Origin of the sequence: Desulforadius tongensis (assembly GCF_016907915.1) — a bacterium.
Taxonomy (GTDB): Bacteria; Bacillota; Desulfotomaculia; order Desulfotomaculales; family Desulfohalotomaculaceae; genus Desulforadius; species Desulforadius tongensis.
In genome coordinates this window covers 1-57,193 of the sequence record NZ_JAFBCW010000005.1, presented here as the reverse complement: position 1 = coordinate 57,193, position 57,193 = coordinate 1, and the positions used below count along the sequence as shown (strand labels likewise).

Annotated in this window: 66 protein-coding genes, 2 pseudogenes and 1 riboswitch (1 of these 69 cut by a window edge); of the genes and pseudogenes, 8 read left to right on the top strand and 60 right to left on the bottom strand. The window is 46.8% G+C overall.

Going from position 1 to position 57,193, the window contains the following annotated elements; all coding sequences use genetic code 11:
* From purF to JOC37_RS03030, 10 genes are all read right to left on the bottom strand, one after another.
* Positions 1-585, bottom strand: the 5' end (the start) of a protein-coding gene (gene purF / locus JOC37_RS03075; RefSeq protein WP_204615946.1) for an amidophosphoribosyltransferase. It extends 843 nt beyond the left edge of the window; 585 of the gene's 1,428 nt are visible here — the first part of the coding sequence; it begins with the start codon at positions 583-585; the stop codon falls past the left edge of the window.
* Entirely contained in the window at positions 570-2,819 is a 2,250-nt protein-coding gene (purL, locus tag JOC37_RS03070) for a phosphoribosylformylglycinamidine synthase subunit PurL (RefSeq protein ID WP_204615944.1), read from the bottom strand. The genes purF and purL overlap by 16 nt, the downstream gene beginning before the upstream one ends.
* A complete protein-coding gene (gene purQ / locus JOC37_RS03065; RefSeq protein WP_204615942.1) occupies positions 2,820-3,521 on the bottom strand; it encodes a phosphoribosylformylglycinamidine synthase subunit PurQ in 702 nt (233 codons plus the stop codon).
* 3 nt (positions 3,522-3,524) lie between these two features.
* A complete protein-coding gene (gene purS / locus JOC37_RS03060; RefSeq protein WP_204615940.1) occupies positions 3,525-3,773 on the bottom strand; it encodes a phosphoribosylformylglycinamidine synthase subunit PurS in 249 nt (82 codons plus the stop codon).
* 34 nt (positions 3,774-3,807) lie between these two features.
* Positions 3,808-4,527 carry a phosphoribosylaminoimidazolesuccinocarboxamide synthase gene (gene purC / locus JOC37_RS03055; protein ID WP_204615933.1) on the bottom strand — a complete coding sequence of 240 codons (720 nt, stop codon included), beginning with the start codon at positions 4,525-4,527 and terminating at the stop codon, positions 3,808-3,810.
* Between the two features lie 104 nt (positions 4,528-4,631).
* A complete protein-coding gene (gene purB, locus JOC37_RS03050; protein ID WP_204615931.1) occupies positions 4,632-5,924 on the bottom strand; it encodes an adenylosuccinate lyase in 1,293 nt (430 codons plus the stop codon).
* An 83-nt stretch (positions 5,925-6,007) separates the two neighbouring features.
* On the bottom strand, positions 6,008-6,529 hold the full coding sequence (gene purE, locus JOC37_RS03045; protein WP_204615929.1) for a 5-(carboxyamino)imidazole ribonucleotide mutase: 522 nt from the start codon (positions 6,527-6,529) through the stop codon (positions 6,008-6,010).
* 119 nt (positions 6,530-6,648) lie between these two features.
* Positions 6,649-8,016 (bottom strand): NCS2 family permease, encoded by a 1,368-nt coding sequence (locus JOC37_RS03040; protein ID WP_204615927.1) that lies wholly within the window; start codon positions 8,014-8,016, stop codon positions 6,649-6,651.
* Positions 8,017-8,251: 235 nt separating this feature from the next.
* Positions 8,252-8,353, bottom strand: a riboswitch (purine riboswitch).
* 166 nt (positions 8,354-8,519) lie between these two features.
* Positions 8,520-8,732: a hypothetical protein gene (locus JOC37_RS03035; protein ID WP_238480718.1), complete on the bottom strand. Its 213-nt coding sequence runs from the start codon at positions 8,730-8,732 to the stop codon at positions 8,520-8,522.
* Positions 8,722-9,009: a type II toxin-antitoxin system Phd/YefM family antitoxin gene (locus JOC37_RS03030; protein ID WP_204615925.1), complete on the bottom strand. Its 288-nt coding sequence runs from the start codon at positions 9,007-9,009 to the stop codon at positions 8,722-8,724. The genes JOC37_RS03035 and JOC37_RS03030 overlap by 11 nt, the downstream gene beginning before the upstream one ends.
* Before the next feature lie 108 nt (positions 9,010-9,117).
* Here JOC37_RS03030 and JOC37_RS03025 point away from each other — a divergent pair.
* Positions 9,118-9,276, top strand: a pseudogene (locus JOC37_RS03025) (integrase core domain-containing protein); the annotation flags it as partial.
* Between the two features lie 178 nt (positions 9,277-9,454).
* Here the strand turns inward: JOC37_RS03025 and guaA are convergent.
* The 6 genes and pseudogenes from guaA to JOC37_RS02995 all read right to left on the bottom strand — a co-directional run bounded on the left by guaA (position 9,455) and on the right by JOC37_RS02995 (position 14,404).
* Positions 9,455-10,993, bottom strand: a complete 1,539-nt coding sequence (gene guaA / locus JOC37_RS03020) for a glutamine-hydrolyzing GMP synthase (RefSeq protein WP_204615923.1) — start codon at positions 10,991-10,993, stop codon at positions 9,455-9,457.
* Positions 10,994-11,025: 32 nt separating this feature from the next.
* Complete coding sequence (gene hpt / locus JOC37_RS03015) at positions 11,026-11,565, bottom strand: hypoxanthine phosphoribosyltransferase (RefSeq protein ID WP_204615915.1); 540 nt, start codon at positions 11,563-11,565, stop codon at positions 11,026-11,028.
* Between the two features lie 105 nt (positions 11,566-11,670).
* Positions 11,671-11,815 (bottom strand): annotated as a pseudogene (locus tag JOC37_RS03010) (transposase); the annotation flags it as partial.
* A gap of 146 nt (positions 11,816-11,961) precedes the next feature.
* Positions 11,962-12,810, bottom strand: coding sequence for a hypothetical protein (locus JOC37_RS03005; RefSeq protein WP_204615913.1), 849 nt, complete (start codon positions 12,808-12,810; stop codon positions 11,962-11,964).
* Positions 12,788-13,393 (bottom strand): RNA polymerase sigma factor, encoded by a 606-nt coding sequence (locus JOC37_RS03000; RefSeq protein ID WP_204615911.1) that lies wholly within the window; start codon positions 13,391-13,393, stop codon positions 12,788-12,790. The genes JOC37_RS03005 and JOC37_RS03000 overlap by 23 nt, the downstream gene beginning before the upstream one ends.
* A 303-nt stretch (positions 13,394-13,696) precedes the next feature.
* Positions 13,697-14,404: an LppX_LprAFG lipoprotein gene (locus JOC37_RS02995; protein ID WP_204615909.1), complete on the bottom strand. Its 708-nt coding sequence runs from the start codon at positions 14,402-14,404 to the stop codon at positions 13,697-13,699.
* Between the two features lie 186 nt (positions 14,405-14,590).
* On the opposite strand from JOC37_RS02995, the gene JOC37_RS02990 reads away from it, so the two are divergent.
* Together JOC37_RS02990 and JOC37_RS02985 are read left to right on the top strand one after the other, a co-directional pair.
* Complete coding sequence (locus JOC37_RS02990) at positions 14,591-14,944, top strand: nucleotide pyrophosphohydrolase (RefSeq protein ID WP_204615902.1); 354 nt, start codon at positions 14,591-14,593, stop codon at positions 14,942-14,944.
* A gap of 66 nt (positions 14,945-15,010) precedes the next feature.
* Entirely contained in the window at positions 15,011-16,360 is a 1,350-nt protein-coding gene (locus tag JOC37_RS02985) for a DUF1015 family protein (RefSeq protein WP_204615900.1), read from the top strand.
* 85 nt (positions 16,361-16,445) lie between these two features.
* Here JOC37_RS02985 and fliY read toward each other — a convergent pair whose 3' ends face one another.
* The 33 genes from fliY to JOC37_RS02820 form a co-directional block, all read right to left on the bottom strand.
* Entirely contained in the window at positions 16,446-17,633 is a 1,188-nt protein-coding gene (gene fliY / locus JOC37_RS02980) for a flagellar motor switch phosphatase FliY (protein WP_204615898.1), read from the bottom strand.
* Entirely contained in the window at positions 17,623-18,618 is a 996-nt protein-coding gene (gene fliM / locus JOC37_RS02975; RefSeq protein ID WP_204615891.1) for a flagellar motor switch protein FliM, read from the bottom strand. The genes fliY and fliM overlap by 11 nt, the downstream gene beginning before the upstream one ends.
* Before the next feature lie 27 nt (positions 18,619-18,645).
* Positions 18,646-19,011 carry a response regulator gene (locus tag JOC37_RS02970; RefSeq protein WP_204615889.1) on the bottom strand — a complete coding sequence of 122 codons (366 nt, stop codon included), beginning with the start codon at positions 19,009-19,011 and terminating at the stop codon, positions 18,646-18,648.
* 14 nt (positions 19,012-19,025) lie between these two features.
* Complete coding sequence (locus JOC37_RS02965) at positions 19,026-19,649, bottom strand: chemotaxis protein CheC (protein ID WP_204615887.1); 624 nt, start codon at positions 19,647-19,649, stop codon at positions 19,026-19,028.
* A 21-nt stretch (positions 19,650-19,670) separates the two neighbouring features.
* The gene (locus JOC37_RS02960) at positions 19,671-20,447 is read right to left on the bottom strand and encodes a CheR family methyltransferase (protein ID WP_204615885.1); all 777 of its coding nucleotides are present in this window, start codon (positions 20,445-20,447) and stop codon (positions 19,671-19,673) included.
* Between the two features lie 20 nt (positions 20,448-20,467).
* Positions 20,468-20,968: a chemotaxis protein CheD gene (locus tag JOC37_RS02955; protein WP_204615883.1), complete on the bottom strand. Its 501-nt coding sequence runs from the start codon at positions 20,966-20,968 to the stop codon at positions 20,468-20,470.
* A 27-nt stretch (positions 20,969-20,995) separates the two neighbouring features.
* Entirely contained in the window at positions 20,996-21,787 is a 792-nt protein-coding gene (locus JOC37_RS02950; RefSeq protein WP_204615881.1) for a flagellar hook-basal body complex protein, read from the bottom strand.
* A 38-nt stretch (positions 21,788-21,825) separates the two neighbouring features.
* Positions 21,826-22,602, bottom strand: a complete 777-nt coding sequence (locus JOC37_RS02945; RefSeq protein WP_204615879.1) for a flagellar hook-basal body protein — start codon at positions 22,600-22,602, stop codon at positions 21,826-21,828.
* Between the two features lie 24 nt (positions 22,603-22,626).
* On the bottom strand, positions 22,627-23,376 hold the full coding sequence (locus JOC37_RS02940; RefSeq protein ID WP_204615877.1) for a sigma-70 family RNA polymerase sigma factor: 750 nt from the start codon (positions 23,374-23,376) through the stop codon (positions 22,627-22,629).
* Between the two features lie 15 nt (positions 23,377-23,391).
* A complete protein-coding gene (locus tag JOC37_RS02935; RefSeq protein ID WP_204615875.1) occupies positions 23,392-24,045 on the bottom strand; it encodes a flagellar brake protein in 654 nt (217 codons plus the stop codon).
* A 10-nt stretch (positions 24,046-24,055) separates the two neighbouring features.
* A complete protein-coding gene (locus JOC37_RS02930) occupies positions 24,056-24,844 on the bottom strand; it encodes a MinD/ParA family protein (protein ID WP_420797269.1) in 789 nt (262 codons plus the stop codon).
* A 51-nt stretch (positions 24,845-24,895) separates the two neighbouring features.
* Positions 24,896-26,200 (bottom strand): flagellar biosynthesis GTPase FlhF, encoded by a 1,305-nt coding sequence (flhF, locus tag JOC37_RS02925; protein WP_204615867.1) that lies wholly within the window; start codon positions 26,198-26,200, stop codon positions 24,896-24,898.
* Entirely contained in the window at positions 26,200-28,269 is a 2,070-nt protein-coding gene (flhA, locus tag JOC37_RS02920; RefSeq protein WP_420797268.1) for a flagellar biosynthesis protein FlhA, read from the bottom strand. Before flhA ends, flhF begins: the two co-directional genes overlap by 1 nt.
* A gap of 23 nt (positions 28,270-28,292) precedes the next feature.
* On the bottom strand, positions 28,293-29,360 hold the full coding sequence (gene flhB, locus JOC37_RS02915) for a flagellar biosynthesis protein FlhB (protein ID WP_204615863.1): 1,068 nt from the start codon (positions 29,358-29,360) through the stop codon (positions 28,293-28,295).
* Complete coding sequence (gene fliR, locus JOC37_RS02910) at positions 29,360-30,136, bottom strand: flagellar biosynthetic protein FliR (RefSeq protein WP_338017329.1); 777 nt, start codon at positions 30,134-30,136, stop codon at positions 29,360-29,362. Before fliR ends, flhB begins: the two co-directional genes overlap by 1 nt.
* 2 nt (positions 30,137-30,138) lie before the next feature.
* Positions 30,139-30,408: a flagellar biosynthesis protein FliQ gene (gene fliQ, locus JOC37_RS02905; protein WP_204615859.1), complete on the bottom strand. Its 270-nt coding sequence runs from the start codon at positions 30,406-30,408 to the stop codon at positions 30,139-30,141.
* Between the two features lie 34 nt (positions 30,409-30,442).
* Entirely contained in the window at positions 30,443-31,198 is a 756-nt protein-coding gene (fliP, locus tag JOC37_RS02900; RefSeq protein WP_204615857.1) for a flagellar type III secretion system pore protein FliP, read from the bottom strand.
* Positions 31,182-31,580 carry a FliO/MopB family protein gene (locus JOC37_RS02895; protein ID WP_204615848.1) on the bottom strand — a complete coding sequence of 133 codons (399 nt, stop codon included), beginning with the start codon at positions 31,578-31,580 and terminating at the stop codon, positions 31,182-31,184. The genes fliP and JOC37_RS02895 overlap by 17 nt, the downstream gene beginning before the upstream one ends.
* A gap of 7 nt (positions 31,581-31,587) precedes the next feature.
* Positions 31,588-32,001, bottom strand: a complete 414-nt coding sequence (fliN, locus tag JOC37_RS02890) for a flagellar motor switch protein FliN (protein ID WP_204615846.1) — start codon at positions 31,999-32,001, stop codon at positions 31,588-31,590.
* Between the two features lie 8 nt (positions 32,002-32,009).
* Entirely contained in the window at positions 32,010-32,462 is a 453-nt protein-coding gene (locus JOC37_RS02885; RefSeq protein WP_204615844.1) for a flagellar basal body-associated FliL family protein, read from the bottom strand.
* Between the two features lie 35 nt (positions 32,463-32,497).
* Complete coding sequence (locus tag JOC37_RS02880; RefSeq protein ID WP_204615842.1) at positions 32,498-33,457, bottom strand: flagellar hook-basal body protein; 960 nt, start codon at positions 33,455-33,457, stop codon at positions 32,498-32,500.
* Positions 33,458-33,552: 95 nt separating this feature from the next.
* A complete protein-coding gene (locus JOC37_RS02875) occupies positions 33,553-33,939 on the bottom strand; it encodes a TIGR02530 family flagellar biosynthesis protein (protein WP_204615840.1) in 387 nt (128 codons plus the stop codon).
* A 29-nt stretch (positions 33,940-33,968) separates the two neighbouring features.
* Positions 33,969-34,370 carry a flagellar hook capping FlgD N-terminal domain-containing protein gene (locus JOC37_RS02870; RefSeq protein ID WP_204615838.1) on the bottom strand — a complete coding sequence of 134 codons (402 nt, stop codon included), beginning with the start codon at positions 34,368-34,370 and terminating at the stop codon, positions 33,969-33,971.
* A gap of 27 nt (positions 34,371-34,397) precedes the next feature.
* Positions 34,398-35,807, bottom strand: coding sequence for a flagellar hook-length control protein FliK (locus JOC37_RS13565; RefSeq protein ID WP_204615836.1), 1,410 nt, complete (start codon positions 35,805-35,807; stop codon positions 34,398-34,400).
* A gap of 38 nt (positions 35,808-35,845) precedes the next feature.
* Complete coding sequence (locus JOC37_RS02860; protein WP_204615834.1) at positions 35,846-36,286, bottom strand: flagellar export protein FliJ; 441 nt, start codon at positions 36,284-36,286, stop codon at positions 35,846-35,848.
* Entirely contained in the window at positions 36,286-37,620 is a 1,335-nt protein-coding gene (gene fliI, locus JOC37_RS02855; RefSeq protein ID WP_420797267.1) for a flagellar protein export ATPase FliI, read from the bottom strand. The genes JOC37_RS02860 and fliI overlap by 1 nt, the downstream gene beginning before the upstream one ends.
* Before the next feature lie 4 nt (positions 37,621-37,624).
* Positions 37,625-38,326 (bottom strand): FliH/SctL family protein, encoded by a 702-nt coding sequence (locus JOC37_RS02850; protein ID WP_204615824.1) that lies wholly within the window; start codon positions 38,324-38,326, stop codon positions 37,625-37,627.
* Entirely contained in the window at positions 38,319-39,326 is a 1,008-nt protein-coding gene (gene fliG / locus JOC37_RS02845) for a flagellar motor switch protein FliG (protein WP_204615823.1), read from the bottom strand. The genes JOC37_RS02850 and fliG overlap by 8 nt, the downstream gene beginning before the upstream one ends.
* 6 nt (positions 39,327-39,332) lie before the next feature.
* The gene (gene fliF, locus JOC37_RS02840; protein WP_204615815.1) at positions 39,333-40,868 is read right to left on the bottom strand and encodes a flagellar basal-body MS-ring/collar protein FliF; all 1,536 of its coding nucleotides are present in this window, start codon (positions 40,866-40,868) and stop codon (positions 39,333-39,335) included.
* 28 nt (positions 40,869-40,896) lie between these two features.
* Positions 40,897-41,139 (bottom strand): flagellar hook-basal body complex protein FliE, encoded by a 243-nt coding sequence (gene fliE, locus JOC37_RS02835; protein WP_238480721.1) that lies wholly within the window; start codon positions 41,137-41,139, stop codon positions 40,897-40,899.
* Between the two features lie 65 nt (positions 41,140-41,204).
* Complete coding sequence (gene flgC / locus JOC37_RS02830; protein ID WP_204615811.1) at positions 41,205-41,648, bottom strand: flagellar basal body rod protein FlgC; 444 nt, start codon at positions 41,646-41,648, stop codon at positions 41,205-41,207.
* A 9-nt stretch (positions 41,649-41,657) separates the two neighbouring features.
* A complete protein-coding gene (gene flgB / locus JOC37_RS02825; protein WP_338017328.1) occupies positions 41,658-42,065 on the bottom strand; it encodes a flagellar basal body rod protein FlgB in 408 nt (135 codons plus the stop codon).
* A gap of 267 nt (positions 42,066-42,332) precedes the next feature.
* The gene (locus JOC37_RS02820) at positions 42,333-43,484 is read right to left on the bottom strand and encodes a DegT/DnrJ/EryC1/StrS family aminotransferase (RefSeq protein WP_204615809.1); all 1,152 of its coding nucleotides are present in this window, start codon (positions 43,482-43,484) and stop codon (positions 42,333-42,335) included.
* Positions 43,485-43,744: 260 nt separating this feature from the next.
* Between JOC37_RS02820 and JOC37_RS02815 the strand changes: the two genes are divergently transcribed.
* Positions 43,745-45,037 carry a DUF2225 domain-containing protein gene (locus JOC37_RS02815; protein ID WP_204615807.1) on the top strand — a complete coding sequence of 431 codons (1,293 nt, stop codon included), beginning with the start codon at positions 43,745-43,747 and terminating at the stop codon, positions 45,035-45,037.
* A gap of 24 nt (positions 45,038-45,061) precedes the next feature.
* Here the strand turns inward: JOC37_RS02815 and JOC37_RS02810 are convergent, their stop codons facing one another.
* From JOC37_RS02810 to fliD, 4 genes are read right to left on the bottom strand one after another with little or no spacing between them, the layout of a single operon-like run.
* Positions 45,062-45,433, bottom strand: a complete 372-nt coding sequence (locus JOC37_RS02810) for a flagellar protein FlaG (RefSeq protein WP_204615805.1) — start codon at positions 45,431-45,433, stop codon at positions 45,062-45,064.
* A 21-nt stretch (positions 45,434-45,454) separates the two neighbouring features.
* Positions 45,455-45,934, bottom strand: coding sequence for a hypothetical protein (locus JOC37_RS02805; protein ID WP_204615803.1), 480 nt, complete (start codon positions 45,932-45,934; stop codon positions 45,455-45,457).
* On the bottom strand, positions 45,915-46,316 hold the full coding sequence (fliS, locus tag JOC37_RS02800) for a flagellar export chaperone FliS (RefSeq protein ID WP_204615802.1): 402 nt from the start codon (positions 46,314-46,316) through the stop codon (positions 45,915-45,917). The genes JOC37_RS02805 and fliS overlap by 20 nt, the downstream gene beginning before the upstream one ends.
* A gap of 23 nt (positions 46,317-46,339) precedes the next feature.
* Complete coding sequence (fliD, locus tag JOC37_RS02795; RefSeq protein WP_204615800.1) at positions 46,340-48,211, bottom strand: flagellar filament capping protein FliD; 1,872 nt, start codon at positions 48,209-48,211, stop codon at positions 46,340-46,342.
* A gap of 294 nt (positions 48,212-48,505) precedes the next feature.
* Between fliD and JOC37_RS02790 the strand changes: the two genes are divergently transcribed.
* The gene (locus tag JOC37_RS02790) at positions 48,506-49,390 is read left to right on the top strand and encodes a YitT family protein (RefSeq protein WP_204615792.1); all 885 of its coding nucleotides are present in this window, start codon (positions 48,506-48,508) and stop codon (positions 49,388-49,390) included.
* A 23-nt stretch (positions 49,391-49,413) separates the two neighbouring features.
* Here the strand turns inward: JOC37_RS02790 and JOC37_RS02785 are convergent, their stop codons facing one another.
* From JOC37_RS02785 to JOC37_RS02775, 3 genes are all read right to left on the bottom strand, one after another.
* The gene (locus JOC37_RS02785) at positions 49,414-50,430 is read right to left on the bottom strand and encodes a DUF2399 domain-containing protein (RefSeq protein ID WP_238480720.1); all 1,017 of its coding nucleotides are present in this window, start codon (positions 50,428-50,430) and stop codon (positions 49,414-49,416) included.
* Positions 50,431-50,539: 109 nt separating this feature from the next.
* Complete coding sequence (locus JOC37_RS02780) at positions 50,540-52,339, bottom strand: flagellin N-terminal helical domain-containing protein (RefSeq protein ID WP_204615789.1); 1,800 nt, start codon at positions 52,337-52,339, stop codon at positions 50,540-50,542.
* A gap of 108 nt (positions 52,340-52,447) precedes the next feature.
* Entirely contained in the window at positions 52,448-52,633 is a 186-nt protein-coding gene (locus JOC37_RS02775) for a carbon storage regulator (RefSeq protein ID WP_204615787.1), read from the bottom strand.
* A gap of 293 nt (positions 52,634-52,926) precedes the next feature.
* Here JOC37_RS02775 and JOC37_RS02770 point away from each other — a divergent pair, with 293 nt between their 5' ends.
* Positions 52,927-53,328, top strand: a complete 402-nt coding sequence (locus JOC37_RS02770; RefSeq protein WP_204615785.1) for a helix-turn-helix domain-containing protein — start codon at positions 52,927-52,929, stop codon at positions 53,326-53,328.
* Positions 53,329-53,333: 5 nt separating this feature from the next.
* On the opposite strand, the gene JOC37_RS02765 is transcribed toward JOC37_RS02770, so the two are convergent.
* Both JOC37_RS02765 and JOC37_RS13145 read right to left on the bottom strand, forming a co-directional pair.
* Positions 53,334-53,777 carry a hypothetical protein gene (locus tag JOC37_RS02765; protein ID WP_204615783.1) on the bottom strand — a complete coding sequence of 148 codons (444 nt, stop codon included), beginning with the start codon at positions 53,775-53,777 and terminating at the stop codon, positions 53,334-53,336.
* Between the two features lie 263 nt (positions 53,778-54,040).
* Complete coding sequence (locus JOC37_RS13145; RefSeq protein ID WP_338017327.1) at positions 54,041-54,286, bottom strand: ATP-binding protein; 246 nt, start codon at positions 54,284-54,286, stop codon at positions 54,041-54,043.
* Between the two features lie 116 nt (positions 54,287-54,402).
* On the opposite strand from JOC37_RS13145, the gene JOC37_RS02760 reads away from it, so the two are divergent.
* Positions 54,403-55,290, top strand: a complete 888-nt coding sequence (locus JOC37_RS02760; protein ID WP_204616033.1) for a YitT family protein — start codon at positions 54,403-54,405, stop codon at positions 55,288-55,290.
* 23 nt (positions 55,291-55,313) lie between these two features.
* Here the strand turns inward: JOC37_RS02760 and cas6 are convergent, their stop codons facing one another.
* Positions 55,314-56,138, bottom strand: coding sequence for a CRISPR-associated endoribonuclease Cas6 (gene cas6, locus JOC37_RS02755; protein ID WP_204615781.1), 825 nt, complete (start codon positions 56,136-56,138; stop codon positions 55,314-55,316).
* A gap of 503 nt (positions 56,139-56,641) precedes the next feature.
* Entirely contained in the window at positions 56,642-56,803 is a 162-nt protein-coding gene (locus JOC37_RS02750) for a hypothetical protein (RefSeq protein ID WP_204615779.1), read from the bottom strand.
* A 42-nt stretch (positions 56,804-56,845) separates the two neighbouring features.
* On the opposite strand from JOC37_RS02750, the gene JOC37_RS13140 reads away from it, so the two are divergent.
* The gene (locus JOC37_RS13140; protein WP_238480717.1) at positions 56,846-57,112 is read left to right on the top strand and encodes a DUF2179 domain-containing protein; all 267 of its coding nucleotides are present in this window, start codon (positions 56,846-56,848) and stop codon (positions 57,110-57,112) included.
* The last annotated feature ends 81 nt before the right edge of the window (positions 57,113-57,193 follow it).

Here is a 57,193-nt window from a genome sequence, read left to right as displayed (position 1 = left end):
GTATGGGTCCCGCACAGCATACAGTGCTTCTGCCGTTAATATAACCAGGGAATAGGCTCCTTCAATGTCGATCATCGCCTTCATGATGGCCGCTTCCAGGCTTTGCTGGCTGTAGCGGGCGATAAGGTTAACAATTACTTCACTGTCAGTGGTAGACTGGAATATCGCCCCATTATTGTACAGCATCTCCCTTAAGGCACTGACATTGGTAAGGTTGCCGTTGTGGGCCAGGCTGAGCATTCCCTTACTGTGCCTAAACACCAGCGGCTGGGCGTTGGCCAGTTCACTGGAACCGGTGGTGGAATAACGCACATGCCCAATGGCGGCATGTCCGGCAAGGGTTTTTATAACGCCGCTGCCAAACACCTCCGGCACCAGGCCCATGTTTTTATACAGTTTTATACCGCTGCCGCTGGCAGCGGCAATGCCGGCACTTTCCTGTCCCCGGTGCTGCAGCGCGTACAACCCGAAATAGGTCAGCTGGGCTACATCCATACCGGGAGCGTAAATGCCAAATACGCCGCATTCCTCCCGCATTTTGTCCCTCTGCCACCAGGCCGAATAATTCCTTACTTCATTAAGCATTCTATTGCCCCCCGCCATCTTTTCTCCATCTCTGATACCGGAAGATTAATAACGGCGCGCGGGCGCCCGGCAGCACAGCCCGGATCCAGCAGGTTAATTTTTAATTCCCTGCCTCCCACCGTTCCCAGGCGGGTAAAGGGCACCTCCATTACTGTAAGATAGCGGATTAACTCAGCCACATTGTTTTCAGCGGTGGTGATAATAATGCGGGACTGGGATTCGCCAAAGAGCAGGGCATCTCCCCGGATATTTTCTACGCTGTAAATTTCAGCACCAATACCGCCGGAAATACAGCTTTCCGCCAGCGCCACCGCCAAACCGCCTTCGGAACAGTCGTGGGCAGATTTTACCAGACCCCTTTTAATGGATTCCAGCACCGCCTGCTGCACCTTTTTCTCCAGTTCCAAGTCCATCTTGGGAGGCCTGCCCTTGGCTTCTAAGCCGTGGGCCACGCGCAGGTATTCACTGCCGCCCAGCTCCATCCTGGTTTCTCCCACCATAATGATAATGTCGCCCTCGTCCTTAAAGTCCTGGGTGCAGCGGTAGTCCAAGTCTTCAATTAAGCCCACCATTCCCACGGTGGGGGTGGGGTACACCGCAGTCTCCCTGGTTTCATTGTAAAAACTCACATTGCCGCCGGTAACCGGGGTGTTTAAGCTGCGGCAGGCTTCACTCATTCCCTCCACAGCCCGGCGAAACTGCCACATTACTGCCGGCTTCTCCGGGTTGCCGAAATTTAAGCAGTTGGTAACGGCCAGCGGTTTGGCCCCGGCACACACCAGGTTGCGGGCCGCTTCTGCCACCGCTATCATGCCGCCCGTATAAGGATCCAGGTAACAGTAGCGGCCGTTGCAGTCTGTGGTAAGGGCAATACCCTTTTTGGTTCCTTTCACCCGCAGCACAGCGGCGTCGGAACCGGGACGCACCACGGTATTGGTGCCCACCATATGGTCGTACTGCCGGTAAACCCATTCTTTGCTGGCTATGTTGGGCGAAGATAAGAGGTCCATTAATACCCGCTCATAATCCACCGGTTGAGGAATCTTCGCCACCGGTAATTCCTGTACCGCACTCAAGTATTCCGGTTCACTGTAGGGGCGTTCATAAACCGGTGCTTCATCGGTAAGGGCCTGGGCCGGAATTTCCGCCACCACCTGTTCTCCCTCGGTAAGGCGCAGCATACCGTCACCCGTTACCCGGCCCACCACCACCGCTTCTAAATCCCACCGGGCAAAAATTTCTTTTACTTTTTCAGCGGTGCCCTTCTTAACCACCACCAGCATCCGTTCCTGGGATTCAGAGAGCATCAGTTCATAGGGGGTCATTCCCTCTTCCCGGCGGGGCACCAGCGAAAGGTCCATCTCTATACCGGTGCCGGCCCGGCTGGCCATTTCACAGGAAGAACTGGTTAACCCGGCGGCCCCCATGTCTTGAATACCCACAACGTAACCGCTCTTAATTACCTCCAGGCAGGCCTCCAGCAGCAGTTTTTCCATAAAGGGGTCACCCACCTGCACCGCCGGGCGCTTTTCTGCCGATTCCTCAGACAGTTCTTCCGAGGCAAAGGTGGCACCGTGGATGCCGTCCCGGCCGGTGCGGGCTCCCACCACCATTACCGGGTTACCTATCCCGGAGGCCGTTCCTTTTTTGATGTCTTTATGGTCTATCAGGCCTACACACATTACGTTAACCAGGGGATTTTCTTCATAACTGGGTGCAAAGTACACTTCACCACCCACGGTGGGTACACCGACGCAGTTGCCGTAACCGGATATACCGGACACCACCCCGCCGAAAAGGTAGCGGGTGCGCGGGTTTTGCAGGCTGCCAAAGCGCAGCGAGTCCAGCAGTGCGATGGGGCGGGCCCCCATGGTAAACACATCCCTCAGGATGCCGCCAACCCCGGTGGCCGCTCCCTGGTACGGTTCAATGGCTGAGGGGTGGTTGTGGCTTTCAATTTTAAAGACCACCGCCTGGCCGTCGCCGATGTCTACAATACCGGCATTCTCGCCGGGGCCCTGCAGAATGTGCTCGCCCCTGGTGGGAAAAAACTTTAACACCGGCCGGGAAGTTTTGTAACTGCAGTGTTCAGACCACATTACCGCAAATATACCCAGCTCTACGTAATTGGGTTCCCGGCCCAAAATATTTTTAACTTTTTCAAATTCCGCATCCGTTAAGCCCATTTCCCGCCAGATACCCGGTTTTAAACCTTCGTTATTGCGCGGCTCCATCTATTTCACTCTCCTTTGCCAGGCTGCCAGGATGGATTTAAACAGCATCGCCCCGTCATCGTTACCAAGGATTTTCTCGGCACAGCGTTCCGGGTGCGGCATCATCCCCAGCACATTACCCTGTTTATTACAAACACCGGCAATGTTATCTATTGATCCGTTGGGATTGGCCTGGGCAGTAACTTCACCCGCGGGGCTGCAGTACCTAAACACCACCTGATTGTTCTGCTGCAGCTCTTTCAATGTGTTTTCATCGCAGTAATAGTTGCCGTCACCATGGGCCACCGGAATTTTAATTACCTGGCCCGGCTGCCATAATGCGGTAAAGGCAGTGTCGGCATTTTCCACTTTCAGGTAAGTGTCATCACAGATAAACTGCAGGCTGTCATTGCGCCTCATGGCACCGGGCAGCAGACCCGCCTCCAGCAGCACCTGAAAGCCGTTGCAGATACCGATAACCAACCCGCCGCGGTGAGCAAACTCTATCACCGCCTCCATCACCGGTGAAAACCGGGCAATGGCCCCAGCGCGCAGGTAGTCACCGTAGGAAAAGCCCCCCGGCAAAATAATGCAGTCAAAACCCTCAACACTGTTGGACTTGTGCCAAATATATTCCACCGGCTGGTCTAAAACAGCTTTCACCGCATTAAAACAATCCGCATCACAGTTTGAGCCGGGGAATACAACCACTCCGAATTTCATATTTTATACCTCCACCAGTTCAAAGGTGTAGTCTTCAATTACCGGGTTGGCCAGCAGTTTTTTGCACATATCGTGCACCTGTTCTTCGGCAGCCTCTCTGCCGGCAGCATCCACCTCCACCACCAGGTAGCGGCCCACCCGCACATCTTTAATATTTTCATAACCCATGGCATGCAGCGATCTGGTAACCGCGGAACCCTGGGGATCTAACACGCTTTGGCGTAATGTGATGTAAATTTTAGCCTGGTACATTTCGCACCTCCGGTTTTTTAATTATTATTCATTTTTAAAATGTTACTTCTTTCCCGGTCAGGCGGCGGTATACTTCCTTGTACGCTTCTTCCACATCGCCTAAATCCCGGCGGAAGCGGTCTTTATCCAGCTTTTGTCTTGTTTCACTGTCCCAGAAGCGGCAGGTGTCCGGGGAAATTTCATCCCCCAGCAGAATTTCGCCTTTGTGGAAGCCAAACTCCAATTTGTAATCCACCAGGATAATATTTTTTTCAGCTAAATATTTAGATAATACGGCATTAACTTTCAACGCCATTTCCCGGATGGTTTTTAACTGTTCCGGCGTGGCCAGTTTCAGTGCCCGGATGTGATCGTCGTTAATCAGCGGGTCACCCAGCTCGTCACTTTTATAGCAGTAATCCACCACCGGGCCGCCTAAATCCATGCCTTCTTCCAAGCCTAAACGCTTGGCCATGCTGCCGGCAGCCAGGTTGCGTACAATAACTTCCACCGGGATGATTTCTAACGATTTAACCAATTGTCCCCGTTCATTTATCAATTTTACAAAGTGGTTCGGTACACCGTTTTCAGCCAGCAGTTCAAAAAAGTGGGCGCTGATTAGATTGTTTAGTACACCTTTGCCCACAATGGTGCCTTTTTTAGCCCCATTGAAGGCGGTGGCGTCGTCTTTATATTCCACCCACAGCAGGTCTTGATTATCAGTTTTATATACTTTTTTGGCCTTGCCTTCATAAAGCAGTGCTAATTTTTCCACAGCCTGCACGCTCCTTTCTACCCTGAAAAATATTGCGGTTCTAAAGCCGCCTGCTTTTCATCCCCCGGTGGTGCCGTTTGCGGTATAAAGGTACTGTTCCAGTTCTACAATCCAAACCGGGCATAGATTTGATCAATATGCCTCAGGTAATGGCTGTATTCAAAAATACTATCCAGTTCTTCGCCGCTGAGCAGTTCACTTACCTCCTGATCCGCTGCCAGCAGGGCTTTAAACTGTTTTCCGGTGCGCCAGCATTCCATGGCGCTGCGCTGTACCAGTTCATAGGCTTTTTCCCTGCTAATGCCTTTATCTACCAACGCCAGCAGCACCCGCTGGGAGAAAATTAACCCCCTGGTGCGCTCCATATTGTGCTTCATCTTTTCCGGGTAAACCAGCAGGTTGCTGATAATGTCGATCATTTTCTTCAGCATATAATCTAAAATCGTGGTGCTGTCGGGGATAATTACCCGTTCCACCGAAGAGTGGGAAATGTCCCGCTCGTGCCACAGCGCCACATTTTCCATGGCTGTTAACGCGTTGCCCCGCAGCAGGCGGGCCATACCGGTTATGCGTTCGGTTATAATGGGGTTTCTCTTATGGGGCATGGCAGAGGAACCTTTCTGCCCTTGGGCAAAGAATTCTTCCGCTTCCCGGATATCGGTGCGCTGCAGCGCCCGGATTTCCGTGGCTATTTTTTCCAATGTGCATCCAATCACTGCTAGAGTGCTCATATACTCGGCGTGGCGGTCCCGCTGCAGCACCTGGGTGGACAGGGCCGCGGGTTTTAAACCTAAACGCCTGCAGACATGGGCTTCCACCCGGGGATCGATGTTGGCATAGGTACCAACGGCACCGGAAATTTTACCCACGCTGATAACGTCAATGGCTTTTTTCATTCTTTCAATGTTTCGCTCTGTTTCCGAAGCCCACAGCAGCATTTTTAAGCCAAAGGTCATCGGTTCGGCATGAATGCCGTGGGTACGCCCGATCATTATGGTAAACCGGTGTTCTTGAGCTTTTTCCAACAGTATTTGATGCAGTTTTTGCAGCCGGGAAAGTATCTGCTCCCCCGCTTCTTTCATGCGCACGCTTTGGGCTGTATCAACCACATCTGAAGATGTCAGCCCCAGGTGGATGTACTTGCTCTCCTCACCCACGTATTCAGCTACGCAGGTGGTAAAGGCTATCACGTCATGGTGTACCACTTCTTCTATTTCCAGAATGCGCTTAACGTTGAAATCTGCCTTTTGTTTGATCACTTCCACCGCTGCGGCCGGTATTCTGCCCAGTTCAGCCAGCGCTTCGCAGGCATATATTTCTACATCCAACCACTTTCTAAATTTGTTTTCCTCAGACCAAATCCGTTTCATTTCCGGCAGTGTGTAACGCTCAATCATGTCTAAACAGCCTCCTCTGTCCTGCTAAACCAGTGTTTATTTCAAACATTACGTTTTATTTGTTGCACCCCCTATAAAATCCTTTATTTCTTTTTATTTAAATAACCTTCTATACCCAGTTCATTTAACTTGTCAGCTTTCTTTTCCACGTCCCGTGCCATTTCTTCCTTATAATCCAGTATCTTTTGCTGTATTTCTTGATCTGATACCCCGATAATCTGTACTGCCAGTATGCCCGCATTTTTGGCCCCGTTAATACCAACGGTGGCCACCGGGATTCCCGGGGGCATCTGCACAATGGCGTAAAGGGCATCTACACCTTCCAGGGCACCGGACTTGATGGGTACTCCTATCACCGGCAGCGGCGTTAATGCCGCAATAACCCCCGGCAGGTGAGCCGCCATGCCGGCACCGGCAATAATCACTTTTAATCCCCGCTCTTTGGCAGTGCGGGCATAACCGGCGGTTTTTTCCGGCACCCGGTGAGCCGATGAAATAATCACTTCGTATGGTATCCCAAACCGGTCCAGAATATCAGCAGCACCCTTCATAACAGTCAAATCTGAATCACTGCCCATCACAATACCAACCAACGGTTGAGCCATTATATATTAGCCTCCTTTTTTTATCGTTTTTTTATGGTTATAAACAGGGGTAGAACCAAAGCAGCACCAGGTTCCTGTTGGTGAAAAACCGGTGCTGCAGTTGAAGCGAAATATACTGTTTACTCTCCTCCCAAAAACGCGTAACGTACCACAACCAGCACAGCCAGAATCCACATTAACCAGTGTACATCTTTGGCCCGGCCTGCTGCCGCTTTCAGTATAACGTAAGAAACAATACCGGCAGCAATACCGTTGGCAATACTGTAAGTAAAGGGCATCAATGTAAAGGTTAAAAAGGCCGGAAAACTTTCTGTAAAATCATCAAAGTTTATTTCCCGCACTGCTGAAGCCATTAATACACCCACGATGATCAGCGCCGGGGCTGTGGCGGCACCGGGAATCAAACCGGCCACCGGGGCCAGCACCAGAGCCAGCAGGAAGAGCACTCCAACGGTGACAGCGGTTAAACCGGTGCGGCCGCCCTCACTGACACCGGCACTGCTCTCTACAAAGGCGGTAACGGTGCTGGTACCCATTAAAGCCCCGAAGGAAACACCAAAGGCATCCACCAGCATGGCCCTACCCAGGCGGGGACTCTTGCCATGTTTATCCAGCAGCCCGGCCTTGTTGGCTGTACCAACCAAGGTGCCAAAGGTATCAAAAAGTTCCACAAAGGTAAAGGTAAATACAACGGTCCAGATACCCATTTCAAAGGCCCCTTTTATATCCAGGGCGCCCACCGCCAGCTTGCTGAAGTCCGGCAGCGCAAAGGGGGTAAAATGCTCCGGAATTTGGGTCACACCCAAAGGAATCCCCACGGCGGTGGCGGCAAGGATACCAATTAAAAGGGCTCCCTTAACTCCCCTGGCCATTAATATCCCGGTGATGGCCAGGCCTATTAAAGCCAGCAGTGTAGCCGGATTGCTAAAGCTGCCCAGTACGATGTTCCACTCAAAAAACTTCAGTACAGCCGGCCCTTCAGCCATCTTTTCCACTGTAGAGGGAATGGGAACAGCCTGTATGACCATAATTTCAGCCATCTTCACACCGATAATGGTGATAAAAAGCCCAATCCCGACAGTAATGGCCCGCTTCATAGAATCGGGTACTGCATCCACCAGCAGTTGGCGTACTTGGGTAACCGTCAAAATGATAAATATAATACCGGAAATAAATACCGCACCCAGGGCCACCTGCCAGGGCATACCCAACCCCCCGGCCACCACGGCAGCAAAATAAGCGTTTAATCCCATTCCCGGTGCCAAAGCAACGGGAAAGTTAACAAACAGGCCCATGGCCATGGTTACAATGCCGGCGGCGGCGGCCGTGGCAAAGAATACCGCATCCCTTTCCATCCCGGTGGAAGAAAGGATGGCCGGGTTCAAGAACAGAATGTAAGCCATGGTCATAAAAGTTGTTAAGCCGGCAATTACTTCAGTTTTAACATCGGTATTATATTTTTTGAGCTGAAATAACTTTTCAAACATCCCTTATTATTCCTCCTTAAATACTTCCACAAACTGCTTATAGCGTTCTTTGGGCACCATGTAAAAATCAGGTCAATGAAACACCCCCTGCTGAAAATTAAGAAGCCCAGGCGCGTAGGTTTCACATTAGAGCGTGTGAAACCTACCGCCTGGGCTTTTATCCCTGCCGGTGTAGCTGGTTAACTAATAACCAACCTGTACCGCTCGGACCGAACCGCCTGCAAAGGCGTGGAACCCTAGGTACACTTCCCCACGTAGTCGGGCAATTTACGGTTGCCCGGTAGATACTCTCGAGCCATATTCCCGAGGATATACGTGACAATATCCACTTGTTGCACCTTCATAATAGCAAAGGTTGTCAAAGGTTGTCAACAATTAGTTTGAAAAAACGGTACAAAGTTTAGCATATCATTTTATAACCCTGGTTAAATCTATTCTTGAATTGATAATTCGGTGAATTTCAACAACCTGTTCTTTAACCACATAAAATACTAAATAGTTTTTTACAGGTAATACTCTATATTCATTTTCAAGGGATTTTTCGGGATGATATACCCGGCATGAATACGAAACTGTGCAAGCCTTAATATAGAAGTATCCAATGCATCAATTAAATCCCCTGCTGCCTTTGGTGCTTTTAACTCCTCTGCAATATAAGACACAATATTAGATAAATCTTTACTTGTCAAAGGCAGGTATCTAATTTCATACTTCATCAGATTCCGCCTTATCCGCAATCCCTGCCCTTAATTCGTTAAATACTTCTTCATGGGAAAAACGTTTATCGGTTGATTTTGCTTCCAGTTCCGCTTCCTTCAGCTTAAAGTAGATTTCACTTTCAAACAGTTTGCGTTCATAAGTTTCTATACTCATCACAACCATGTCACCATAACCATTCTTGGTCAAAAATACTGGTTCTTTAGTTTCATGGACAATCCTCGATATATCTGCAAAATTATTTCTTAAATCTGAAACCGGTCTGATATGCGGCATACACTCATCACCTCTTTATTAGCTTATCATAATTTTATCATAATCATGATAAACCATCAATAAGGTTATAAAAGTTACTTTTCATCATTAAGTTGTTCTAATGGTTTTATCTTTACAGAGCGCCTCTGGCGCAGCCTCAAGTACGAAGAAGTATATCTCAAAGAATACATCAGCCCCAAAGAAGGCCGCAGGGAGATAAACCGTTATCTGCAATTTTATAATTATTCAAGACCGCATCAATCATTGAACTATCAAACTCCAGCTTAAATTTACTTTCAACAGAAAAATAACACTTTCAAGGATATGGCATGTACCAGGGAAAATATTACAGACCTGAGAACAGAAATTGGTTTATCACCTTAAAAAATAGTACGTTTTTAGTACGGTCAATAAAAACAAAACCCCGAAAACCTTATAAAATCAAGGTATTCAGGGTTTTTTGTTTCTATTCCCACTCAATGGTGGATGGCGGCTTGGAGGTAATGTCGTACACTACCCTGTTAACCTGATCCAGCTCATTGACAATACGGGAGGAGATTTTTTCTAAAACTTCATAGGGCAGGCGTACCCAGTCGGCAGTCATACCATCATTGCTGTGAATGGCCCTGATGCCGATGGTCCAGGCATAGGTGCGCTCGTCACCCATTACACCCACCGTCTTGAAGTTGGGCAGCACCGCAAAATACTGCCAAATTTCCCTTTCCAGCCCGGCATTTTTAATTTCTTCCCTTACGATGGCATCGGCTTCACTTAATACGGCCAATTTTTCCTCTGTTATCTCACCTAAAATGCGCACCGCCAGCCCCGGGCCGGGGAAAGGCTGCCTCCACACCACTTCTTCCGGCAGGCCCATTTCTTCACCCAGCAGGCGAACCTCATCTTTAAACAGCCATTTTAACGGCTCAATTAATTCAAACTGCATATCTTCGGGCAAACCGCCCACATTGTGGTGAGACTTGATTGTGGCAGCGGTGGCAGTACCGCTCTCCACCACATCGGGGTACAACGTTCCCTGCACTAAAAAGTCAATTTGTCCCAGTTTGCCGGCTTCTTCTTCAAATACCCGGATAAACTCGTTGCCGATGATTTTGCGCTTCTGTTCGGGATCAGTAACCCCGGCCAGTTTCTTCAAAAATCTTTCCCGGGCGTCAACATGGACTAAATTTATAGCAAACTTTTCCCGGAATGTTTTTACCACCTGCTCTGCCTCGCCTTTACGCAGCAGCCCGTGGTCTACAAACACACAGGTTAGATCATCCCCCACCGCTTTGTGCACCAGCACCGCAGCCACCGAAGAATCAACCCCGCCGCTCAAAGCACAGAGCACTTTTTTACCGCCGGCCTTGGCCCGCACTTCCTTCACCGCTTCTTCCAAGAAAGACCCCATGGTCCAGGAGGCACTGCAGCCGCAGATATTATACAGGAAGTTTTCTAATACCCGCTTTCCTTTGGGGGTATGCACCACCTCGGGATGGAACTGCACGGCATAAAGTTTGCGTTCCGGGCAGTGCATGGTTACCACCGGGGTGTAGCTGCTGCGGGCGGCCACTGTAAATCCTCCCGGCGCTTCTTCCACCCGGTCGGTATGGCTCATCCAGCAGTGTTCCCGGGCTTCCCAACCTTCCAGCAGGCCGCTGCGCTCCAGCACTTCAATCATAGTTTTGCCGTATTCCCGCTGGGTACCCCGGGCCACTTTTCCTCCCAGCTGGTGGGCCATCATCTGCATACCATAACAAATACCTAAAATAGGTATGTCTAAATCGTAAATACCGGTGTCCACAGCGGGGGCATTTTCCTCGTATACACTGGAAGGACCGCCGGAAAATATTATCCCCTTGGGCTTCTTCTGCTTTAATTCTTCCACCGGTGTGTTGTAAGGTAGAATCTCACAAAATACCTGGCACTCTCTAATGCGCCGGGCAATCAATTGAGTGTACTGGCCGCCAAAGTCCAGCACAACAACCATTTCTTGTCCCACAGACATAGTTTTTTTATCCCTCCAAACATTAAAAGGGCTTAACCCTGATATATTTCCGGCTTTAGTACAGCCACATAGGGCAGATTGCGGTAGCGCTCGTTAAAGTCCAAACCGTAGCCCACCACAAATTCGTTGGGAATGGTAAAGCCTTTGTAATGGGCATTTATATCCACGGTACGTCTTTCAGGCTTGTCCAACAGCGTACAAATTTTCAGGCTTTCAGGCCCCCTTGAATTGAGGTTTTCCACCAAATACTTAAGGGTAAGCCCGGTGTCCACAATGTCCTCCACAATTAATACATGCTTACCTTCAATGCTTCTATCCAAATCCTTTAATATCCGCACCGCGCCGGAGGACTGGGTGGATGAACCGTAACTTGATACCGCCATAAAGTCAAAATATGTAGGAATGGAAATGTTGCGCACCAGGTCAGCCAGGAATATCATGGCGCCTTTTAATATGCCCACCACCAGCACTTTTTTTCCCTGGTAATCCCGGGATATCTGCTGTCCCAGCTGCTTTACCCGATCTCTAATTTCTTCTTCAGTCAACAATACCTTTTGCACATCAGGGTGCATTGTACAACCTCCCGGTAATTAGTATTGCAGTATTTTGGTTCATTTTTCTATATAAATACGGTTTATTATATCAAGATTTCAAGATTTTTGTCAAAGAAAAGGATGTAGAACGAAGGAGTATTGTATATCACGCAGGTCCCGGTTATTCCAGGCGCTTACCGGCGGGTCCAACTTCCTGCTTCTTGCACAAGCCGGAAACGGTGGGCTTTGAGAATTCGGTGCCGCACAGCTCTTCTGTGATCTGGCTTATGAAACCCATTTTACACAATTATACAGACTCAACTCAACCTGTTGTTACTCTAATTTTACCAAAAGAGGTGATCTCCTGTTTATACAAATAAACAAACCTACACGCTGCAGTTGAGTCGTGTAGGTTTGTTTTAAATATGTTTTAACCTAATTCATTTTTATAATTTCTTTTGCCATTTTTATCATATCTTCAGTTGATAGATTGTATCCATTATCTATTAACTGGTAGTATATACCATTATCCTGCCATATTAAAGATTGAGCATCAATATATTTATCTTTGAAACCTGAAGATTTACTGCCAACCCATAGGGTACTAACATATCCATTTTTTTCATCTTCTAATTCTTTTTGAGATTGCTTGTAGTCAGATGGAACTACATGAAATTTAAACTTTTTATATAAAAACGCTTTATTTTCACAAGTTATTTCTTTTGCATTTTTATAAGTATCCGAATCAAATTTATGATTACAAATAGTTAAACTCAAATATGCATCGGAATTGTCAGAAGCTTTTTCGTAGGTTGCCCCAAATTCTTTTCTATTCGGATCATATATTTTCTTGGAAGACCCATCTACATATACTGCAGTAGTACCATCAACAAATTTAAAATCATCTAATAGGGTTTCAGGTACTTTAGCTTTAAACCCTAACTCTTTTTCAAGTTTAGCTTTTTCAGGTAATTTATCATATGTCTTATTTGAATCATAGCCTTTCACAAATTTACTTATTATAGAATTTGCAAATGCGCTCATATCACCGGAAACGATACAAATACCTGTTAAAAATGTCATACACAGCATGGCAGCCGCTGCTGTTTTCCTAAGTTTATTACTTTTAAAAAGATATTTCTTTAACATATTATTTTCAGTCCTCTCTTTTTCAAGAATTCTCTTTTTAATATTTTGAAATAAATCTGAAGAGGGAGTTATATCACTAGCTTTTATATTCAATTCTGATTTAAGAAGGTCCTCAAATTGTTTCTGGTTTTTCATTTTTAATCCACCCCTTCCCTAATACCTCTTGAACATAAAATTGCTCATTTGTTTTTAAAATTTCTCTTTCTATTTGTTTTCTTGCTTTATGAAGCCGTGACTTTACAGTTCCTTCAAAACAACCTAAAACCTTTGCAATCTCACTTACTGACATTTCGTTATAGTAATAAAGAATCATTGTAGTTTTTAGCGGCAAACTTAATTTGTTAAGCAGCTCCAACATAAACATTCTTGTTTCACTTTGTTCAATGCTTTCAGACAAGTTTTTTTGGCTGCGGTTATCTTGGTATTTATCAAATATATTTTCCATAGGTATTAATTTTTTCTCTTTATTGCTATAACGCCAGCAAATTCTTTTAAGAATTTTATATAACCATGATTTAAAAGCTCGGGGATTTTTAATGTTTTTTAAATTATTAAAGCATTCCACAAAAGCTTCCTGTACTATGTCTTCACTTAATTCCTTGTTATAAGTCATTAAGTAAACTGTTCTTAATGCTTGTGGGCTGTATAATTTATATAAATCTTCAAAAGCTTCTAAGTCGCCGGCTTTTGATCTTAGAATGATTTCAAGTTCATCCAATCCATTCCCTCCTTTTTCTTTGGGTGCACCCTCTATATAATAAGAGACAGCTCATGGGATTTTGGTTCATTGTTTTAATAATTTTTTATAGGGTCGCGCGTAAAACCAATCCAAACCCCCAGAATTTGTTGTGCTTTTTGAAATTTGGGAACCTCTTAAATATCTATACGGCAGTAATGCTCTTGTGCCCTTCCCCCGGTTTAATGGCCAGCTGGTTAAGGCGGTAAATCCGCAGAATGCCTATCACAAACTAAAAAAGAGACCCGGTTATGAGCCTCTTATAACTTTATTTTAGGCCGGGTATCATACCGGCGGTTTAATATCTATTTCCTGATCGTAATCATATAATTTTAAATCTATCTGCATTAAAGCACGATCGTTACCGCTGTGGCTGGCATTTATTACCGCTCTGCTTATCCGCTGGTCCCGGGGATTAATCCACAGCTTATATTTAAAGGTATTGAATTGGTTTTCCAAAAAAGGCAGCTCTACGTTGGGCACCAGTTCCAAAACCTGGTATTTTTCCCCGTCTAATTCCTGGCATCCCACATATTTCAATTCCGGTACATCCTTAAAGTTAAAATTGGCCAGGGGATTGAACTCAATAATAAAGGACTCCGCCTTAGCCAGCTGGTTTCCCTGCAGAGTCAGCCATCTGCCGGAAAAGGGGTCTTTCATAAAGGTGCTGTCATTGTACTGCACAAATTCCACCGGTGAGTTGATCAGCGAACCCTTTATATGTACCCGGTCTTCCCCCACCCTTTCCCCTTTTATTTTACTGATCGGTTCTTTCTTAGCACCCAACTGGCAGGAAATTTCAAAACGGTAGCTTTTACTGGCCAGTGTTTTTTGCAGACTGGTGTTCAGCAGCTGCTGGGGATCCACCGGAGCAGAACTTTTCCTACCTGCAGCCCCCCAAACCACCGCTCCAATCACTGCCAAAGCCAGTGCCAGCAGCACAACTTTTTTATTTACCCCGAACCTGTTTAAACTAAATTGCGGCAACCTCAACCCACACTCCTCCCATTTTAGCAATTTAATTAAATATTATTAGCCGGATTCAATGTTTATGACCGTTTTAACAGCTCCGCAGCGGTACAATACAGCAGCAGGGGGAAGGGCAAAGGCTGCCAAATTTGCAAAAACCTGCATTCTTTGATATGTTAATTTTAATTAAGCAATTAAGGAGGAACCCCGGTGGAAATTAAAGATGTACAAAGGGATGTGCACAAATGGATCAGCCAATTCGAAGAGGGTTACTGGCACCCCCTGTCCATGCTGGCCCGCATGACCGAGGAAGTGGGAGAACTGGCCAGGGAAATTAATCACCGCTACGGTGAAAAGCCTAAAAAGCCCACTGAAGAAGAAGGCAGCCTGGCATTGGAACTGGGCGACATATTGTTCATCGTCGCCTGCATGGCCAATTCCCTGAATATAGATTTGGAGGAGGCCTTTAAAGATACCATGCAAAAGTATTATCACCGGGATATAAACCGGTGGACCAAGAAAAGCAATGCCGGCCCCTCCGCAGAGGATAATACCAGGGAATGAAAAAACCCGGCAGATGCTGCCGGGCTCAGCAGGAGGTAAATAATATATTTAGGAGGGATCTCAGCAGTGGCCAAAATCATACCCATCCGGGGCATCCGTTACAACCCGGAAAAAATAGATGATTTATCAAAAGTGGTTGCGCCGCCCTATGACGTAATCAGCCCCGCCGCCCAGCAGCGGTACTACCACAGGCATCCATACAACATCATCCGCTTGGAATGCGGTAAAACTTACCCCACCGACGACGAAACAAACAACCGTTATACCCGGGCCTCTGCAGCCTTCAACAGCTGGCTGCAGCAAAAAGTGCTGGTGCCGGAGGATAAGCCCGCACTGTACCTCTACCAGCAGGAATTCATAATTAACGGGGAAAGGAAAGTGCGCAGCGGCTTTATCTGTGCTGTAAAAATTGAACCCTACGAAAAGGGAATCGTACTGCCCCACGAGGAAACCATGCCCAAGTACAAGGAAGACCGCCTGGCTTTGATGAAGGCCTGCCGGGCCAACTTCAGCCCTATTTTCGGTCTCTATAACGATGCCGGGTTCACTGTAGACAGCATTCTACAAAAAGCAGCAGGCAGCACCCCGGATATAGAATTCGTCGACGAAGAAAAAATAACCCACCGTTTAACAGTAATTAGTGATGCCGGGGTTATAAAACAGGTGCAGGAAAACATGCAGCGGCAGCGCATTTTCATTGCCGACGGGCACCACCGCTACGAAACGGCATTAAACTACCGCAACCACCAGCGGGAAGAACTGGGGTTAACCGGGGAACCGGGAGATAAACCCTTCGATTACGTAATGATGACGCTGGTTAATTTATACGACCCGGGCCTGGTAATACAGCCCACCCATCGTTTGATTAAAAACGTGGAACATTTTAACCTTTCCAAACTAATTAAGGAATTGAAAAAAGACTTTACTGTTGAAGAATTTGCCGTACATCCCGGCGGGGATAACCTGCAGGCATTTATCGATTTAGTTTTTCAAAAAGGCGGATTGGCACGGGGAATGGGTATCGACCACCGCTGGGCCTTCGGCCTGTACGCCGGAAAAGGACAGGGATATGTCATTACACTGGAAAACGAAACAGCATGGGATAGGTTAATGCCCCGGGAAAAATCACCGGCCTGGCAGGGACTGGACGTATCGGTGCTGCATAAAGCAATTCTAGAACGTCTTTTAAACATCGGCGGGGAACAGCTGGCCGACGAAAAAAATATCACTTATACCAGAAATGAAATTGAAGCTTTAGAATTAGTAGACAGCGGAAAATACCAGGCGGTATTCTTTATGAACCCCACCCTGCTGGATGAGTTCACCGCCATAGCCATCGGCGGGGAAAAAATGCCTCCCAAAAGCACATATTTCTACCCGAAATTAATTACCGGGCTGGTGATAAATAAATTGTAAGCTAAAAAAACTTGGCTCACGTTAACTTATTAACAAAGCGTGAGCCTTAGTTTTCCTTATGTATTAACATTTTCATTATTTTACCCTAATTTCTGCCGGCCAGCCTCTGTATCCGCTCGGTGGGGCTGATTATATTGGTAATTTTAACACCAAAATTTTCGTTCACCACCACCACTTCCCCTTCAGCCACCAGTGTCCCGTTAACCAGAATCTCCACCGGTTCATCGGCCAGGGAATCCAGCTCTAACACTGTACCGGGACCAACATTTAATACCTCTTTAATAGGTTTTTTGGTTCGCCCCAGTATCACCTGCACCTTAAGGGGAATATCCAGTATCAAGTCCAAATTGCGGGGAACCTCTCCCGCGTACTGGCCCGGCCCGGGCACCTGGGCTGCCGGCTGCGGTGCTGCTGCGGGCTGCGCGGCACCGGGCTGTTTTTCTTGTTCAGCGGGTAAAGAATCAATTATTTCATTCAGTTCACTGCTGTCTATTTCTGTCTTTTCCGCCGGCGGTTCCGGGTTTTCCATCTCCGTGCCGCCTAAACTCTGCAGCAGAAGTGACGCCTGCTCCCGGGCCGTTTCCACCCCCATAATCTGCATTATTTCGGTATCAACCAGATCACCAATGGTCATCTTAAAAGAAACAATCACCAAATTTGTATCATCACTTATTTGGTTCAGCGGTTCCCTGATCTTGGCATCATTTTGATCCTTTAACACGGCGGGTTCCGGCGGGGAGATATTAATCGTTTTATCAAACATTTGGGATAAAGAAGTGGAAGCAGCACCTATCATCATGTTCATTGCCTCTGAAGCAGCGCTGACTTCCATTTCCGTCAGTTCCTCGTGCTCCGGGCTGCCGTCTCCGCCCATCATCAGGTTGGCAATTACCAGGGCATCGGGAAGTTTCATAATCAATAAATTAAAACCTTCTATACCTTCTATAAAGTCCACCTTAATGGACAGGTAAGGTACGGTAAACCCTTCAATAAGCTCCCTTTTACTGGCCACCCACACCCGGGGACTGGTTATATTAACCTTTTGACCCAGCAGCTCAGATAGGGTAGTGGAGGCGGATCCCATGGATATATTGCCGATTTCCCCCAGGGCGTCCTTCTCTTCTATTGTTAACACATCTTCCTTGGACCCCGTTTTATCAGCTGCCGTCTCCCCAGCGGACAAAACCTCATTTTCACCTTCCACTTCATCATCCATCTGGGCCTTCATCAGCATATCAATTTCTTCCTGGTTCAACAGATTATCATTCGTCAAACTCCCACGCCTCCTCCGCCAGTGATACAACCTGGGCTGCCATTTTATTTCCTATTCGGCCCGGCTGTACTTTAAATTTCAGCCGGTCCTGAACGTACAGGTCAAAATCCTGTCCCTGCTGCCTATCCAGCAGTATTACATCCCCCACATCCAGGTCCAAAAACTGCCGCACGGAAATACTTCCATCACCCACCGTTACATTTAATTCCACATCGGATGACTTAAGCCAGTACTCCAGGGCATTAATATCCTCCTGCTCCCGCTCGTTAAATATTTGAGTAAATTGATTTACTGAAAACTTGGATAACACCGGCTCTAAAAAGTTATAGGGCAGGCATAAGTTTACAAGCCCCCTGTTTTCTTCTCCCACAACGGTGGAAAAAGTTATCACCAGTACAATGTCATTGGGCGATAAAAGCTGGTGTAAGTGAGGGTTAGTTTCTGTGGATACAATTTCAGGTTCACCTTTTATAATATCCTTCCAAATGACAGTTAATTGATTAAGCAGCTTCTCAATGATTTTAACAGCCACTGAAAGTTCAATGTCGGTAAGTTCCCTTAAATTGGCGGGCATTTCCCCAGCTCCGCCAAGCTGCAGGTCAATTAACGGCATCAAGAAATGCGGGTTGGTTTCCATTACCGCATTCCCCTTATGGGCGCTGAACTTAAATACCGTTAACAGGGTAGGTGTTACCACCGAGCGAGTAAACTCCTCATATGTAAACTGTCCCACCGATGCCACTTCAACGTTAATGTCAGAGTTTAAAATTCCTGACAGGTAGTTGCTGATCAACCGGGCATAGCTTTCATGCAGCACCTGCAGCGTCCGCAGATGCTCTTTAGAGAACTTGTTGGGACGCCGGAAGTCATAGGTTTTCAGCTTCTGCTGTTCGGTATCCTCTTCTATCTGTTCTGCTGTAAAATCTCCCCTTGACAAACCTTCTAACAGGGAGTCTATTTCTGCCTGTGACAGTACATCCTTCACAGAGCTCCCCCCTTTTTCCCGGTAAACCTACCTGTTCAATACCCTTTCCACAGCTTGTAAAATACGATCCTGCTGGAACGGTTTTACTATGAAATCTTTAGCTCCCGCCTGAATAGCCTCCATAACCATGGACTGCTGTCCCATGGCACTACACATAATAATGTTGGCGTTGGGGTCTATCTGCCGAATGGCCTTAACGGCCTGTATACCGTCCATTTCCGGCATGGTAATATCCATCGTTACCAAGTCCGGGTTATGTTTTTTATACATTTCCACAGCCACAGCACCGTTTTCTGCCTCTGCCACCACTTCAAATCCTGCTTTGGTAACAATATTTTTAATCATCATTCTCATAAAGGATGCGTCGTCTACAATAAGAATTTTCTTACTCACTGTTCTTCCCCCTATTAATTGATTGTTAGTCCAAGCGCGTTAAAAAGTTTGTTTAATGACTGCTCTTCGGTTATGAAAAAGAAATGCCCCTTAATGTAGTTATACTCCTCAAATAACACTGTTTCTATCATTAAAATGTTTTCTTCAATATAGCCACCTGCCACCAGTGAAGTACTTAAAACGGCACCCAGCATATCATATGCAAACATGGGAACTTGGGGCACCATGTTTAACTGAGTCATGGTACCAATGGCATTAAGAAAAGACCCGGTTAAAACATTGGCTATTTCCTTTACCACCGACTCTCCCATCTCATCCAACTGCTTGGTGGTACCCTTTTCCATACCCATCAGCATATCAACCAAATACAGGGCACTGTCATTGTTGAAAACAAATAAAACTTGCGCCGGCACATCCCCTTCAATACGTAGTGTAGCACAGGCAACTATTTCTTCCAACCCGCCGACAAGATTCATCGCCTCTTCCAGCGATACAAACTTTGTTTCCGGCACGCTCATATCTATGCGTTTGTTTAACATTTGTGCCAGCGAGGTGGCCGCATTACCAAGCCCAATATTACCAATTTCCTTTAACACATCCAACTGATCGGCTGTTAACTTGTTGTCGTTATCTACCACTAACTCAACCCCTTTTCCCTTTTATACACGGGTTACCTTTCTATAAAAGCACGGGGATATTTTGTCCAGTCCCAGCTCGGCATAGTTAAAAATGGTTTCACTTCCACCGATGAACAGGCATCCTCCCGGCTTTAATGACTGCACAAATCTCCGGTTTACTTTTTCCTGCGCCTGCCGGGTAAAATAAATGGTTACATTCCGGCAGAGGATTAAGTCATACCCCCTGGGATAATTATCCTTCAGCAGGTCATGCTGGCGGAACTGAACTTTATTTTTAATTTGTGGACTAATTAAATATTTATCCCCCTGTTTTACAAAATACTTGCTTAACCGGTCAGCGGTAACATTTTTAACAGCATCAGCATTGTATTTACCTTCCTTTGCCCGCTGCAAAATGTTTTGATCCAAATCGGTGGCCTCTATTTGATGTACTCTACCGGGAGTCAGCTCATCCAGTATAATTGCCACCGAGTACGGCTCAGCACCAATGGAGCAGGCCGCACTCCATATTTTTAATTTACTGTTCCGAAGAAGCAGTTCCGGCAGTACCTTATCTTCCAATATTTTAAACATTTTAACATCGCGAAAAAACTCCGACACATTGATGGTTAGGTAATCTAAAAAATTGGTATATTCCTGCCTGTTTTGGGATATGATATTAAAATACTCCCCAAAACCGGATAATTTTTTTCTAACCAGCAGGTTATTTAATCTTCTCTGCAGCTGGTTTTCCTTGTAACTGTGTAAATCGAGGCCAAATGTTTTATATACCCGGTTTTTAAATTCCATAAAATCCATGCTGATATCTCCTTGTCCTGTTATATCTCTTTAATTGGGGAACCTATGGTGCGAATGGTTACCACGCCGCTGTTTAAATCCAATATCATGGTTCGGCCGCGGTTGCCTCCCAGTTCTTCAGCCAGTATTTTAATTCCTAGGGATTTTAAAATTTTACGGGTCATTTCCGCATTTCTCTGGCCAATATTTAGTATAAATTTTTTATCCATCCCGGAAAACATTTGGGCTCCTCCGGCCAGTTTAGCCTGCAGGCGGGTTTTAACTGCCCCCTTTCGTTCTAACTCCTCCAGTATTAAAGGGATTCCCAGGTCTGCAAATTTAGCCGGCTTATTCACATTTTTAAACTGCGTACTGTCCGGAAGCATAATATGTAATAATCCCCCCACCTTGATTTTGGGATCGTAAAGTGTTACACCCACACAAGAACCAAGGCCTAAAGTGATTATTTTATTGGGGGCTGCTGCTACTTTGTAATCAGCTATGCCAACCTGTATCTCTCTTAATGCTTTTGCTGGCTGCATTAACGGACTCCTTCACCATTTTTTATTTTACCTGCGTAAGTTATTGGCCATACTCCACATCTGATCAGCTGTTTTTATAGACCGGGCATTAAAAGAGTATGCCTTTTGCGCTTCAATTAATTTAGTCATCTCTTTAATTATATCAACATTAGATTTTTCCAGGTAACCCTGGTGTATCTTACCGGTTATTTCCTTGGGTACTTCACCGCCCGGCTGCGCTGTAAACATGTTCTGCCCTGCCGGAATTAAAGCCCGAGGGTTCTCAAAACGGTACAGTTTAATTTCACCCACCACTTCCCGCTGTCCTTTACTGTTCACAGCGGTTACCCGGCCATCCCTTTCCACTAATATCTCACCGGCGGTTTTTAATTTTTCCAGGTCCTTTTCTTTTACCGGTTTACCATCTTTGGTCATTAAAAGTTCACAGCCGGCGGCATTGACAATGCGCCCGTCAATTAGTGAAAAGGACCCGCTCCTGGTATAAACAGTTTCACCGCCCGGTTTTTTCAAACCAAAAAAGCCCTCACCTTCAATGGCCAAATCCAGGGGGCGGCCGGTTTTTTGTAAATCTCCCTGTTCAAACGCCTTTCCCATTTCCACCAGCTGAACACCGCCGCCCACTTCCGGTATCTGTTCTTCACCGCCGGGCAGTACCGGAATTCCGGTGTTACCCATCTTTTGGCGCACCAATTCTGCAAATTTTGTTTCATCCCTTTTGTAACCGCTGGTATTGATGTTGGCCAGGTTATTGCCTATGGCCGCCATCTGCAGCTGCTGGGCCAGCAGCCCCGAGCGGCCGGATTGTATTGTTTTAAGCACCGCATTCACTCCCAGTTTATTCTTCGCTAATCAATAAGTTATCCCCTTAATCTGCCCACCTGGTTAACTGCTTTACCCAGCAGTTCATCCTGGGTTTGAATCATTTTTTGATTAGCTTCATAGGTTCGCAGCACCGTTATCATATCAGTTATTTCTTTAACCACATCCACATTGGATTTTTCTACAAAGCCCTGCCTCACCTGCGTGGTGAGCTGGCTTTCATTTTTAATTTCCGCATCAGCGGTGGCGGAAAAGTATTCTTCTCCCACTTTCCTTAACTTACCGCTATCGACAAATTCCACAATTTGCAGCTGATCAATAGTTTTACCATCTTTTGTTATTGTCCCGTCAGCGGCAGCGGCAAACTCACCGCTGCCAATTTTTATTTCTCCCGATTTTCCCAGCACCCGGTCCCCCCGGGAGGTAATTAAATAGCCTTCATTGTCCACGGCAAAAGAGCTTTCCCTGGTATATAACTGCTGCTCTCCTCCCGGGCCGGAAACAACTTTCACTACATAATATCCCTCCCCGTCCAGGGCAATATCTGTAAACCTGCCGGTGTTTACCAGCGGCCCCTGGTCCATCCTGGTAACCACCTGGGAAACGGCACTTCCCATGTTTAAATTACCAACAGGGGTCGTCCCCCGGGTATGGGGGCTTTGGTAGCCAAGTAAATATTCGCCAAAGGTTTTTGATATTAAATGTTCTCGCTTATAACCGTTGCTGTTTATATTGGCCAGGTTGTTGGTTATCACGTTTAATCTGGCCTGCTGGACATCCATACCACTGAGTGTGGTGTATATTCCTCTAAACAATATTTTCACCACCGGTTTTGAAAATTAATTCTGTATTTTCTCCAGCTGCTGCCGTAACTTTTTTATCGCCGCGCTGTGCAGCTGGCAAACCCTGGATTCTGAAACGGACATTACTTTGCCAATTTCTTTCAGGGTTAAGCCCTCTTGATAGTATAAAGCCAGAACCAGCTTATCCCTTTCCCTTAAGGCTTCGATGGCCCGTACCAGCATTTCCTTGTCTTCCAAATCATTAATCATTTTCAGCGGATCCGGGCTGTTAATATCTTCCACCAGCTCACAGCGGCGGGTGACATCCCCTTCACTGGTGTATATTTCATCATCCAGCGAGCAAACTTGAACGGCACTGGACTGCCTTAATATCTGCCTCAGTTCATTCAGGGATAAGCCGGCAGCCCTGGCCAGTGTTTCTTCAGTAACGGTTTGCCCGCTGCTTTCCAATCTTTCCCTGGCTGCTTTAACAGCCTGCTGACGCTGCCACAGCGTGCGGGGAACCCAGCTTTGACGGCGCAGCTCGTCAATCATAGCCCCTCTGATACGCTGGTAGGCAAAGGTTTCAAAGTTTACCCCTAAAGACGGGTCGTATTTATCAACCGCCTCCATCAAGCCTATTACCCCGCAGCTTTCCAGGTCATCCTGCTGCATAAAGTACGGTGTTCTCACCGCCAACCGCCCGGCAATATTTTTTACCAGCGGCAGGTAGTTTAATATTAATTTTTTTCTGGCTTCGTCATTGCGGCCAGTTAAAAACTCTTTCCACAGTTTATCCAGTTCCATGGCCTCACTTCCAGTTTACCGCCTGCGGCGTTGTTCCATCTGCTTCTCAAATACAAAGGAACAAATTGTATCTTCCATTTTACGATGCACGTTGAGGAATTTTAAACCGGCATGGTAAACCTTGGTTTCATCATTAACCAGCTCACATCTCAGCACCTTGGCTCTCACCGGCATGTGCAGCACCTGTTTCTTACTGGGCAGTTGAAAGTATAAATCTAACTCGGTATTAACCTCCAACCTGCTTTTAGTGGCCAGTTTCATGCCACCGGCGCTGAGATCCACTGACAATCCCTTCCGGGGTTCTTCACTGTCAGGCAGCAGGTACTGCACCTCCATAGATACCGGTACCCGTACAAATCCCCGCATTTGAATTCTTTCAATATCCTCTTCCCTGGGTGCGGTAAATTTGTATAACCGGAGAGATTCACTCTCCTTGTAAGTGCCGGCATAACTGGAAGTAAACCTGTAGGCTGCACTTTTAGCCACATACTTTATCAATACTTTCTCATTGCGTATCAGTATCAGCGGTCTTTCCTCATTGTAAGGTACGCTTATGTACAAAAAATCATTTTTTATATTTTGAATGGTTGAGTTATATTCAACCCCTTTGGTATCACTTTTTCTCACCACTGTTATTTTCTGCCCGATTTTATATTGCTCGATATTCATCAGTTACCCCCTAGTTGAATAACCGGGTTAGGCGGCTGAAAAAGTCGAAAAAGCCGCCCCTTTCTTTCTGAACCCCGCCAGCAAGCTGTTCCGCCACCGCCCTCACCGCCCTGCTGGCCGGGGTGGCTGGTTGGTATAACACAAAGGGTCGTTGATCCTTTACTGCTCTAATTACATTTTTGTCCTCCGGTATAGACCCCAGGTATTTAATATCAACATTTGGTAAATAGTGCTGGGCCGTTATTTTTAGTTTATAAAAGGTATCGCCGGCTTCCTGCCGTTTAGCAGCCCTGTTTACCAGTACATTAACTTCATTGTGCACATTGTAACTGGCCAGCACCTTTATTAAACCGTAAGCATCGGTAATAGAAGTGGGTTCGGGAGTGACCACTATTATCACTTCCTGGGCCGCCCCCACGAAGGCCAGCACATTTTTATTAATCCCGGCACCGGTATCCACCAGCACCACGTCAACACCGCTGTCAAAATGATACATGGAATCCCTTAATCTTTTTATGGCCCTGTTGTCTAAATTAGCCAGCTCCAGCAGTCCCACGCCCCCGGAAATAATCCTTATATTCCCGGGACCGGGGGTTAAAATTTCATTTAAATCTTTTTTATGATACAAAAAATCATAAAGAGTGTAGCGGGGAGTTATTCCCAGCAGCACTTCCACGTTAGCCATGCCCAGGTCAGCATCTATGATAACCACCCTCTGCCCCAGGGAGGACAGGGCTATGGCCAGATTTAAAGCAGCATTGCTTTTCCCCACCCCTCCCTTACCGCTGGTGACAGCAATAACCCTGGGGCCGGCGGTGGGAATGCTGTTTTGAGATTTAACCTTTTTTTTTTAATTATCCCCAGCATAACTATCTACACTCCTGAACACCAGCTGCGCCATTTTCCGCGGCTGCAAATCCTCTATATCATCGGGAATACTCTGCCCGCCGGTATAATAACAAACCGGTATACCGGTTCTCAACACCACATTGAGCATTGAGCCCAGCGTTTCAGTTTCATCAACCTTGGTAAAAATGTACCCGGTATAATGCACCATTTGAAAATCCTTTATAAACCTCATTAAATCTCTATCCTTGATACCGGCACCCATTACCAGGTAAATTTCTTTCGGCCCGTTAACGGCCTCAAGAAACCCCTTTAATTCTAACACCTGCCCGGTATTCTTAGAAGAACGCCCTACAGTATCGATTAAAATATAATCCTTGTCCCGGTGGCTTTCCACCGCCTGCCTCAATTCTGCAGGGGTCATCACCACTTCCACCGGCACATCAATGGCATCGCCGTAAACTTTAAGCTGCTCGGCAGTTCCGTAACGGTAGGTATAAACGGTAATCAAAGCAATCTTTTTATTCTCCAGCAGTTTATAACGGGTGGCCAGCTTAGCCAGCGTGGTGGTTTTACCAACTCCCGGCGGGCCTACAAAAGCTAAAATTTTAGATCGCTCATAATTTTCATAAGCCGGTTTTAACAGCTCAGCCACCCGGTTAATTAATGCCACCTGGGCCATATCATCGGAACGGCCGGCGGCACTCCCCGCCACCATTCCCTCCAGGTCCTTCAAAAGCTGCTGGGCAATACCCCGGTCAATATCAATGGCAGTTAAAATTTTCAGCCACCGCCGGTTAAATTCCTTATCCTGTACAGTACCCATTTCCTCCAACTGCTGTTCCAGCATGTTCAACAGCATTCCCTTTTCCCTTTGTTCCATGGATTTCATAATTTCTTCTTCCAGCAGCGGCTTAAATTCAGTGGGCAGAAGGGGACCGGGGGCCAAATCACCGCCCTCAGCCTTTGGCCGGCTGCGCACTAAACCCCTGTTATCGTAAACCACCGCACCGGTTTCTTCTTTACCCGCTGACTTCATACCTGCATTTGATGCCGGTGCAGCTGTTTCCTTCACCGGCCGCACCTGGGTAGAGGGCGGTAATTCCTTCACTGCCTTAATTTTCAGATCTTCTTCTTTTTCTTTTTTATCCAATACCGCTGTAACTTCAATTTTTCTTTTTAAAAAACCTGTTATTCCCCGGCCGCGAATTTTATGGCTGCTGACAATAATTGCTTCCGGGCCCAATTCCCTTTTAATCTGCTGAATGGCCTGCTGCATTTCGTCAACAATATACTTCTTAATGATCATTAATCAGGATTCACCGTCCCTACCGCTTCAACTTCAACCCCTGAAATCACTTCATTGAGCGATATTACCGCCAAATTAGGCAGGTACCTCTCCAACATTCTTCTCAGCGGCAGCCTTATTTTAGGTGAGCAGAGCAGCACCGGGTTTAAACCTTTCATGTTTGTTCTCTCCAGTGTTTTCTGCAGCTTATCCAGCAAATCATTAGCTGCACCGGGTTCCAGCACCGGGTAATGCCCCAGCTGGGTTTGCTGTATGGAATCGGCTACTTTTTGCTCCCAGTGAGGATGTAAAGTAATTACCGTTAATTTTTTATCCGGCCCGGTATACATCTGGGTAATGGTACGGGCCAGGCACTGGCGCACGTGCTCAGTAAGAAAATCCGGATCTTTGTTCAGACGGGCCCCGTCGGATAATGCTTCCAGTATGGTAACCAGGTCTTTAATCGGCACCCTTTCGCGCAGCAGATTCTGCAGCACCTTTTGTATCTCGCCCAGGGTCATTAAATCAGGCACCAGTTCCTCCACCACTGCCGGTGAACTTTCTTTCACCATATCCACCAGTTCTTTAACTTCCTGGCGGCCGAGCAGTTCATCGGAATGGGATTTAATCACTTCAGTGAGGTGAGTAACCAGCACAGTGCTGCAGTCAACAACAGTTAACCCATTTAGTTCTGCCTTTTCCCGCTCCGCTTCATCTATCCACCAGGCCGGCAGGTTAAATGTGGGTTCCGTGGTTTCTATACCCTTTATATCAACGGCTTGGCCTATGGGGTCCATGGCCAGGTAATGTCCCGGCATCAGTTCCCCCCCGGCCACCGGTACTCCCCTAATTTTTATCTCGTACCGGTTGTGATGCAGCTGCATATTGTCGCGAATGCGGATGGGGCGCACCAAAATCCCCAGTTCTGAGGCACACTGGCGCCGCACCGCTGCCAGGCGCTGCAGCAGATCCCCCCCCTGGCTTTCATCGGTCAGGGCGATCAAATTGTAGCCAATTTCTACTTCCAGCGGGTCCACCTGGAAGTAGTTTAATACATTCTCCGGCTGACGCCTTTGTTCCTGCGCCTGCTGGGCCTCCCTTTCTTGTTTTTCCGCTTCTTTTTGCTTTTTCTCTTTATGCAGGACATAGGCACTGTAGCCCAACCCGGCGGAAAGGGCCCAGAATAAAAAGCTGGGCATTGCCGGCACCAGGCCGATGACAAAAAGTATCCCCGCCCCCAGGCCGAGAACCTTCGGAAAGCTAAAAATCTGCCTGGATAAATCCTTACCAAAACTGTTTTCCGATGTGGCCCTGGTAATCAATATACCGGCAGCGGTGGAAATCAGCAGGGCCGGGATTTGACTCACCAGTCCATCACCAATGGTCAGTTTTATATATGTGGTCAGGGCATCACTTAAAGTCATGTCATGCTGCACCATCCCAATTATCAAGCCGCCGATGATGTTAATAAAAATTATTACAATGCCGGCTATGGCATCACCCTTGACAAATTTACTGGCACCGTCCATCGCCCCGAAGAAATCTGCCTCCCGCTGCAGCCTTTCCCTGCGGGCCCGGGCCTCATCTTCACTAATCAAGCCGGAATTGAGATCGGCATCAATACTCATTTGTTTACCGGGCATGGCATCCAGCGTAAAACGGGCGGTTACTTCGGCCACCCGGCCGGAACCGTTGGTAATAACCACAAACTGAATTACCGTAATAATTATAAATACCACTGCCCCCACAACATAACTGCCGCCCACCACAAAGCTGCCGAAGGCTTGAATTACTTTACCGGCAGCGGCATCACCGAGAATTAAACGGGTGGAAGATATGTTTAAGGCCAGCCGGTATAATGTGGTCACCAGCAGCAAACTGGGAAAAACAGAAAACTGCAGCGGCTCGGTGGTAAACATGGTAATCAATAGAATTACCAGGCCCAGTGTAATGCTGATAGTTAAGAAAAAGTCCAGCATATTGGGCCCCAGCGGAATAATAATCAGCAAAATAATGCCGATTATCAGGCCGGCAATTACAATATCATTATTCCTTTTCAAAGTATCCTTAACCTGAACGGAGTTGGGCATTGGCATGATTAACAACCTCATCTTTATGACCTATTTAACCTGTATACCGCCGCCAGGATTTCCGCCACCGCCTGGTATAACTGCGGCGGTATTTCCTGGCCTATTTCCACGTTATGGTACAAAAAACGGGCCACTTCTTTATTTTCCTGTACCGGCACGTTATTTTCCTCTGCTATTTCTTTAATCTTCCTGGCCATGAAGTCCGCCCCCTTGGCCACCACTTTGGGCGCTGTATCTCCTTTCTCCGCTTCATAGCGCAGCGCCACCGCGTAGTGAGTGGGGTTTGTTACCACCACTGTGGCATTGGGCACTTCCTGCTGCACCAGGTTCATCAGCATTTCCCGCTGGCGCCGCCTTAACCAGGCTTTAACCTGGGGGTCACCTTCCGTCTGCTTGTACTCATCCTTTACTTCCTGTTTGGTCATCCGCATTTCTTTTTGAAAGGCATAGCGCTGGTAAATCAAATCTATAATACCAATAGCCAGGTAAGCTATTCCCCCCCACAGCAGAACTGCCAGCAGGGCCTCCAATACCTTGTGGAAAAGATACACCGGCGGCCCGTAAAACAATTTCAGCATCTGGCCGTATTTCACTTTGGCCACGCAAAACACCACCACACCCATCACAAACACCTTCAGCAGAGCCTTGAGCAGTTCAAAAAGGGTGCGGGTGCTGAACTTTTTCTTTAAACCCTCAATGGGATTTAACTTAGACATCTTTGGCTTAATGGCTTCGGGAGCAAACAGAAAACCAAACTGGGCCACATTGGCCCCCAGGGCAATCACCACCAGCACAATAAACAGCGGTGCCAGTAAGCCAAAAACGCCTGCTATGGTGCCGATAAATATATCCATTAACCTGTTCACACTGGGAGGAGCCACAATATAATTATGAAAGTAGTGGTTCAGCATCTCCTGGACCTGCTGGGCCAAAGTATCCCGGGAAATGTAAAAATATATTACACCGGCCAACAGGCACAGCGCGGCATTAAAATCGGCACTTTTGGGTACCTGACCCTTTTTGCGGGCATCTTGCAGTTTCTTGGGCGTGGCCTTTTCCGTTTTTTCCTGGCCGCCGGAAGATGATGCCATCAGGACAACCCTTTCACCAGTAGTATTAAATCCTTCTGCATGCGGTCAAAAACCGCTGCCAAAATTGACCCCATTAAGGGTAATAACACCGCTAAAGAAACCAAGCCCAGCATAATTTTAAAGGGAAAACCAAGCATAAAAATATTCATCTGGGGAGCGGTGCGCCCCATTACACCCAAAGCTATGTCAGTCATTAAAAGAACGCTGATTACCGGGATGGCCACCTTTAAAGCCATGGTAATGGTGTCGGCAAACACCCGGATGACAAAAACCGCCACATCACCGCTCATCTCCGCGGAATTTAACGGCAGCACCTGATAACTTTTAGCCAGTCCCCATATCAGCCCGTGATGGCCGTCCATACAAAGAAGGGCAGCCAGTGATAAAAAGTATAAAAAACGTCCCAAAAGAGTGTTCATCGACCCGCTCACCGGGTCCATCATTTGAGACATGGCATAACCAATCTGCAGGTCAATCATTTGACCGGCCATGCGCAGGGCATTAAAAACCATTGTACAAACAATTCCCATGGCCAAGCCCACCGCCGCCTCACTGAGAACCATCAAACCGTAACCCCACAGGCTGTCGGCCGCGGTCAGCCCCGGCCGGGCGGCCAAAGGATAAATTATAACCGCCAGTATAAATGCAAAGCCGCTTTTTACCACCGGCGGGATACCGGGAATGGCAAACAATGGACTGGCAACCAAAAAAGCGGAACAGCGGGTAAATACCAGCATAAAAACCGGCAAAATTGACAAATCGGGCAAAACATTCACCCCTAGCGCACGATGTTAGGTATTTGAGCGTACAGCTGGTGGGTATAACCGGCCATAACCTTCATCAACCAACCGGAGATAATGATTAAAGTCACAAACACAGCAATAATTTTAGGTACAAAGGCCAGCGTTTGTTCCTGGATTTGGGTGGTGGCCTGAAATATGCCCACGAACAAACCCACCAGCATAGCCACAGCCAAACCCGGGGCGGCCAAAATAACCACCATCATCAGTGCTTCCCGGGTAATATGGATAATCTCCGTTTCACTCATATCCAGCTACCTCCCTGCCTAATTCCCGCCGGCATCACCTAAAGCTCTCCACCAGCGATTTAACCACCAGATACCAGCCATCCACCATCACAAACAAAAGCAGTTTAAAGGGCAGGGATATCATCACCGGCGGCAGCATAAACATCCCCATAGACATCAGCGTACTGGCAATTACCATATCGATAACCAGAAAAGGTACATACAGCAGGAAACCGATTAAAAAAGCTGTCTTCAATTCACTGATAATAAAAGCCGGAACCAATGTGGTGAGGGGTACGTCGCTTATGTTCTTCGGTCTATCCATGCCCGACAGGCTTACAAACAAAGCCAAATCCTTTTCCCTGGTCTGTTTGGCCATAAATTCCTTTAAAGGTTCAGCGGCCCTTTCCGCCGCCTGCTGCTGATTAATTTCATTGTTCAAAAAAGGCTGCACTGCCCGTTCATTTATTTCATTGTATACCGGTGCCATGATAAAGACGGTTAAAAACAGTGCCAGGCCAATTAATACCTGGTTGGGAGGAGTCTGCTGCGTACCCAGGCCCTGCCGCAGAAAAGAAAGCACCACCACTATGCGGGTGAAAGAAGTGAGCATCATTAAAAATGCCGGAACCAGCGACAAAACCGTTAAAAGCAGCAGCAGTTTTACCGTTCCCACAACCTCTTCCGGTTGATCCGTTGGTTGAATAGTTAAATCAACACCCGGCAGCGGCGCAGCCTCCACCGGCAGCGAAATGAAATTAATTACAGCCACAAGCACCAATAAAACCAGCAGCTTAACCCTCACGGCCATTATCTCCTTCTGTTTCTTCTTTCCTTGTCCGGCCGGCACCCGGTTTTAATTTACCCTTTAAAATTTGGTGAAAACTGGGCAGCGAATGGTTCAGCCCGCCCCTTTCTATGACCTCCGGTAAAGAATCATACTCTTTTACCAGCGTAAATCCATTTTCAGAATGGGCCAGCAGGTAATACCTCCCGCCCACCTCCACCAGGCTGAGCCAGCCCTTAGCCCCCAGCGGCATCTGTTCCACCACCCGCATCCTGCGGCGGTGTCCCCCGGTATAAACCGTTCCCCGGCGGGCAATACCGTACTTAATTAACAAATAGGCCAGCACCAAAACCAGCGGCAGGGCCAGCAGCGTTCTAACAAAGGCATACAGAACTTCTTTATCCATAATAATATTATTTACCTTCCTGAACCCTTTCAGACAATTTGTGACCGGGCCGCAGAATCTTATTTAAACGCACCGCAAAGTAATCATTGGTAACCAGAATTTCACCCCGGGCAAAGTGCCTGTCATTGATATACACATCCACCGACTCACCGGCAGCTTTGTTCAGCTCCAGCACCGACCCGGCTTCAAGATTTAACAGGTCCTTAATTTTTATACTGGTCTGCCCCAGCTCAGCATAAATTTTTACCGTAATATCTTCAAAATGAACTAAACTGGACTTAATTTCTCGAATACCTTCAGGTTTAATGGGAGGGAAGCGCACCGGTTTAACGGCGCCTTCCCCCTTTTCTTCTTCCCTAGATTCATCCTTTGACTGCTGCAGTTTTTCCATAAAGGCTTGAATTTCTTCCTGGGTCATCATGTTATCACCTACTGGGTGAGGTATTCGGTAAAATAAATTCTAGTTATCTTGCCGTGTTCAAGTTTCTTGTTAATTGCCTCGGTCATCTCACGCTGAACCTTTTCAATGCTGTCGGGGGGCTGTACATCTTCCAGTTTCTTATCGCGAAGCAGGGTAATTACAGTATGCTTGATGATATGACTCTTCTCATTCAATTCTTCAGCTAATTCCTTTTCTTTTTCCGGGTATACCATCACAGCGGTGAAGCGCAGGTAATGCACACCGCTGGGGTCTGCCAAATTAACCAGCATCTCCCCCAACTCTGCGCTGGTTAATTTAGGAGGCTGGGGCTCTCCTGGCGAAGGCTTTAAAAATATGAAGTAACCGGCAACAGCCCCACCTATCAGCAGATTTAAAGCCAGTAAGGCAATAATTATTATTTTATTAGACTTTTTACCTTGTTCAGCATTTCCTTTGGGCATTAACCTCACCTTTGTTTTCTGTTTTAATTATTTAACTAACGCTTTAAGTTAACCAATTCTTCAAGCATCTGGTCTGAAACGGTAATGGTGCGGGCGTTGGCCTGGAACCCCCGCTGGGTGGTAATCATATTTACAAACTCGTTGGATAAGTCCACATTGGACATTTCCAGGTAGCCGGAGGCAACGGAAACAGATTCCATATCGGCAGCGGTACTGTACACAGCTTTACCGGACACATCTTTAGCCTCGGCATACAGGTTGCTGCCGATTTTATCCAGGCCTTCATTATTGCCGAAAGAGGCAATGGCTATTTGCACCGAGTTTTTAAAGGGGCCGGCACCGCTGGGATCCCGGTAGGTTCCGCTGCCGTCATCAAACTGTATCCTGTCGCCATTGGTATAAGTGCCGGTAATTGTCCCGTCAGGCCCGATATTAATTGATTCCACCGTGAGCTTATCCCCATTATGATCCGTTAATAAAATTCTTATCGCACCGTACTGGTCATCTTTGGGGTCGCTGCTGCCATTCCCATCGTCAATTCTGCCAATGAGCTTCAAGCCGTTGGAGTTGACAATATAACCGTCCTTATCTATAAACATGATACCGTCCCGGGTGTATTTACCCTTAATACCATCAACGCCGGTCCCATCATTTGTAAAAGTCTTTATAGCGCCCGATGCGTCCACCAAATCAGCATCGGAAACCACAAAAAAGCCATTGCCGTTAATAGCCAGGTCCAGTGTCCGGCCGGTATTCTGGGTTGCACCCTGGCCGAAATCCGTACTGATACCGGCCACATCTACACCGGTACCAATAAAGGCAGCATTTCTGCTGTTACCGCCCGATTTTATTTTTTGATATAAAACATCCTGAAAGTTGGTCCTGGAACTTTTAAAACCGGTAGTATTAACATTGGCAATGTTATTGCCGATAACATCCATTTTGGTGCGGTGGGTACCCAATCCAGCAATACCACTGTACAATGAACGCAGCATATCAAATTGCCCTCCCTGTTTTTTAATCAGCAGGCCGCATCAGTCGGTCAGCGGCCGGGCAGCCTCCTTGCGGGCCGGCTGCTTATTCTGTCCTTCTACTTTATAATTACCGCGCTGTCTATGTTGGTAAAAACATAGTCCTTTAAACTATGCCCATCCACAGCGGTAACCACCGTTTTATTCTTTATATTGGCTATCAGCGCCAAATCACCATACATCAGCAGCGAATCCTTTGCTCCCTTAGTCTCAGCCCTCTGCATGGCCCGGCTGATTTTGGCCATTTCAGCGGCACCCAGTACAATGTTTCTCTGCTGCAGCCTTTTTTGGGCGTGGGCCGATAGCTTTACCGGCTGCTGCCTGGCAGTCTTCTCCCGCAGCAGTTCCGCAAAGCTTGAACCTGCAGCCGGGATATTATTCCGGGCGTTGGGAGTTCCAGCCGGCTCCACCCGGGGCTGCGGAATATAATTAATTTTACCAACCACTTTCTACACCTCTACTGCCAATCATATAATTAAGCTTCTACAGAAACAATTTTGTTAATATCATAGGCGGTACCGCCTACCACCACTTTTACGGAACCATTTGTCACCTGCACCTTATCCACCGGTCCCGTTACAGTCCCTTCGCCGTCCACCAGTAAAACCTTTCTACCAATCAAGCTGCTGCCGTAATTCAACTGCTGCCACTGCAGCAGGTCTTCAAACCTGCTGTTCATATTGGTTAACTGCTCCATCATTGTAAACTGAGCCATTTGACTGATAAACTTGTCGGAATCCATCGGCGAAGTGGGGTCTTGATTTTTCAGCTGCTCAATCATGATGCGCAAAAAAGCATCCTTATCCAGTTCCTTTTTCGGTTTTGTTACCTGTTTTTCCGGCAGGTACAAATCATTGGACACCGGGTTAACAGACACCTTTATCTCTCCCTTCCCCGGTAGTAATTAAACAAGCAGGTTCAGTCCATCGGCACCTGTTTTGCTTTCACTGCCCGCCCCGGCAGTTTCCTGAATTACTTCCACCGCTCTATCCCTGTATAAACCGCCGCTTCCGCCGCGGCCCCGGGAGCGGTTCTGCTGCTGCTGTCTTTCCCACTGACCGCTTCCCTGCCCCCAAAAGACACTGGCCTCGCTCAACCTCACCTGCTGCTGAAACAGCGCGTCGCGAATTTGGGGCATAGATGCTTCCAGTGCCTCTTTAGCCTGGATGGTGGCGGCGTAAAACCGGGCACTGACCTCCCCCCGATTGCAGGACAGGTGGACAGTGATTTCACCCAGGTGTTTCGGCTCCAGCTTCAAGCGAATGCTGGTTTGATTGGGCTGCTGTTTTACAGACATCTCCTTAACCAGTTCCGCCAGGCGGGAACCCAATTGGCTGACCTGCACATCGCCATCGGGTTTGGCCCCTGGAGCGGGTGTGCCGCCGGGTATTACATGCGCTGTAAAGTTTTGAACGGTCCGGTTTTGACTGCTTTCCCCAGTTGGAGCTGTATTTGCTGCAGCCCTTGTTTCCACCGCGCTGTTTACCCCGGCCCTGTCACTCTGCTGCCGGTTATCTGCCGGCTGCTCTACCTGTTTGGCAGAAATATCTTTCATCAATTGGCCGCCGTTGGGGCGGTTTTCTGTTTTCACCGCTTTCAATACCGCGCCCTGTTTATTAATATCACCCGGCTGTTCATTCTTCCCCACTTTAGACAGCACGGGATCCATCTCTTCCCCTGCAGCCGCCGGCCTGCTTTTACCAAGCGTTTCCGGCAGAGGCACTGCTTCACCCGGCCTGCCGGTCCCGGCACCTGCGGTATCCAATTTTACCAAACGATGATTTTCTAACTGTTCGGAAAAAAACTGCTCTAAACGGCTTTGAAAAGCGGTTAATTTTGGCAGCAGTTCATCCCGCTGCCCGGCCTGTAAAATTTGCACCAGCTCCTTCAGCTGAGCCGCCAGTTCCGGGTTCGGCCGGCTCTGTACATCAGCCCGGGCCAGCTGAGCTTCCAGCCGGTTTTGAATATCTTTCAGTATTTTGGCCGCATCAGCGGGTAAGCCATCCTGCATACCGGCCAGCAGCATTTTTATTTCCCCAAACAGCTGGCGGAGGGATAAATCCCGGCCCTCTCCTGCCTGCCCGCCCCCGTCAAGCTGAAAATCAACGCCGGGCAGCGGAACCGGTATCAGCATGCCTGCCGCCTGCTGCCCCGCGGGCTTTTCTTCTTCCGCCCGCATGGATTTACCGCCCTGGTTTTGCGCCCCCCCAAAAAGGAACATTAAAAAGCCGCCATTATCACCCTTGTCAATTGCTTTAGAATCAGCAGGGGCTTTACCGGTGGTTATTTGCGGCAGATTCCCGTTTACCTGCACCCTGAAAACACCTCCTTTCCACGTAATAATATATAGCATCACCCCACAGAGTGCTGCTTGCGGTTGTAAAGCCCGGTGGCCAGCTCATCGGCCAGCTTTTCTTCCATCACGCGCATATGCTGCAGGTATTCTTCAAGCTGCCGCTCCTTTAATTTTTCTATTACCAGGCGTTCCTGCCTGGCCAGCATGGCCGCCCGCCGGGCTTCATCCAATTTTTCTTTCGCCTGCTGTACCCGGCAGCTCTGCCGGGCAATCTTTGATTTCAGGTGTTCCCGGTACAGCACCCGGTGTAATTCACCGGCCAAATCCCGGCATCCTGGAGCCTGCAGAGATTCGTTTAAAAGTCTTCTGGTGTGCTCCAGAGCCGCCAGCTGCTCCTGATACATCTTTTCAGCCTCACTTTGGGCCACTAACGCTTGTTGTTCCTTTTTTTTCCGCTGATCTAACACTGCTTCCAGGCGAAAGCTAAATTTTTTCATTAATCAACCTCCGCAACCAGCTGGTACAGTGTTTCTATTGTCTGGCTGTACTGGCTGTATTCATCGGGTTTTTGCTTTAAAAAGTTATTTATTTCTTCATTTTTCTTAATAGCCAAATCCACCCTGGGGTTGGAACCCATTACATAGGCCCCGATGTTTATTAGATCCTCAGATTCCCGGTAGGCGGCCATTAAATCCCTTACCCTGCCGGCACTGTCTATGTGCTCCGGTTCTGCAATATCCGGCATCACCCGGCTGACACTCTGCAGTACATCAATGGACGGGTAATGGTTGCTGGCAGCCAGTTTTCTGGATAACACTATATGACCGTCCAGTATACCGCGCACTGCATCGGCAATGGGTTCATTCATATCATCGCCGTCCACCAGCACGGTATAGAAGGCGGTAATGGAACCGTGTTTACCCATACCGGAGCGCTCCAAAAGTTTGGGCAGCAGCGCAAACACCGAAGGGGTGTACCCCCTGGTGGCCGGCGGTTCTCCCACTGCCAGGCCCACTTCCCTCTGGGCCATAGCAAAGCGGGTTACGGAATCCATCATCAGCATTACATCTTTGCCCTGATCTCTGAAATATTCCGCTATGGCGGTGGCCACAAAGGCTCCCTTCAGGCGAACCAAGGCCGGTTGATCGGAGGTGGCGGCTACCACCACCGATTTGGCCAACCCCTGGGAACCCAGGTCCGATTCTATAAAATCCAGCACCTCCCGCCCCCGCTCACCGATCAGCGCAATAACGTTGACATCGGCACTGCCGTGCTTGGCCACCATACCCAAAAGGGTACTTTTACCCACACCGCTGCCGGCAAAGATGCCGATACGCTGGCCGCACCCGCAGGTCAGCAGCGCGTCAATGGCCCGCACCCCGGTGGGCAGCACGGTGGTAATGCGCCGGCGCTGCAGCGGGTTGGGCGGTTCATTGTCCACCGGGTAAAGCTCCCCCGCTTCCGGGTCAAACCGGCCTTCTATGGGCCGGCCCAGGCCGTCCAACACCTGCCCCAGCAGATGCTCCCCCACCCGCACGGAAAACGCCTGCCCGGTGGGCAGCACCGAACAGCCGGGGTAAATACCCCGCAGTTCCCCCAGCGGCATTAAAAGCGAGTTGCGTTCCTTAAAACCCACCACCTCGGCATAAACAGCCTGCTCCTCACCCGGCACCCTGATTTCACACACTTCCCCTATGCGGGCGGTAATTCCCTGCACTTCCACAGTTAACCCCACCACCCGGGTAACTTGTCCAAGCAGTTTAATGGGTTTTGCCCTCTGCACCCGCTGGCGCACTGCAGTTAAGTCAACTGTTCGGTCCAACACTGTCACCCCTTTACGAGGGATAAATAGCTTTCAATATTTCCTGCCATCGGGCATCGGCGGTGGCATCCACCGTCCCCCGGTCGGTATCCACCAGGCAGCCCCCCGGTTTAACCTGGGGGGCGGCAATGATAACCAGGGTGGTCCGGTCGGACAGGGATTGTTCCAGCTGCTGCTTTTTTTCCATGTACACCGGCAGCTCATCGGGGTTTACATATACAGTCACCCTTTCCCGGTCCTTAACCAGCTGAATGGCTTCCTGGGCCACCGCCACTATTGTATCCGGTTCCAGCTTCAGCTGGGCGGCAATGTACTTTTCCGCAATTTCCACCCCCAGGGAAATAATTTCCTGCTCCATCGCTTCCAGGGTCTGGCGGCGGAATTCTTCTGCCTGGTTTAATACTTCCCGGGCCCGGCGGCGAATTTCTGCCGCTTCATCCTCGGCCTGCTGCAGGGCATCCTGATATCCCTGCTGCTGGGCCGCGACCTTTATTTCTTCCGCTTCCGCCCTGGCTTTTTCCAGCAGCTCATCTGCTTCCCGCCGGGCTTCGTTTACTATTTCCGCTGCCCGGCGGTTTGCTTCCTCCAGCAGGGCGTCAGCCTGTTCCTCCGGGGTGATGGTGTTTTCTTCATCCGGTGTTTGGTTAAATTTTTTCTTTAATTCCAAAACCAGCGGGGCACCATCCACCACAGCACCCTTTATTATCCTAGACAATCAAGGCATCCTCCCCACCCCGGGAAATAACAATCTCGCCGCTTTCCTCCAGTTTGCGAATAACATTTACAATCTTCTGCTGCGCTTGTTCCACATCCCGCAGGCGTACCGGGCCCATGTAGTCTATTTCTTCCCTCAGCATTTCAGAGGCCCGTTTGGACATGTTCTTGAATATGCGCTCGTTCACTTCACTGTTGGCACCGCGCATGGCCAGCGCCAGGTCCTTGGTATCCACTTCACGCAGCACCTTTTGGATAGACACGTCATGCAGCTTGACAATGTCCTCGAAGATGAACATCAAGCGGCGTACTTCCTCGGCTAAGTCCGGGTACGTTGCTTCCAGGTGCTCAAAAATAGCTTTTTCTGTGGAGCGGTCAACCTTGTTTAGAATATTAACCAAACTCTTAATTCCGCCGACAACGGTCTCCTCGGTGCTGACCACAGTGGACAGCTTGCGCTCCAGCACCTGCTCTATTTCTTTAGCAATGTCCGGCGAGGTGCGGTCAAGTACCGCCACCCTGCGGGATACATCGGCCTGAACTTCAGGGGGCAGCTCAGACAGCACCGCGGCAGCTTGATCCGGCTTAAGATGAGCCAGCACGAAGGCAATGGTCTGCGGGTTCTCGTCCCGGATAAAGCTTATCAGCTGCCTGGGGTCGCTCTTACGCAGATTTTGAAAGGGAACCTTCTGTAAGCTTTGGGATATTTTTTCCAAAATTTCCTGCGTTTTTACCGGTCCCACAGTTTTTTCCAGCAGGTCTTTGGCGTAATCCAAACCGCCGCTGAGCACGTAACTCCTGGCTTGGTGCAGCTGGTAAAACTCTTCTATCACCGCACTGGTTTCTTCACTGGATATATGATCCATGTCAGTAATTACACTGGTGATCAGCTCAATCTCTTCATCGGAAAAGCCGTGCTTCAGCACCTTTGACGACAGGTCGGAACCTAAGCTCATCAGCAGCACCGCTGCCTTTTGCTCTCCGCTTAAATTACTGGCCATAAAAACCTACTCCTTCAGCCAAAGTTTTATAATCTGGGCAACATCGCTGGGGTTTTGCTTGGCCATTTCTTTCAGGTCCTTGGTACGGTCGGCGGCATCTGCAGCCGCCACTTCCTGCTGGGCCTGTTCTTCAATATCCCCCACCGGCACAGGCACCACCGGTTCGGGTTCTGCCATTTTCGCCCGGCGTCTTCTGCTGATAAAAAATCTTAAACCAATAATTAAAAGTATTAATAATGCCGCTCCAATGCCGATTAAAGTATAAAGACGCTTCTGCTCCTGCTGTTTCTGCAGCTCGGCTTCCTGGGCGTCCAAGGCATCCTGGGCACTGGTATCAAAGGGCATTGTTTGTACTATGATTTCATCGCCGCGCTCCGGCTGGTAACCAATGGCAGCAGCCACTATCCGTTGAATAGCTTCCCGGTCCACCGTTTCCACGCTGCTGTCCACAATTACAGAGGTGGTTACCCGCTTGATAGCCCCGGGCGGCTGTTCTATAACGGTTACTTCCTTACCGTTTTCATAGTTTTTAATTTCCTTTTCCTGGCTGTACTCACCGGAACTGCCGCCCATAAAGGGATAGTCACTGCCCGGCAGCTGCGAAGTAGTGCCCGCAGCCCCCGCACTCCCGGCACTGCTGCCGCTGGAGCTTTCAGTCTGTTCGCTGACCAGCTGTCCCGCCAGCACTTCGGTCCTGGTGGTTTTCGCCTTGCTGAAATCAAGCTCCACCGACACCATGGCCACCGTTTTGCCGGGACCATACACCGGGGTTAGAAACTGCTTCAATCTTTTTTCGTAACTTCTTTGGATATTTTCGCGCAGCAGCTGCTGCTGCTCAACTGCGCTGTTGGCCATTTGTTCAGGGTCTGAACCGTTTTTCAAAAAATCGTTCAGTACGTTACCACGGGTATCTATAATATGTATATTCTCGGGAGATAAACCTTCCACACTGCCGATTAACAGGTCATTAATCCCCCGCACCTGGGAAGGCGTCAATTTGCTCAGGGGCTTTAACTTCAATACCACCGAAGCAGAAGCTGTACCTTCCTCTTCAATAAAAACACTTTTGGTCGGTAAAACCAGATGCACCCGGGCCTCTTCCACGGCATCAAGGGCAGTAATACTGCGCCTCAGCTCCTCCTGCAGCGCCCGCTGGTAAACCACCTGCTGCTCAAAATCGGTTTGAGCCAGCTTTGTTTGATCAAAAAGCTCAAAACCCTGGCCGCTTCCGGGCAGAATTCCCTCACTGGCCAGCTGCATGCGCAGGTCATAAACCTTTTCCTCGGGCACTTCAATGGTGCGCCCCTGGTCTGTAATCCTGTAGTCAATATTTTGCGCTTTTAAAGTCTCAGCTATTTTGCCGGCTTCCTGCACTTCTAGGTGTTTAAAAAGAGGGGCATAATTGGGTCGTACCAGAAAAGACGTCAGGTAAAACAAACACACTGCAATGCTAACACTAATTAACACCGCGGCTATTTTTTGCGCCTGAGTAAAATTTTGCCACCGCTCCTTCCACCTGGCCGGCAGGTCACGCAGGTTCAAACAAACCACTCCCCACTAGCAGGTTAAATTACAGTGGCATGCGAGATACTTCCTGGTATGCTTCCAAAAGTTTATTGCGCACCTCCACCGCCAGCTGCATAGCTATCTTAGCTTCCTGCATGGCAATGGTGACCTGGTGAATATCCTGAACTTCACCGGTTACAAATTTCAACTTTACTTCATCGGCATGCAACTGTATTTCATTCAATTTACTAATAGCGTCATTGAGCACTTCTCCAAATGACATTTTACTATCTGTCTTTTTCAGCATTGACTGTTCCGGCCCCACTACACCCACCGGCTGGGGAAACAACTTAATCTGCATCCAAACTCCTCCTAACCCCTACCTATTTCCAAAGCCTTCAAAGCCATCCCTTTAGCGGCATTGAGGGCGGTTACATTGGCTTCATAGGCCCTGGCAGCGGTAATCATATCAACCATTTCATTTAACACGTTAATGTTGGGATAAGCCACATAACCCTTATCATCGGCATAGGGATGCGACGGATCATAAACCATCCGCGGGGGAGCGGGATCCTGCACAATCCCTGCCACCCTTACCCCGGCACCGCTAAATAACGAAACATTGTTCCGGCTGTCAACCGCCTTTTTTAACTGCCGGGCAAACAGCGGCACCTGCCGCCGGTACGGGGCCAGCTTCGGATCACCGGGCTTACCTGCCGTATCGATATTGGCCAGGTTATTGGCTATAATATCCAGCCTCAGCCGCTCGGCAGACATCCCGGAAGCACTTATGGCAAAGGAATCAAATAATCCCATAATTATCAATTACCTCCTGGAAGCAGTAATTACGTAACTGATTAAAGAATAATATTCATTTAAAGCCTGTACAGAAGTGTTATACTTTAATTCCACAGCAGCGGAATTAACCATTTCTTCATCTATGCTGACGTTATTGCCGTCGGGCCGCAAACTGGTATTGGTCACCCGTTCCACCTTTGGCTGCACCTCCATCGGGTGCTTACCCATCCCTATGTGCCGCGGGTGGGTGGCGCGCAGCGGAATATCACCGCTGTTTAACGCCCGCTGCAGCTGTTCTTCAAAAGAAACCACCGATTTTTTAAAACCCGGTGTATTGATATTGGCCAGGTTGTCGGCAATTACCCTTTGTCTTAACGTACCCACATCCAAATCGCGCTTCAGCGCCATTACCGTTGGGTTATTTATAATAACCACCGTTTTAAAACCCCCAGTTTCAAATATATCCCTTATTTGTCATAAGTTTACAATCGCAGCCCGCTTTCAACTATTTCGTAATATTTCAACACGGCAAAAAATTTTCCTGCCTAAATTTGTAACATTTATTCTGTTTATCATAGGAATAGTCAAAACAAATTTATAATTTATCTCCAAACTGCTACATATTGCTAATTTATCAGATTATAACACCGCCGTCATAGGGCTGCAGGCTTATTTTTTCACAGACTATAGTCCTAAGTTCCATCATACCCTGCCATTTAATGACAGAACTTCCCGTACTTTTTCGATAATATCCTCCACCGCGTCATCGGTGAGATCCTCACCGATGGGTAAAACAAGTACACGCCGGTAAAAAACCTCTGCTTTTGGCGCCCGGCTCCCTTCCAAAGTACAAACATCGGGGTGCCCCGCCCATATATAATAAGGGTGTAAAAATACCGGGTAGTGCCGTACCTCCACTTCAACCCCCCTGGTTTTCAAAGCCACAAATATCTTCCTGCGCTCAGGTATTAACCGCTCAGAGTTTAACTGCAGCACATACATCCCCCAGGCACATTTGCTGCCGGGCTGCCGGTGGGGAATTGTTACCTGTTCCAGGCCTGCAAAGGCCTCATTATACCGCCCGGCTATTTCTTCGCGCCTGGCCAGCACCTGCTCCACACGGCTCAATTGTGACAAGCCCAGGGCGGCCTGCAGCTCTGTCATTCGGTAAGGATAACCCAGATCCTGCATCTCATAGTACCAGGGACCTTCATCTTTAGTAAGCAGCTGCTTATTCTTGACAAAGCCCTCATCTCTGAATATCCTCAGCCATTGGGCCGTTTCATCTGAATTGGTGGTAATCATGCCCCCGTCACCGGTATAGATGTGATTACCCGGGCCAAAATCGAACACTACCATATCACCCAAACCGGCTACAGATTTTTGCTCATACCGGGCCCCCAGGGCGTGGGCAGCGTCAACTATTACCGCTATATCCTTCCCCTTTACCATATCCAGCACCGGCTGAATATGGCAGGGCTGCCCGGCATAGTGGTGCAGTATGATAGCCCTGGTATTGGAATTAATACGCGGTTCAATATCATTTGGATCCACATTACCGGTGGCCGGGTCCACATCGGCAAATATATTTACCGCTCCCTGGTAAAATACCGCATTGGGACCTGCCACCGGTGCCAAAGGCGGAACGATAACTTCTTCCTTGGGACCCACCGCAGCAGCCCGGAGGGCAATATGCATACCGGCAGTGCCGCTGGAAACGGCCACAGCATGTTTAACCCCGGCATACCGGGCAAAGGCCTGTTCAAATTTTCTCACCTGTTCACCCATATGTAATTTGCCGCTCTGCAGCACTTTCATTAACGCCCGTTGATCTTCCGCAGAAAATATCTTCATCTGACATATCCCCCTAAATTAAAACCACACTGGCTTACTCAATTATTGACCATAATTACTTTCACTCCAAGGTATTTTTATTTTAACAGAAGCATCCAGCTATACCAACTATTTTACAAAAAGTTCTTTAATTAGTCCCAGGACCTTGGTATAATCTGGTTAGTAATATAACTTTATTCAGTTTAAAAAGTATAACACATTTTAGCCTGTTAGGTGCAAAATGTTAAAAATATATTACCAGATACCAGGGGTGCTGCATCTTGGACATCAACATCAAGCTGCAAATACTTAAAAGTTCACCATTATTTAAAAATTTTTCCCATAACTCCCTGAAGGCCCTGGTGGAAAAAACCCAGATACAAACTTACCAGGAAGATACCACACTTTACAAAGAAGGGGATTACGGAGATTCTTTTTACGTTATTGCCATCGGCAGGGTAACCCTTTATAAACGGGTGGAAGACAAAATGGTGCCCCTTTACACCCTGGAAAAAGGGGACTACTTTGGTGAAATGGCATACTTCAACCAGACCGGATCCAGGACGGTATCCGCAAAGGTACACGCCCATACGGTGCTGTTTAAAATACCCCACGCTTTTTTAGTCTTAATCCAGCAGAACAGCAGTGTTTCATATAACTTGATCAAAGCCATGAACGTCAGGCAGAGAAAGGTGTACACCAAGCTGGCAGCCGTTTCCGCAGCCGAAAATTCAAAGCACCATTTAAATACCCTGTCCGAAAAGGCCGGCGCCAAAATCACCATTGACGACTCACTGCTGTCCAAGCATATTGAGGAAACATTAAACCCCAAAAAGGAAGACCCCTTAAAGGCAAAGGATTGCAAAACGGAAAAAGAAACACCCGGTGAAGAGGTTCCGGTGGAAAAAATGCTCTATGACCGGAATTTTAGCTGTCCCTATTGTAAATCCAAGTTTATCACGCCCAGGGTTTTGTCTAAATACCTAAAAATAACCAAAACCGACGATGACTTTTGCAGTTATTACGATGGTATAAACCCAATATTTTACGAAGTGGCAGTGTGCCCCCGGTGCAATTACGCCTTTACCGACGACAGCCAGGATAAACTGGGGCCAACAGCTTTAAAAGGTGTGAAAGCGGTGCTGGAAACACTGCCTAAAAAAGACTACTGCCTGGTCAGGGATATCAACCTGGCCGTTGAAACTTTTATTTTGGCCATATTATGCCAAACAGCTTACGAAAATAAAGATTCACTGATTGCCCGCCTTTACCTGCGTATGGCCTGGCTGTACAGGTACCAAAAAAATAAAGAAAAGGAACACACCTACCTGCAGGTGGCACTGGAAAAGTATGAATCTGCCTTTAAAAAAGAAAAATTTGAAATTAAAAACGAACTGCAGTTAACCTACCTGGTGGGAGAACTTTACAACAGGCTGGGCAATGCTAAAATGGCCGTCCAGTGGTTTAATAAATTAGTGATGCACCCTAAAAAAGACCAGTACCCCGCCATTGTAAAAAAAGCCAGAGACCGCTGGCAGGATATCCGGGCAGAAATGAAAAAGAAAAAGGCTTGAACCCCCCAAGGGTTTTAAGCCTTTTTACACCAGTTCATCCACTATCAGCCCCACCATTTCCCGGATGTGGGCCACCAGATCCAGCACCCACTCCGGGGGCACTTCCCTAATAACTTCTTTGGTATCGGCATTTATAACCTGGGCATAATACTCACCGCTTTTTTCATGAATTTTAAAGAGAATACTTGTTTTATACAGTTTCATTGTTTCGTTGGCCTGTTCCACAGCTTTATCCAGTTCTTCCCTTGTAATCTCTTCCCGCTCTTCCCAAGGCCGGTTCATATCTAAGGCCTTTTCCGGGAATCTTTTTTCACCAACCGCTTCACCGGCCTGATTATCTTCCCTTTGCGGCACCTGCCGGTCATATGCCGCGGGGGCAATACATGATATTTTCAATTTTATTCCTCCCCGCCCAGTTTATTTTTTTTGATCTAAAAAATACCCGCTGTTTTGTTTTGGCTTTTTATGGTAAGCTGCCAGCCCGGGCTTGGATGACTGCAGTTTTTTCATATTCTGCTGCAGTTCCTTTAACTTCTTTTCCACCTGCTCCCGGCTTTTATCAGTGAGCCTTTTAGCCTCCACCGCCATTTCAGCACTGCGCCGCCAGGTATCCTCCAGCATATTTACCGCCTCAGCATGTCTTACCCCCACGTCTTTCCAGCTGCCGGCACCAGCAAAAGCAGCTATTTTCTGCTTTAAATTTTCTATCTGCCTATCCAGCCCATCTATTTCATCCATATACTTCTGCCTGGCGGCCAAAAGTTTATCTACAAGTTCCCAATCGTCACCGGCCCCGGCAAGCCGCTCACCGGTTTGAAGTATCTCATGCATCAGCTTTTCTTTCTGCCGGGACATCTCCAGCAGCTTGACCAGTAAATTATTTACCACCGCTGCCACTAACCCCGCTGCTTTTAACCTGCTTTAACGCTTCCGCCCAGGTGCTGCGCAGTTCTTCCAAAAAATCCTGCACCTCTAAAAGAATCTGCCGGTCTTTTTTTACATTGGCTTCCACCAGCCGCCGCTTAATGTAATCATATAAGCTAAATAAATTGTTGGATATTTCGTAATCCCGGTTTAGGGTAACCATTAATTCGGTGATAATATCCTCCACCCGCTGGATATAATAGTTGGCTTTCTCTAGATTCTTATCTTCCAGCTGTTTAACTGCCAGTTTATTAAACTTAACCGCCCCGTTATAAAGCATCAGGGTTAACTCCCCCGGCTCCGCACTGTTTACCGCGTTCTGCCGGTACTGGGCGTAAGGGTTTTGCATCTGCATATTTTATAACCTCCAGCTTTATTTTACATTCCCATACCAAACTGCTGCATCAGCCACATGCTCTGCTGGTTCATCTGGTTAATGGCCTTTTCCATGGCGGTAAACTGCCGCCAGTAGCGGTCCTCTATTTCCTTTAAACGTTCTTCCCAGCGGTCTATATCCTTTTCAATGCGGCCGATATGCCTGCCGATAAAACTTTTATCGTCAATTTTACTGCCGCTGGTACCGGCCTTGTCAATAATGGTGCTGATGGCATCGGTAAGATCGTCAGAAAGCCTTTGGGCTACACCTTTACCGCTGTATTCATCAGATTCCTTTGTAAATAACTCCATTACCCCTTGGGAATCCTGCTGAACAGCTTTACGCAGCTTATCTTCATCTACTTCCAGCTTACTGGAAAAATAGTCTTTAGTGGTTGTAATGCCGATTTTGGCCAGACCAGCCATGGTATAACGCAGCTTGTCGCGGATGCTCCTCAACGTGTAATCGTTGCGCAGCATACCGCTGCGGGCCTTTTCCTGCCACTGATCAACCTGCTTGTCAGTGAGGTTTTCCTTCTGCCAGTCGCTTAAAGGCCAATTATAATCTTTATAACGTTTTTCCGAAAGTTTGTTTTCTATAGCTTCAACAATTTTATTATATTCATCTACTAAAGACTTAATGGCATCAAATACACTGTCGGTGCTGCGCTGAACGTTTACATAAACGGTTTTTGCCGGGTCAGCGTTTTGTAAATTATAAGTTACACCGTTTAATGTAAACTGATTGCTTGTATAATCGGTTACGCGCAGATTATCTATGGTTACATCTGCATTTCTGCCATCGGCTGCTATAGCTGACCCCAAGGTGCCATCTCCACCGTTTAATGTGGCGGTATCAATATCAGTTCCATCGGTGATCTTTAAAAGTTGGGCTAAAGTAGAGTCTTTAACTTTTAAGTGCTGGTCCGCTCCCGTTTTGTTGGTAAATAAGAAAAAGCGGTCCAATGTTTCATCATACGAGGCCCGCACATCCCAGCTCTTACCTCCCGATACCGCAGCGGAAACAGCATTTTCTGCACCGGCCTCGTTGGAGGTAATAGTTATTTCTTTGGCTGTACCGTCATATGACAATGACGCCCCGGTAACTGCCGCATCTGCCGCAATGGCAGCCATAATTTCATCCGCGGTATCATAACTGGCATCGGCAATGTCATAAAGATAGTCGGCACCCAAAGCAGACTTAGCCGCTTGTTCACTCTCATAAGTGGAGCTTGAACTATCCCACAAAGCAATTTTCTTGTCTCCCACAGTTATGGTAAGCCCTTCGGTTAAAGCACTGTCTGCAAGTTTTAACTTTTGTACCTGGGCAGCTGTGGTAGAGGCTTCCTGGGTGGTGTTAAGCGAAACCCCTGCGGCGCTGTGACGGTTAATTTTCTGCACCAGGTCATAGATGCTTTTAGCCTGGGTGTCGATAATAAACTCCACATCATTGATCACTAACTTTAAATCACCATAGCCGGGATTGTTAAATTGATCATCCAGCGTGGTCAGCTTACCGGCAGACCCCATTGTACCACCCGTTAGAGAGGCCCCCCGGGCCAGCTGGTCTACCCTTATTGAGTGACTGCCTTCAATGGCGGTACTGCTTGCCGCTGCAGTAACTATACCTTCATCGCTGGAAGTGGTGTTGTACACCAAATAGGTGGACTGCAGCTTCATTTTAAAAGCAAAATTGTCCCTAAAGCTTCTCAATAACGAATTTATCGTTCTATAATCTTCCTGCTGCCACTCCAGTATCTGCTTTTCCTGTTCCAGTTTATCCACTTTTATACGTTCGGCCTTCATCAAATCGCTAACTATTTGGTCAATATCCATACCGCTGGCCAAACCACCGATACGCATGTTAAAAGACATCACTTTCCCGCCTTTCTCTGGGATTCTATTACCTAATATCGGTTGCTGAAAAAAATTCTTTATATTAAGCTAAAATTTAAATAAGTTAATAAGTTAGGTGCCTGGCACTTTTAAGCATTTTCCCTCTAAAATGTTCAAAATTCAACAAACTAATAAGTTAGGCGCCCGGTACTCTTGAATATGATATTATTAGCTGATAAAATGAATAAATATCATGAAACACCATGGAAGTCCACAGCCGGCACCAATAAGTTAGATGCCCGGCACTATTATTATTGAAAGGTGATATATACATTGAAGAAAAAATATTGGGTAAGGTTAATTAAAAGAATTATTTTTATAACTTTAGGGGCAGCAATTACAGCAGTAAGTTTGGAGTTGTTTCTGATACCTAACCAATTAATAGATGGTGGTATTATTGGCATTTCTATTTTATCCAGTCATTTGAGCAGCCTGCCGCTGGCCTGGTTTATTGTGGGGTTAAACATTCCTTTTTTAATTCTCGGTTACCTGCATATAGGAAAAACATTTGCCCTGCTAACATTATATGCCGTGTCTGCCCTGGCCTACTTCACCACCGTCCTTCATCACGCACCTGCTTTTAATGAAGATTTGCTGCTGGCCACCATTTTTGGCGGCATCATCCTGGGTATTGGTGTCGGGCTAATACTGCGTTACGGCGGTTCACTGGACGGCACAGAAATTGTGGCCCTGATGCTGGGGCCAAAGCTATCATTTTCGGTGGGCGAAATAATTATGTTTGCAAACATCTTTATTTTAGGAAGTGCTGGGTTTGTTTTCGGCTGGGTCAATGCCATGTATTCCATGATAGCCTATTTTGTTGCTTTCAAAACCATAGACCTGGTTATAGATGGTTTAGATAAATCAAGGTCAGTAATGATTATATCAGACAATTCCGAAGAGATATCTGATGCCATTTTAAACCGCTTGGGCAGAGGGGTTACTCATTTTCATGCCAAAGGTGGTTATACTCAAAATTACAAGGAAGTGCTGTACTGCGTAGTTACCAGGTTGGAGATAGCAAAACTTAGAAGCATCGTCTTTGATATTGACCCGGAAGCCTTTATGGCTATTGAAGAAGTGCACGATGTACATGGGGGCAGGTTTAAAAAGAAAGCCATCCACGGCAAACAGCTGCAGAAAAAAAGCCGCTTTTAAAGCCAGCGGCTTTTTAGCATAAGTTAATAAGTTAGGTGCCTGACACTTCTAACCTGCCCCATACCCATTGTGATCTTGTACCCCACACCGGCGTACAGTAAGTTAGGTACCTGGCACTCTTTAACTAACTTTTCTATCAGGTATTCCTGGTATCCGGCTTTCTTTTGCCGCTTTATTTCTTCTTTTATCGGTTTTAACTCTTCAGCTGTTATGGCATCTAATTTCTTCAACCTTGTTTCACTAATTACCACATCTGATAAGCACCTTTTATAGTCATCCGCTGTATAATGCCACAAAACTAATTTATCAGCATAGCGGTCAACAAGGCGTTGGGCCATCTGCAGGCCCTCGGGGTCAAAATCTCCGGAGTAATATATTGTCGCACCGTTTTCTACCAGTTTGTCCAGCATAATTAAAGCGGCCAGTTTAAGCTGGCCGTGGGTACAGATGAGGGGCGGTGCTGTTAAACCGGTAAAGCAATCTAATATGGCCGAAAATACCCCTGAGTTTTCCAGTACAAAAACCTTTTTCGAAGAACCAGCCGGCTTATAAGCAGCCATTTTCACCACTTCCCGCAGCGGCACGTTGAGCACAACACCATCCCGGCAGGCACTTTCCCACACCGGTGCCGGCTCGGTTTTCCCTTCCTCGCAGCCCAGTATGCTTATGCAGGTGGTAAAATTAAGCAGATCATCACGGATAATGCCGAAGTAAGCTAAAAGATCCGTTATTTCTTCCGCAGAAGGAACGGAACTCGGTTTGTAATTCTTCTCTTGATGACTTCGTAAAAACTGCAGGGCAGAAATTAAAAACCTGCCCTGCTCGGTGTTGAGGTCAAAGCCGTGGGGGTCTTTAGCTATTTTGCTGGCAAACAGTGGCAGGCGCTGGTATCGGAAGCTGTTATCAGTTTCCTGCACACAGGGAAGCTGATCAATGGCACTTAACACATTATCAAGATACTTTTTTAGCAGTTCAGGATTGGTATCATAAGCCTGGTGAATCCCTCTGGTGCCGGCACCCCTGCTTTTTATATGCTCCAGCCACAGGCGGCAGTACCGCTAATAACTTAACTGATAGATTAGATGATTGACTAACAAAATAGAAAAGAGGCCCCAGGGATGACCTGAGACCTCTTGTTTGTTGAAAGCACTACCGCAGGAGCTGCAGCACTCCCTGGGGCAGCTGGTTGGCCTGGGCCAGCATAGCCTGGGCGGCCTGAGAGAGGATGTTCATCTTGGTGAATTCCATCATCTCCTTGGCCATGTCTACGTCGCGAATGCGGGACTCGGCTGCGGTGAGGTTTTCGGCAGAAGTTCCAAGGTTGTTGATGGTATGTTCTAAACGGTTTTGGTAGGCACCCAGCTTAGAACGCTCAGCGGAAACACTGTTAATTGCTTCGTCGAGAACACCAATGGCGGCTGTCGCATTATCATGAGATGAAACGTCCAAAGCATATTCAACCCCATTATTATCAGTACCGTTAGTTACGTCTTGACTAGATGTCCAAGCTACAGTATAGGATTGTCCGTCCACTGTGACAGTCTTTACTTCAGTATTATCAGTAGTACTAATATCAAGTGCATCTGCCCGCATGTCGTTCACTTCAATGTTAAACTTTTGAGCAGTATTTGCTCCAATTTGGTAATCAGAGGTAAATTTATCTCCAGCATCATAAGCGGTTGTTACAGAAAATGAAACAGTGCCCTCAGCTAATGCTGCTGTATCAACTGTTAATCCGGTAGTACCAATTGCTAAATCATCTTGATTAGCTGTTAAAGTTTGTGTTCCTCCGGTTACCGCATCGCCATTACCATCTTTTACCGTAGCCGTATAGCCTGTACCAACAGTAAAAGTTGTTTCTGAGTCATTTATTAACTCAGAATCAAAATCAGCAGTGATTCCATTCCCTAAATTTATGCTAGTATCATCAGCAGCTACTGCTACCGCTGATGAACCTGCTACAGTAGCATCTGCAGCAGTTAGTAACTGAGCTTTATAAGTTCCTGCACCAGCAAGATCAAAGGTGCCGTCAGCAGCTGAGGCAGTAAAATTACCTGTAATTGTAAACCCTTCGCCTAGATCAAGACCACCTGTTTGGTCATCTGCAACACCAGTCTTAGAAGTTATAGTATTATCACTTGCATCCTTAATAACAATATCATTATTATCATCACCATTATGTGTTACTTCAATTTTAAAACCGGCAGCAACTTTTATATTTGCATTAGTCCCACTTCCATCATAAGTTAATGCAGTTACGCCAGTGCCACCTGCTGATAAATTAGATACAGAACCTGTGGCAACATCTTCAGTAACTTTAATCTTATAGTTTCCATCTGTCAAAGAAGATGCAGAATCAATATTTACGGCAGAAGCATCGCCACCACTTACATTTGAAGTAGTTTTTCCGGAAGTAACATTAATAGTATAATCCCCAACCGCAAGTGTAGATGTGGCACTAATTTTTAAGTCTGTCATATTAGTAGTATCATAAGTAACACCAGCAGTATCAATAGCTGCATCTACCTGAGTTCCACCTTTAAGTAACTTCTGGGTGTTAAACTCGGTGGTGTTCCCAATTCTGTTAATTTCTGATGTCAATTGGTTTATTTCTTTCTGTATTTCATCTCTGTCGGTTTCCGTGTTGGTGTCGTTGGCCGCCTGCACCGCCAGTTCCCGCATGCGTTGCAGAATGGAATGCACTTCATTGAGCGCGCCCTCGGCAGTCTGGATCATAGAGATACCATCCTGGGCGTTACGCGCCGCCTGGTTCAGACCACGGATCTGCCCACGCATCTTTTCACTGATAGCAAGCCCCGCAGCATCGTCACCAGCGCGGTTGATACGCAGTCCCGAGGACAGTTTCTCCAGTGACTTTGAAGCAATAGTGTTGTTGCTGCTCAACTGACGATAGGTGTTAAGCGCTGCAATATTGTGGTTAATTCTCATTTAATTACCCTTGTAACTGGAATCTCTCCCTAGTCTCCAGAACATGGGCCACCTCCTTGTAATTTTTTATAGTAGGGCAGATGGCCTCCGTTCCAATGCCCCTAAACTTTATTGAAGCTCTATGAGTTCATTTTTTTCTTCTTTTATTTCCAGCAGTTCCTTTCGTACAATATTCACACCGTTGGGGGCTTTAATGCCAATTTTTACCGTACTGCCGATCACTTCAAGTACTACCACTTCTACTTTTTTATCAATAATTACAGATTGTTTTTCTTTTCTTGTAAGAACTAACATTTATTACACCTTCCCTCGTGCTTTAATCCCTTGTATACCAACAATCACACAAATTGCTTCAAAACGATGTTAACGTTGGTGGCGCACAAGTTTGCTTCAATATGAAGCATTTATAATATAATCGGTTTCTTATTACTAATACTTTAGGCATTTAAGGTAAAAAATAATTTTTATTTACATTAACCAGACCAATTCCGTTTATAATAAATGCTACTTTTTGTTGCAAACAGTCCTGCAACCTGACATTTAGTGTATAATTTTATGTTGAAATTGAATTAAATGAGGTATGACTTATGTTCGCTGCAAGACTGGTTAGCCTGCGCAAAAAAGCAAAATTTACCCAAAAAGAATTGGCTGCTAAATTAAACATTGGTAGGGGGGCTTTATCTCTTTATGAGATTGGACAGCGAGAACCGGACTTGGAAACTTTAAATAAAATTGCTGATTTTTTTAATGTAAGTACAGACTATTTACTGGGCAGAACCAATAGTGATACAAAGTTGAATCCTGTTTATTTGGAAATAATTCAGGAATGGGAAAAAGAAGGTGGAAATCCTGAGGCATTAAAAAAAGCACTTAAAGACTATATGAAGCTTATAAGGAAGTGGCAGGAAAAAGGATTCTCTCCTGATAGAATAAAAGAAATATGGGACAAGATTTTTGAAGTTAGTAATACTCTTAACAAACTAGGTTAATATTATTATATCTTTACTTTTCGCAAATTAGCTAACGGTTCCAGTGTTCCCTGTAGAAAAAATTGGCCTAACCTAAAACCATTAAGCATACCTTCTCTGAAAACGGCACACATGGACAGCGCATTAATATTATTACAATTCTCTTCTAGCTGGTTAATAAGATCCTGTAGGTGGGAATCCTCCAAGTTATTAAGTAATTCCGATCTTATACCTTCAATTTTTTCTTCTAGTTGTTTAAAGTTCTTCTTTTCATCTTCACTTAAAAATAGGTTTTCATTATCGGTACTAAAATTAATTTTTTCCAGTGGGTGAATATCTTTATATAAAGATTCACTGTTTGTTAATAGTTCAATAAGAACTTTCATATCAGTCTTGTTCATTGATTTAGAAATCTGGGGTATTGTTATATTAACTAGCTGGTTTATATATGTAAAATCTCCCAGACCCATTCCCTCCCTGCTTATCAATAACATTATCATTCAGCAATAAGCCAGCACCAATACTTAAATATTTTTAACCCAATAGGACTTTTGTCCTATTTTTGGGTACATTTCTAGAATAAATAGCAAAATCCTTCTTTATATTGAGAAAATTATACCAAATTATTAAAATTATTATCCAGTGATATTAAATACGACTCACTTGAAACTGAAATTTATCGAATTATCTTAGTTTTTTAATTCATTTTTTAATTTCAAAATTATTTCTTTGTCTAACCCAGTTGTTTCCGCCAACGCCTACTGACAAATCTTTCCTTAAAGTGTTCTAACCCCCGATGAGCATAACACGCTGTGACTGTCAAGTGATTTTGAACAAATTTTAGCAAATAAAATTTAATGGTTTTTCGGTTAATAATTCTGCAGCTGTCGCCAGTAAGGTTTATCACCTCACTCCTGTGGATAATTCTATCTAATATGACAGTAGCTACTGTTGGGTCTCCGAGTAACGGGCTAACCACTCAATTTTGGACACTAGCGTTAATTAACTATCTCTTTCATATAATTTCACAATTTTCCTTCTCCCTTTCATGACTGAAGCTGGTGTTTTGTAAGTTAGGTGCCCGGCACGGTGATAATATTGAGAAAAAAGCATTGGCTAAGGTTAATTAAAAGAATTATTTTTATAACTTTAGGGGCAGCAATTACAGCAGTAAGTTTGGAGTTGTTTCTGATACCTAACCAATTAATAGATGGTGGTATTATTGGCATTTCTATTTTATCCAGTCATTTGAGCAGCCTGCCGCTGGCCTGGTTTATTGTGGGGTTAAACATTCCTTTTTTAATTCTCGGTTACCTGCATATAGGAAAAACATTTGCCCTGCTAACATTATATGCCGTGTCTGCCCTGGCCTACTTCACCACCGTCCTTCATCACGCACCTGCTTTTAATGAAGATTTGCTGCTGGCCACCATTTTTGGCGGCATCATCCTGGGCATTGGTGTCGGGCTAATACTGCGTTACGGCGGTTCACTGGACGGCACAGAAATTGTGGCCCTGATGCTGGGGCCAAAGCTATCATTTTCGGTGGGCGAAATAATTATGTTTGCAAACATCTTTATTTTAGGAAGTGCTGGGTTTGTTTTCGGCTGGGTCAATGCCATGTATTCCATGATAGCCTATTTTGTTGCTTTTAAAACCATAGACCTGGTTATAGATGGTTTAGATAAATCAAGGTCGGTAATGATTATATCAGACAATTCCGAAGAGATATCTGATGCCATTTTAAACCGCTTGGGCAGAGGGGTTACTCATTTTCATGCCAAAGGCGGTTATACTCAAAATTACAAGGAAGTGCTGTACTGCGTAGTTACCAGGTTGGAGATAGCAAAACTTAGAAGCATCGTCTTTGATATTGACCCGGAAGCCTTTATGGCTATTGAAGAAGTGCACGATGTACATGGGGGCAGGTTTAAAAAGAAAGCCATCCACGGCAAACAGCTGCAGAAAAAAAGCCGCTTTTAAAACCAGCGGCTTTTTAGCATAAGTTAATAAGTTAGGTGCCTGACACTTCTAACCTGTCCCATACCCATTGTGGTCTTGTACCCCACACCGGCGTACAGGGTATATTCCGCCAGCATGTGCAGAACCCTGGCCATAATGTCTTCGCCCTGCCGACGGATACCGTAGCTGCACATGCCGGTAAAACCGACTTGTTTGTATTTATCGAAATGCATGATCCGACTGGTTAATCTGCAGGCGCTTGGGAATACATTTTCTGCAATAAAATCAATAAAGTTATCTCCTAAGTTTATTGGTGAGTAATAATTCCATTTTTGTAATAAATTCAAAAACACCTTCCGGGGATCCGGCAGCGGGTAGTTGATGCCCCGGGTTCGAAAAGTTGTGGGTGAATAAAATTCCAAAGTAAGCCTGTAATCCACCCGGGTGCGGGATACGGCAGAGTTATAAATTTCTGCATAGGATGAGCTGCCGGCCCATGGATGCCGGGCATGATCAAAGGTAAAGTCGCATACCACAAGCTCCGCCCCGGCCAGTATTATTTCCCCGGGCAGGGAAGGCGCCCATACATCATGCAGCCACCGGGAAAGCACAGGAGACATAGATGTTATCCGGAAGGTATACTCTTCACCGGGAAACAGCCTCCACCTGTTATCCTCAAAAGAAACTTTCCCCCACAGCGGGGAAACGGTAAATGGCTTTATAGATGCAGGCCGGTGCAGATCCTCCGCCAGCTTTGGCTCTAAAGCTCTGACCCTGTCCAGAAAAAAAGCGTGCAGTACCTGACCCATTGAGGGAGGTACCAGCACTTCTTTCTTTGTCTTCAAAAAAACTACACAACTAGTCAGCAAAACAATTTTCCTCCATATCTTTTTCATCCAATTGCTTCATGCTTTTACTTAAAAAGTAAACCCAAAGAAATACCTTAAAACCTCAACTTTCATAATAATCCTTCTCCCGCGCAACCCACCCTAAAGGCCAGCGAGGCATATTACCATCCACAATTGCCCGGCGTGATTTGGGGAAGGCAAACTCCCCGCGAGTCTCGAACAAAGCGTCTCTCAGTTCCCGGCGTAAACCTTCGGGCAGCAGCATGAGCAAGCTGGCACCACTCAAGCCGGACCCCCACAAGGCGCAAAACGGGCGTTTCAGTTCCCAAAGGGAATTATTTTTGTTTTGACAGTAAGGAGCCTCAGGCCTTGGTACTCAACAGGTCCGAAGGCGGTTGCGAGCACTTCTTTGAAAAGGACAAAATTTATCCATAATTTGGCTTTAATCAAATAAAGTAAAATAGGGCATGAAAAATATTCCACCTCTGGATTTCGCTATTGACAAGGGTTTTCCTGTCATAGCTTTAAAAAAATATTTTTGCGAGCAACCCAGGTTTTTTTGCACAGCCCAGGGTGCTCGATTTTAACAGCGAAATAATAATCAATGCAAAAATACCCTGGAGGCCTCCTCCAGCGTCTATTTCCTGCAGCATTCCAAAAAGCATGCCGTGCAGTTCCCTGACCATACCTGGTCCCCGGCAGATTTCTCTCGAAAATGCCAACATTATATGAAGTTAGGTCAATTAGCCCTAATCAAACCAGCTGTTAGGCAGCGCAATATTTATCAGCGGGCTGGCAGAATTTCGCTATCATGCCATGGAGATTTTGAGAAAATCCCTTTTATAACCATAATTGGAGCCGGAAAACTTAGAAGTATTATCTTTGATATTGACCCGGAAGCCTTTATGGCTATTGAAGAAGTGCACGATGTACATGGCAGCAGGTTTAAAAAAGAAAGCCATCCACGGCAAACAACTGCAGATCGAGTAGGGTAACGCCGCAGTAATTTGCTACGGCGTTATCCCTCTCACAGAACCGTACGTACGGGCCTCGTATACGGCTCCTGATAAACCTCA

Excerpts from the sequence above, each read along its gene's own strand:
- JOC37_RS02750 (WP_204615779.1), bottom strand. The coding sequence starts at position 56,803 with ATGGTCAGGGAACTGCACGGCATGCTTTTTGGAATGCTGCAGGAAATA.
- flgC (WP_204615811.1), bottom strand. The coding sequence starts at position 41,648 with ATGGGATTATTTGATTCCTTTGCCATAAGTGCTTCCGGGATGTCTGCC.
- fliE (WP_238480721.1), bottom strand. The coding sequence starts at position 41,139 with ATGCTGAAAAAGACAGATAGTAAAATGTCATTTGGAGAAGTGCTCAAT.
- JOC37_RS02770 (WP_204615785.1), top strand. The coding sequence starts at position 52,927 with ATGTTCGCTGCAAGACTGGTTAGCCTGCGCAAAAAAGCAAAATTTACC.
- JOC37_RS02820 (WP_204615809.1), bottom strand. The coding sequence starts at position 43,484 with ATGAAGATATTTTCTGCGGAAGATCAACGGGCGTTAATGAAAGTGCTG.
- JOC37_RS02780 (WP_204615789.1), bottom strand. The coding sequence starts at position 52,339 with ATGAGAATTAACCACAATATTGCAGCGCTTAACACCTATCGTCAGTTG.
- JOC37_RS03030 (WP_204615925.1), bottom strand. The coding sequence starts at position 9,009 with ATGCCGCATATCAGACCGGTTTCAGATTTAAGAAATAATTTTGCAGAT.
- purL (WP_204615944.1), bottom strand. The coding sequence starts at position 2,819 with ATGGAGCCGCGCAATAACGAAGGTTTAAAACCGGGTATCTGGCGGGAA.
- JOC37_RS02895 (WP_204615848.1), bottom strand. The coding sequence starts at position 31,580 with ATGGATAAAGAAGTTCTGTATGCCTTTGTTAGAACGCTGCTGGCCCTG.
- JOC37_RS02935 (WP_204615875.1), bottom strand. The coding sequence starts at position 24,045 with ATGAATATCGAGCAATATAAAATCGGGCAGAAAATAACAGTGGTGAGA.
- JOC37_RS02775 (WP_204615787.1), bottom strand. The coding sequence starts at position 52,633 with ATGTTAGTTCTTACAAGAAAAGAAAAACAATCTGTAATTATTGATAAA.
- JOC37_RS02960 (WP_204615885.1), bottom strand. The coding sequence starts at position 20,447 with ATGGATTTTATGGAATTTAAAAACCGGGTATATAAAACATTTGGCCTC.
- flhB (WP_204615863.1), bottom strand. The coding sequence starts at position 29,360 with ATGGCATCATCTTCCGGCGGCCAGGAAAAAACGGAAAAGGCCACGCCC.
- JOC37_RS03040 (WP_204615927.1), bottom strand. The coding sequence starts at position 8,016 with ATGTTTGAAAAGTTATTTCAGCTCAAAAAATATAATACCGATGTTAAA.
- hpt (WP_204615915.1), bottom strand. The coding sequence starts at position 11,565 with ATGCACCCTGATGTGCAAAAGGTATTGTTGACTGAAGAAGAAATTAGA.
- fliS (WP_204615802.1), bottom strand. The coding sequence starts at position 46,316 with ATGCAGATGCAAAACCCTTACGCCCAGTACCGGCAGAACGCGGTAAAC.
- JOC37_RS02860 (WP_204615834.1), bottom strand. The coding sequence starts at position 36,286 with ATGAAAAAATTTAGCTTTCGCCTGGAAGCAGTGTTAGATCAGCGGAAA.
- purQ (WP_204615942.1), bottom strand. The coding sequence starts at position 3,521 with ATGAAATTCGGAGTGGTTGTATTCCCCGGCTCAAACTGTGATGCGGAT.
- guaA (WP_204615923.1), bottom strand. The coding sequence starts at position 10,993 with ATGTCTGTGGGACAAGAAATGGTTGTTGTGCTGGACTTTGGCGGCCAG.
- fliD (WP_204615800.1), bottom strand. The coding sequence starts at position 48,211 with ATGTCTTTTAACATGCGTATCGGTGGTTTGGCCAGCGGTATGGATATT.
- fliQ (WP_204615859.1), bottom strand. The coding sequence starts at position 30,408 with ATGAGTGAAACGGAGATTATCCATATTACCCGGGAAGCACTGATGATG.
- JOC37_RS13140 (WP_238480717.1), top strand. The coding sequence starts at position 56,846 with ATGAAGTTAGGTCAATTAGCCCTAATCAAACCAGCTGTTAGGCAGCGC.
- purB (WP_204615931.1), bottom strand. The coding sequence starts at position 5,924 with ATGATTGAGCGTTACACACTGCCGGAAATGAAACGGATTTGGTCTGAG.
- JOC37_RS02940 (WP_204615877.1), bottom strand. The coding sequence starts at position 23,376 with ATGGAACTGGATAAACTGTGGAAAGAGTTTTTAACTGGCCGCAATGAC.
- JOC37_RS02955 (WP_204615883.1), bottom strand. The coding sequence starts at position 20,968 with ATGCAGCCAGCAAAAGCATTAAGAGAGATACAGGTTGGCATAGCTGAT.
- fliP (WP_204615857.1), bottom strand. The coding sequence starts at position 31,198 with ATGGCCGTGAGGGTTAAGCTGCTGGTTTTATTGGTGCTTGTGGCTGTA.
- JOC37_RS03035 (WP_238480718.1), bottom strand. The coding sequence starts at position 8,732 with ATGAAGTATGAAATTAGATACCTGCCTTTGACAAGTAAAGATTTATCT.
- JOC37_RS02880 (WP_204615842.1), bottom strand. The coding sequence starts at position 33,457 with ATGCTGCGTTCATTGTACAGTGGTATTGCTGGATTGGGTACCCACCGC.
- fliN (WP_204615846.1), bottom strand. The coding sequence starts at position 32,001 with ATGATGACCCAGGAAGAAATTCAAGCCTTTATGGAAAAACTGCAGCAG.
- purS (WP_204615940.1), bottom strand. The coding sequence starts at position 3,773 with ATGTACCAGGCTAAAATTTACATCACATTACGCCAAAGCGTGTTAGAT.
- flhA (WP_420797268.1), bottom strand. The coding sequence starts at position 28,269 with ATGCCCAACTCCGTTCAGGTTAAGGATACTTTGAAAAGGAATAATGAT.
- JOC37_RS03005 (WP_204615913.1), bottom strand. The coding sequence starts at position 12,810 with ATGAAAAACCAGAAACAATTTGAGGACCTTCTTAAATCAGAATTGAAT.
- JOC37_RS02885 (WP_204615844.1), bottom strand. The coding sequence starts at position 32,462 with ATGCCCAAAGGAAATGCTGAACAAGGTAAAAAGTCTAATAAAATAATA.
- purE (WP_204615929.1), bottom strand. The coding sequence starts at position 6,529 with ATGGCTCAACCGTTGGTTGGTATTGTGATGGGCAGTGATTCAGATTTG.
- fliG (WP_204615823.1), bottom strand. The coding sequence starts at position 39,326 with ATGGCCAGTAATTTAAGCGGAGAGCAAAAGGCAGCGGTGCTGCTGATG.
- flhF (WP_204615867.1), bottom strand. The coding sequence starts at position 26,200 with ATGATCATTAAGAAGTATATTGTTGACGAAATGCAGCAGGCCATTCAG.
- JOC37_RS02765 (WP_204615783.1), bottom strand. The coding sequence starts at position 53,777 with ATGGGTCTGGGAGATTTTACATATATAAACCAGCTAGTTAATATAACA.